We start from the raw sequence: 56957 nt of genomic DNA on the forward strand, positions 1-56957 counted from the left end.
AGTCGACGGTCAACACGATGGTGGACCAGCTGTCGTCGTTCGCCGACGAGGTGACCCGGGTGGCCCGTGAGGTGGGCACCGAGGGCAAGCTGGGCGGGCAGGCCCAGGTGCGCGGCGTCGCCGGCACCTGGCGGGACCTGACCGACAACGTGAACTCGATGGCGTCGAACCTGACCGCCCAGGTGCGCAACATCGCCCAGGTCTCCACGGCGGTGGCGAAGGGCGACCTGTCGCAGAAGATCACCGTGGACGCCCGGGGCGAGATCCTGGAGCTGAAGTCGACGGTCAACACGATGGTGGACCAGCTGTCGTCGTTCGCCGACGAGGTGACCCGGGTGGCCCGTGAGGTGGGCACCGAGGGCAAGCTGGGCGGCCAGGCGGAGGTCAAGGGCGTCTCGGGTACGTGGCGGGACCTGACCGACAACGTGAACTCGATGGCGTCGAACCTGACCTCGCAGGTGCGCAACATCGCCTCGGTCACCACGGCCGTGGCGAAGGGCGACCTCGGTCAGAAGATCACGGTGGACGCGCAGGGCGAGATCCTGGAGCTGAAGAACACCGTCAACACGATGGTGGACCAGCTCTCCTCCTTCGCCGACGAGGTCACCCGGGTGGCCCGCGAGGTCGGCATCGAGGGCAAGCTCGGCGGCCAGGCCCAGGTGAAGGGCGTGTCCGGCACCTGGCGTGACCTCACCGAGAACGTCAACCAGCTAGCCTCGACGCTCACCACCCAGCTGCGGGCGATCGCGCAGGTGTCCACCTCGGTGACCCGCGGCGACCTGACCCAGCGGATCGCGGTCAAGGCGCAGGGCGAGGTCGCCGAGCTGAAGGACAACATCAACCAGATGATCGTCACCCTCCGGGAGACGACTAAGGAGAACGCCGAGCAGGGCTGGCTCGACTCCAACCTGGCCCGCATCGGCGGCCTGCTCCAGGGCCAGCGTGACCTCGGCGAGGTCTGTCGCATGATCATGATGGAGGTGACCCCGCTGGTCGACGCGCAGCTCGGCGCGTTCTTCCTGGCGGACACCTCCGAGGGCGTGATGCGGCTGCGGCTGACCGCCTCCTACGGCTACGTGGCCCGTGGACACGACGTGACCTTCGGGCCCGGGGAGGGGCTGGTCGGCCAGGCGGCACTGTCCCGCCGCACGATCCGGGTCAACGCGCTGCCCGACGGGCGGCTCACCCTGCGGTCCGGGCTGGCCGAGACGACCCCGGCCGATCTGGTCGTGCTCCCCGTCCTCTTCGAGGGCGAACTGCTCGGCGTGATCGAGTTCGCCAGCGTGGCCCGCTTCTCCGAACTGCACCTGCAGTTCCTGGAGCGGCTGGTGCTCACCACCGGCATCGCGGTCAACACCATCCAGGCCAACCGGCGTACGGAGGAACTGCTGGCCCAGTCGCAGCGGCTGGCCCTGGAGTTGCAGGACCAGTCGGCCGAGTTGCAGCGCACCAACGCGGAGCTGGAGGACAAGGCCAAGCTGCTCTCCGAGCAGAAGGGCAACATCGAGACCAAGAACCGGGAGATCGAGCTGGCCCGGCTCGGCCTGGAGGAGAAGGCGCAGCAGCTCACCCGGGCCTCGGCGTACAAGTCGGAGTTCCTGGCCAACATGAGCCACGAGCTGCGTACACCGCTGAACTCGCTGCTGCTGCTGGCCCGGCTGCTGGCCGAGAACTCGGAGCAGAATCTGACCCGCAAGCAGATCGAGTTCGCCCGCACCATCCACAGCGCCGGCTCCGACCTGCTCTCCCTGATCGACGACATTCTGGACCTGTCCAAGATCGAGGCTGGCCGGATGGACGTCCAGCCCACCGAGATCCGGTTCGACGAGATCCGCGGGTACGTCGAGCAGGCGTTCGCCCCGCAGGCCGAGGAGAAGGGCCTGGACTTCCAGGTGCGGGTGGCCAAGGAGCTGCCGCCGGCGCTGGTCACCGACGCCCAACGGTTGCAGCAGATCCTGCGCAACATGCTCTCCAACGCGGTCAAGTTCACCGACAACGGCGCGGTGACATTGCGGATCGCCCCGGCGCCTGAGGGCGCGGTCTTCGACGTGCCGGCGCTGACCAACGCCCGGCAGGTGATCGCGTTCACCGTGATCGACACCGGCATCGGCGTCCCGGACGACAAACTGTCGCTGATCTTCGAGGCGTTCCAGCAGGCCGACGGCACCACCAGTCGCCGCTACGGCGGGACCGGGCTGGGGCTGTCGATCAGCCGGGACCTGGCCCGCCTGCTGGGCGGCGCGATCAGCGTCACGTCGGCGCCCGGTCAGGGCTCGACCTTCACCCTCTTCGTACCCGACGTGCTGGCCCCGGACGCGGTGGTGGCGCCGCAGGCCCCGTCGCCGCAGCGCGCGGGCCTGCCCTCGTCGCTGCTGATGCCGCCGATGGAGCTGCTGCCCCAACCGCCGCAGGCCCCGGCCACCCGGCAGCTCGACGGCGCCACCGTGCTGATCGTCGACGATGACGTCCGGAACGTCTTCGCGCTGACCTCCGCGTTGGAGCTGCACGGCATGACCGTGTTGTACTCGGACAACGGGGCGGATGGTGTCCGCCTGCTGGCCGAGCATCCGGAGGTGGACATCGTGTTGATGGATGCGATGATGCCGGACCAGGACGGGTACGAGACCACGAGGCAGATCCGCCGCAATCACCGCTTTGCGGACCTGCCGGTCGTCTTCCTGACGGCGAAGGCGATGCCGGGCGACCGCGAGTCGGCGCTCGCGGCCGGTGGCAGTGACTACATCACGAAGCCGGTGGACCTGGACGGGCTGATCGAGCGGATGGCGTCGTGGATCGGTGGCAGCCGAGGCGGGGAGAATCCGTGACGCAGACAGCCAAGGCACTGCTGGTGGACGACCGGCGGGAGAACCTGATGGCCCTGGAGGCCATCCTCCAGGGCCTGCCGGTGCAGTCGGTCGCCGTGGAGAGCGGCGAGGCGGCGCTGAAGCAGTTGCTGGTGGACGACTTCGCGGTGATCCTGTTGGACGCCCAGATGCCGGACATGGACGGGTTCGAGACCGCCAGCCACATCAAGCGGCGGGAGCGGACCCGGCACGTGCCGATCATCTTCCTCACCGCCGCCGACAAGGACGCGCAGCTCGCCCTGCGGGGCTATGCGGTGGGCGCGGTGGACTACCTCACCAAGCCCTTCGACCCGTGGGTGCTGCGGGCCAAGGTGTCGGTCTTTGTGGAGCTGTGGGTGAAGACCCGGCAGTTGGCCGCGCAGTCCGACCTCGTCCGGGAGCGGGACGCCCAGTGGCGCGTGCTCACTGACGCCGTAGACGAGGCGACCGCGCTCCTGCGCGCCAACGATGACCTGAACGCCCGCGACCGAGCCGTCGAACTCCTCGAACAGGCCCGCTGGGGCAACACCGCCTGACCCACCCCCACCCCCCAAGATCCGCGCACTTTCCGAGAAAGAGTGGCCATTCCCGCGAGGATGGCCACATCTTTCCGTGGAAGTGCGGCCGTCAGGAGTCGGCGCGGGGGGCGTGGCCCGCGGCGGCTCGGCGAATGCGCCAGCGTTCGCCGAGCGAGTCGATCTCCTCCTGGACGAAGACGAAGAAGTCGCGCATCTCGGCGACCCGTTCGCCGCCTGGCGTGACCGGGCCGCGCAGCGCATCGACGCCGGCGCTCGCGATGTCGATGAAGTTCTTGTAGAGGCCGGTCTTGGTGATGGTGGCCTCGTACCAGGGGTTGTCGGGCACCCGGTAGCGGTCCCGGCGGGAGCGGGGCACCGGCTCCCGCAGCAGCATGCCGAACTGGGTGAGGTAGCGGACGGCCCCGGAGACGGCCGCCGCGCTCACCCCCAGCTGTTCGCCGATCTCGGCGGCGGTCAGCGGCTCGTCGGCGCTCATCACCGTGAACAGCACCCGGGCGGCCATCCGGGGGAAGCCGACGTCGGCGAAGGCCATCGCCATCCGTTCGACGAAGAGGTGGACCTCCTCGGCGTCGGGGGCGGGACGGCGGTCGTCAGCCATCGGCGGTTGCTCCTCACTGCGGGTCGGACGTCGATCGCGCCTCGGATCTCAATGTCTTCACGAGTTTGTGAAACGAGTGTAGCTTCTGATGCATGGAAACTCCCATAGAGGTGACCGGCCTGGTCAAGACCTTCGGCCGGACCCGGGCGCTCGACGGTCTCGACCTCAGCGTCCGCGCCGGAGAGGTGCATGGCTTCCTCGGCCCCAACGGCTCCGGCAAGTCGACCACCATTCGGGTGCTGCTCGGCCTGCTGCGGGCGGACGCGGGGGCCGTCCGACTCCTCGGCGGCGACCCGTGGCGCGACGCGGTCGCGCTGCACCGTCGGCTGGCGTACGTCCCCGGCGACGTGACCCTCTGGCCGAACCTCTCCGGCGGGGAGGTGATCGACCTGCTCGGCCGGATGCGCGGCGGGCTCAACCCGAAGCGCCGCGCCGAGCTGCTGGAGTCGTTCGAGCTGGACCCGCGCAAGAAGGGACGTGCCTACTCCAAGGGCAACCGGCAGAAGGTCGGCCTGGTCGCCGCCCTGGCCTCCGACGTCGAGCTGCTCATCCTCGACGAGCCGACCTCCGGGCTGGACCCGCTGATGGAGGAGGTCTTCCAGCGGTGGGTGCGCCGGGCCAAGCAGGACGGCCGGACGGTGCTGCTCTCCAGCCACATCCTCGCCGAGGTGGAGGCGCTCTGCGACCGGGTCACCATCATCCGCAACGGGCGGAACGTGGAGACCGGGACCCTTGCAGAGCTGCGCCACCTGCACCGCACCTCCATCGACGCCGAGGTCGCCGCCCCGCTGGACGGCCTGGCGGACCTCGCCGGCGTGCACGACCTGCGGGTGGAGGGCAACCGGGTGCGCTTCGACGTGGACAACCCGGCGCTGGACGCCGCGCTGCGCCGGCTCGCCGAGCTGGGCGTACGGAGCCTGGTCAGCCAGCCGCCGACGCTGGAGGAGTTGTTCCTGCGGCACTACGGGACGACGACCGACGAGCCGGCGGGGGCGACCCGATGAGCACCCTCACCGGCACCCGTCACCTGGTCCGGCTGATCCTGCGCCGCGACCGCGTCCTGCTGCCGCTCTGGGTGCTGGTGCTGGCCGTGCTGCCGGTGACGTACGCGACGAGCTTCTTCGAGCTCTTCCCGACTGCCGCCGACCGGGCCGCGTACCTCACCGGCACCGCGACGAACCCCTCGATCGTCGCCCTGCTCGGCCCGGTGTACGGCGACAGCGTCGGCGCGCTCACCGCCCAGCGGGGCGGCTTCCTGACCCTGATCGTCGGGCTGGTCAGCCTGCTCACCGTCATCCGGCACACCCGTACCGAGGAGGAGGCCGGTCGCCGGGAACTGCTCGGCGCCACCGTGCTCGGCCGGTACGCCGACCTGACCGCCGCGCTGCTGGTCACGTACGCGGCGAACCTGCTGCTGGGCCTGCTCACCGCCACCGGCCTGCTCGCCACCGGCCTGCCGGCGGCCGGCTCGTTCGGGTACGGGCTGTCGACCGCGCTGGTCGGGGTCGTCTTCGCCACCGTGGGTGGGCTCGCCGCCCAGCTCACCGAGACGGCCGGGGGCGCGCGGGGGATCGCGGTCGCGGTGCTCGGCCTGGCCTTCGCGCTGCGGCTCGCCGGGGACACCGCGAAGCGGGACTGGCCGAGCTGGCTCTCGCCGCTGGGCTGGGCCCCGCGCGTCCGGGCCTACGAGGGCGAGCGCTGGTGGGTGCTGGCGCTGCCCGTCGCGCTGAGCATGCTGCTCGCCGCGCTCGCGTACCCGCTGTCGGTGCGCCGCGACCTCGGCGCCGGGCTGCTGCCGCCCCGGCTCGGGCCGGCCCACGCCGGCCGGGGGCTGTCCGGGCCGTTCGGGCTGGCCTGGCGGCTGCACCGCGGGCAACTGCTCGGCTGGTCGGTGGGCTTCGGGCTGCTTGGGCTGATCCTCGGCGGCGCGGCGGAGGCCGCCGGCAGATCGGTCGAGGGTAACGCCCAGCTGAAGGAGATCATGGCCCGGCTCGGCGGTACGTCCGCGCTCGCCGAGGCGTACCTCGGTAGCGCGCTCGCCTTCGTCGGCCTGGCCGCCGCCGGCTACGGCATCGCGGCCGCGCTGCGGATGCGCACCGAGGAGACCGCCGGGCGGGCGGAGCCGCTGCTGGCCACCGGGGTGCACCGGTCCCGCTGGCTCGCCTCGCACCTGTTCTTCGCCCTGCTCGGGCCGGTGGTGGTGCTGGCCGTCTCCGGGCTCGCCACCGGGCTCACCTACGGGATCAGCGTGGGTGACGTGCCGCGCCAGCTGCCCCGGATGCTCGGCGCGGGCCTGGCGCAGGTGCCGGCCGCCTGGGTGCTGGCCGGCCTGGCGGTGCTGCTCTACGGGCTGCTGCCCCGGTTCGCCCCGGTGGCCTGGGGGGTGCTCGTGGTCTGCGTGCTGCTCGGTCAGCTCGGCGCGGTGCTGAAGCTGAGCCAGTGGCTGCTGGACGTCTCCCCGTTCACCCACACCCCGCAGGTGCTCGGCGGCTCCTGGACCGCCACCCCGCTGCTCGCCCTCACCGCCCTGGCCCTGCTCCTGGCCGCGGCCGGCCTGACCAGCTTCCGCCGCCGCGACGTCCCCACCACCTGACCCGCACCTCGTTGATCATGAGGTTGGCGGCGGCTCGGGAGATCGACGTCGCCGCCAATCCCATGAGTTCAGAGGACGGTCTCGTTGCGGATCATCAGGGCGGAGCGGAGGCCGGTGATGTCCAGGACGCGGAGCAGGAAGTCGCCGACGTTGCTGAGCACCAGCAGGGTCCGCGCGTGGCTGGCCTTGCGGCTGAGCACCACCAGGGTGCCGAGGCCCTGGGAGTCGCAGAACGAGACGCCGCCCAGGTCGAGGACGATGCGCGGCGGGGGGTCGGCGAGCACCTCGTTGACGACGGTCGACAGTTGGCCGGCCGTGAGCAGGTCGATCTCACCGGCCAGGCGAAGCACCACTTCATCGCCCGTCCGGTGTAGCGTGATGGACAGTTCGGCACGATCCACCCGGCCAGCCTATCGCGATCTCGACAGCTCGACCCGGTGAGACTGTTCCGCCGACAGGCGCACGCGCCGGGGTGAGTCTGGTAACCCCGCCCCGGGGTGGCTGCCGATCGCCGGCCCGGCGCTGACACAATGGCGGCATCGTGACCGACACCTTTTCCGCCGGATCCGGCCGCTACCCGGCCGAAGCGCCGGCCTCCGAGGCCCTGTTCGACCGCGCCAAGGCCATCGTGCCGGGCGGGGTGAACTCTCCCGTGCGCGCCTTCCGTGCCGTCGGCGGCACCCCGCGCTTCATGGTCCGGGGGGAGGGGCCCTGGCTGTACGACGCCGACGGCCGGCGCTACGTCGACCTGGTCTGCTCCTGGGGCCCGCTGATCCTCGGCCACGCCCACCCCGAGGTGGTCGAGGCCGTCCGGGAGGCCGCCGGCAAGGGCACCAGCTTCGGCACCCCCACCCCCGGCGAGGTCGAACTGGCCGCCGAGATCGTCGACCGCACCCCGGTCGAGCAGGTCCGGCTGGTCAACTCCGGCACCGAGGCCACCATGTCGGCGATCCGGCTGGCCCGCGGCTTCACCGGCCGCTCCAAGATCGTCAAGTTCTCCGGCTGCTACCACGGGCACTCCGATGCGCTGCTCGCCGCCGCCGGTTCCGGCGTGGCCACCCTCGGGCTGCCCGACTCGCCCGGCGTCACCGGCGCGGCGGCGGGCGACACCATCGTGCTGCCGTACAACGACCTCGCGGCGGTGGAGAAGGTCTTCGCCGAGGAGGGCCGGCACATCGCCGCGGTGATCACCGAGGCCGCCGCCGGCAACATGGGGGTGGTTGCCCCGCGTGACGGCTTCAACCAGCGGCTCGCCTCGATCGCCCACGCCGACGGGGCGCTGCTCATCGTCGACGAGGTGATGACCGGCTTCCGGGTCTCCCGCGCCGGCTGGCACGGCCTCGACCCGTCGGATGCCGACCTGTGGACGTACGGGAAGGTCATGGGTGGCGGGCTGCCCGCGGCGGCGTTCGGCGGGCGTGCCGAGATCATGGCCCGACTGGCCCCCGCCGGCCCGGTCTACCAGGCCGGCACGCTCTCCGGTAACCCGCTGGCCTGCGCCGCCGGCCTGGCCACCCTGCGGCTCGCCGACGACGCGCTCTACCGCAGGCTGGACGGCACGGCCGCCGCCGTGGGCCGGCTCGCCACCGACGCGCTGGCCGCCGCCGGGGTCCCGCACCGGCTGTCGTACGCCGGCAACATGTTCTCGGTCTTCTTCACCGACGCCGAGGTGCGTGACTACGACAGCGCCCGCACCCAGCAGGTGCCCGCGTTCAAGGCGTTCTTCCACGCGATGCTCGCCGCCGGTGTCTACCTGCCGCCGAGCGCATTCGAGTCGTGGTTCGTCTCGGCGGCGATCGACGACGCCGCACTGGAGCAGATCGCCGCCGCGATGCCGGCGGCGGCCAACGCGGCGGCAGCGGCGGGCCACGGAAGGTAGGGAACGTGAGCGCAACGGTTGTCCACGTGCTCCGGCACGGCGAGGTGCACAACCCGGACCAGATCCTGTATGGACGGCTGCCCGGCTTCCGCCTCTCGGAGCTGGGCGTCCAGATGGCCAAGGCGGCCGCCGAGGTGCTCGCCGAGCGGGAGATCGTGCACGTGGTGGCGAGTCCGCTGGAGCGGGCCCAGCAGACCGCCGAGCCGATCGCCGCCCAGTTCGGGCTCCCCGTCGGGGCGGACGAGCGGCTGATCGAGAGCGCCAACTGGTTCGAGGGCAAGAAGGTCTCGCCGGGCGACGGCTCGTTCCGCGACCCGCGCAACTGGTGGGTGCTGCGCGACCCGGTGACGCCCTCCTGGGGCGAGGCGTACCGGGTCATCGCGGAGCGGATGTTCGCCGCGCTGCACGCCGCCCGGGTCGCCGCCGAGGGGCGCGAGGCCGTGCTGGTCTCCCACCAGCTGCCCATCTGGACGCTGCGGCGCCACGTCGAGCGCAAGCGGCTCTGGCACGACCCGCGCCGCCGGCAGTGCGGGCTGGCCAGCCTCACCTCGTTCCACTTCGACGGCGCGAAGGTCACCGGGATCGGCTACACCGAGCCCGCCGCGCACCTGATCGCGATGTCGACGACAGCCCGGACGGCCAAGGGGGCCTGATGCGTTCCCGGAGGCCGATCGTCGCCCTGCTCGCCGCCGTCACCGCTGTGACGGCGCTGGTCGGCTGCTCCTCCGAGAGCGGGGAGAGCCGCTGCGCCAACGACGGCGGCATCATCGCGTGCGCGCCGGAGCAGCGCTCAGCCGCTCCGAAGATCGCCGGTGACCTGCTCACCGGCGGCCGGTACGACGTCTCCCAGGCCCGCGGCCAGGTGGTCGTGCTCAACTTCTGGGGCTCGTGGTGCGCGCCCTGCCGCGCCGAGGCCGACGACCTGGAGGCCACCTACCAGGCCACCAAGGGCTCCGGCGTGACCTTCCTCGGCATCAACGTGCAGGACAGCCGGGACAAGGCGATCGCCTTCGAGGAGGGCCGGGTCACCTACCCGAGCCTCTTCGACCCGGCGGGCCGGCTGGCGCTGGCCCTGGAGATCCCGCCGAACACCGTCCCGGCCACCGTCGTGCTCGACCGCGACGGCCGGGTCGCCACCGTGATCCGGGCGGCCGTCAAGCAGGACGGCCTGCAACCGATCGTCGAGCGGATCGCCGCCGAGCAGCCGGCCGCCGGTTCCCGCTGATGGGCGAGACGTTCAGCCAGGTCGCCGAGTCGGGTCCGCTGCTACTGGCCATCGGCGCGGCAGCGCTCGCCGGGCTGGTCAGCTTCCTCTCCCCGTGCGTGCTGCCGCTGATGCCCGGCTACCTGTCGTACGTGACCGGGCTCGCCGGCGCGGACCTGGAGGGCCGGGCGCGCGCCGAAGCGCCGCCGGCCGGCGGCGTGACCCCGCCCGCCGGTGCGGGCGCGGCCGGCGGCGGGCTGGCCGTCGCGACGCCCGTGGCCGCCCGGCAGGTGGCCGCGGTCAAGGGGCGGGTGCTCGCCGGGACGATGCTCTTCATCGCCGGTTTCACCGTGGTCTTCACCGCCACCGCGATCCTCTTCGCCAGCTTCGGCCGGGTCTTCTACGACCACGAGCGGACCCTGGAGATCGTCATCGGCGCGCTGGTCGTGCTGCTCGGGCTGAGCTACCTGGGCGTGGTGCCGGGCATGCAGCGCGAGCTCCGCATCCGGCGGCTGCCCGCCGCCGGGCTGCTCGGGGCGCCGGTTCTCGGTGCGGTCTTCGCGCTGAGCTGGCTGCCCTGCACCGGCCCGACCCTGGGCGCGGTGCTGGGCATGGCCACGGCGGCCGGCAAGACCGACCGGGCCGTGGTGCTGGCCGTGGCGTACTGCCTCGGGTTGGGGATACCGTTCGTCGTCTTCGGGCTGGGCTTCCACCGTTTGCTCGGGGTCTTCCGCGCCGTCCGGCGCAACAGCCGCTGGATCACCCGCGTCGGCGGCGTCCTGCTGATCCTGATCGGCCTGGCGCTGGTCACCGGCGGGTGGCAGAACTTCGTGATCTGGCTGCAGACGACCGTGGGCGTGGGCGAGGTGAGCATCTGATGACGACCGTGGCCGACCGGCCGGCCACCCCGCCGGCCCAGGCGCCCCGGCGGCGGCCCAACCGGCTGCTGGCCCTGTTGCGCAACTCGTGGCGGCAGCTCACCAGCATGCGTACCGCCCTGGTGCTGCTCTTCCTGCTCGCGGTCGCCGCCATCCCCGGCTCGGTGCTGCCGCAGCGCGGGGTGAACCCGGAGAAGGTCGACGAGTACTTCCGCGCGCACCCCGAGCTGGCCCCACAGCTCGACCGGATCGGCGCCTTCGAGGTCTTCGGCTCGGTCTGGTTCTCCGCCATCTACCTGCTGCTGTTCACCTCGCTGGTCGGCTGCATCCTGCCCCGGATGCGCGACCACCTGCGCGCGCTGCGCTCCCGGCCGCCGGCCGCGCCGAAGCGCCTGGAGCGGCTGCCGCAGCACACCGTGCTGCCGGCGCACGCGCCCACCGACCCGGCGGCGATCGCCGCGGTGCTGCGCCGGCGTCGCTGGCGGGTCGAGGTACGCGGCAACGAGGTCTCCGCCGAGAAGGGCTACCTCAAGGAGACCGGCAACCTGCTCTTCCACACCTCGCTGGTCGCCGTGCTGATCGGCGTCGCGCTCGGCTCCTGGTACGGCTGGCACGGCAACCGGCTGCTGGTGGCCGGCGAGGAGAATGCCTTCTGCAACACCCGCCAGCAGTACAGCGAGGCCTCGCTCGGCCCGCAGGTGGACAGCGCCGACCTGCCCGGGTTCTGCCTGAGCCTGGACGGCTTCGACGCCCGGTTCCTCCCCTCCGGGCAGCCGGAGAGCTACCGGGCCTCGGTGACCGTGGACGAGCCGGACGGGTCGAGGCGGACGGCCGACTTCTCGGTCAACTCGCCGCTGCGGCTCGGCTCCGCCAACGTCTACCTGCTCGGCCACGGGTACGCCCCGGTCCTGAAGTACACCGACCGGTACGGGCGCAGCCAGACCAGCACCGTGCCGTTCCTGACCAGCGGGGATGCCAACCTCACCAGCGAGGGCGTGGCCGCCTTCCCGGACGCCAACGTCGACCCGAAGACGGGCCAGCGCGCCGCCGACCAGCAGGTTGCCTTCGACGGGATCTACCTGCCGACCGCGCCGGAGAACCCGCCCTTCACCTCCTCGACGTACCCCACCGAGCGGAACCCGGCGGTGGTGCTGCGGGCGTTCCGGGGGAACCTCGGGCTGGACGCCGGCATCCCCGGGTCGGTCTACGAGCTGGACCAGCGGCAGGTCGACAACGGCAAGCTCAAGCAGGTCGGCGAGAAGAAGCTGGGCCTCGGCGAGAAGTGGACCCTGGACGACGGCAGCAGCCTGGAGTTCCTGGGCACCAAGCCGTACATCACCCTTTCGGTGCGGTACGCCCCCGGCCAGACGCTGATGCTCGGTGCCTGCGTGGTGCTGCTGGCCGGGCTGATGGGTTCGCTCTTTGCCCGGCGTCGGCGGGTCTGGTTCCGGGTGACACCCGGCGACCCCGACGGTGGATCTCCGACGGGCGGTAGTAGTTTGGTGGAGGCCGGTGGGCTGCCGCGCACCGAGCATCCAGGGTTCGCCGACGAGTTCGCGCAGCTCGTCGCCGCGGTCGGCGACGACGGGCGGTCCGACGGGCGGGCACGAGAGGGAGTCGAGTGATGTCCGCAGTCTCCGACCAACTGGTGACGTTCGCGATCCTGGCGTACCTGGTCGCGATGATCGGCCACGCCGTCGAGTACGCGCTGGGCAACGTCCGCGCGGTGTCGGCCGCCGCCCCCGCCCGCGAGCTGGTCGGGGCGGGAGTGGGCGTTGCCGGTGGCCCGGTCGACGCCCCCGCCACGCCGGCCGGCGGGGAGACCCGGCGGAGCCGGTCGGGCCAGCGGGCCCGGCTGGCCGGGCGGATCGCCGCCTGGGTGACCGTGCTGGCCGCCGCGCTGCACCTCGGCGCACTGGTGACGCGGGGCATCGCCGCGGACCGGATGCCCTGGGGCAACATGTACGAGTTCGTGCTGACGGTCACCTGGATCGGCACGGCGGCCTGGCTGGCGGTGCTCTGGAAGCGCCCCGCGCTGCGCCGCCTCGGGCTCTTCCTCACCCTGGTCATGGTGCTGCTGCTCGCCTTCGCCGAGCTGAAGCTCTACGTCCAGGTGGTGCCGCTGATGCCGGCGCTGCAGTCGTACTGGTTCATCATCCACGTGTCGACGATCGTCTTCAGCTCGGGCCTCTTCCTGCTGGGCGTGGTGCCGGCGGCGGCGTTCCTGATCCGCAACGGGTACGAGCAGGGCCGGCGGAGCTTCCCATACACGCTGGGCCGGCGGCTGCCCGCGGCGGCCGGCCTGGAGCGGCTGACCTTCGCGCTGCACGCCTTCTCGTTCCCGATTTTCACCTTCGCGGTCATCGCGGGCGCGATCTGGGCCGAGGCGGCCTGGGGTCGGGCCTGGGGCTGGGACCCGAAGGAGACCTGGGCGTTCATCTCCTGGGTGGTCTACGCCGGCTACCTGCACGCCCGGGCCACCCCGAGCGTGAAGCGCAACGTGGCCACCTGGATCGCCGTGCTCGGCTTCCTGACCGTGCTGATGAACCTGTTCGGGGTGAACTTCTTCTTCACCGGCCTGCACTCCTACGCCGGGGTCGAGTGACCCGTCGGGCTCCCGCGACCGGCTCGTGAGGACCCGGTCGACGCTCATCGTCACCTGGTAGGCGATCTCCGGGACGTCGGCCGGCTCGATCCGCTCGGCCCGCAGGGCTGGGCGCTGCAAAATGTAGAACTACACTTCTAAGAACTGTACTTCTACGAAATGCGGTGACGGCATGAGCGAGCTGGCGAAGCCGCAGGAGATCTTCGATCGGGACGTCGAGTGGGCCGAGTTGGCCCGGTTCGCCGGTGACGAGCGTCCGGGCGCCACGCTCGGGGTGGTCAGTGGTCGGCGTCGCCAGGGCAAGACGCTGCTGCTGTACGAACTCGCCCGAGCCACCGGAGGCTTCTACTTCGGTGCCACCGAGGCGACGGCCGCCGAGTCGCTCCGACGGCTCGGCGAGGCGATCGGGGCATTCACGGGCGCCCCCGGACCGGTCCACCTCACGGACTGGGCCGGCGCCGTTGACGCCCTGCTCGCCCTCGGACGCGACCGGCCGACGACCGTGGTGATCGACGAGTTCCCATACCTGGCCCGCGCCGCGCGGGACCTGCCGTCGATCATCCAGCACGCGCTCACGCCGGGGCGGCCGGAGCGGGTCGGGTCGCGGACCCGCCTCCTGCTCTGCGGCTCGGCCCTGTCCTTCATGGGCGGTCTCCTCGCCGGTTCGGCCCCGCTGCGTGGCCGGGCCGGCCTGGAACTGCCCGTCCAGCCCCTCGACTACCGCTCGGCGGCCACCTTCTGGGGCCTCGACGACCCCGTGCTGGCGGCGAAGGTGTTCGCCATCGTCGGTGGCACGCCTGCCTACCGGAGGGAGTACGTCCAGGACGACGCGCCGACCGGGCTGGAGGACTTCGACGCCTGGGTCGCCCGGGCGGTGCTCAACCCGGCGCGCCCACTCTTCCGTGAGGCGCGGTACCTGTTGGCGGAGGACCCGGACCTGCGTGACACCGCGCTCTACCACTCGGTGCTCGCCGCGGTCGCCGAGGGCAACGCCAGTCGTGGCGGAATCGCCGGATACATCGGGCGGAAGGCGAACGAGCTGCAACATCCGCTCACCGTGCTGGAGGACGCCGGCCTCCTGGTCCGGGAGCCGGATCCGCTGAGGAGCGGGCGCAGCAGTTACCGGATCACCGAACCACTCATCACCTTCTACCAGGCCGTCATGCGACCGGCCTGGACGGCGCTGGAGCAACGTCGGGGCGCGGACGTCTGGCGCAGGTCGCAGCGCCGGTACGCCAGCGCGGTGCTCGGACCGCGATTCGAAGAGATCGTCCGGCAGTGGTCGGTGCGCTTCGCCGAGCCGGACGTCCTCGGCGGGCCGGTCGCCGAGGCCAGCTCGGGCACGTTGACCGATCCCACCAGCCGGACCAGTCACGAACTCGATCTCGTCGCGCTCGGCGAGCCGCCGCTCGGTGACGGCCCTCGCCCGCTGCTCGCCATCGGTGAGGTGAAGTGGGGCCGCCGGTTGGGCGTACCCGATCTGGAACGGCTCGGTCGGCTGCGCGAGCTGCTGCTCCCGCGGCCCGGCTTCGATGCGAGCGACACCCGACTGCTGCTGGCGAGCGCGGAGGGTTTCACGGCGGAGTTGACGGGGATGGCGGGCGGTCGCCCGGACGTTGTCCTGGTGGATCTCGACGTGCTCTACGCCGGGGCCTGAGACGATCAGGACCGGACGCGTCAGCCGCCGAACCAGCCGGGGACGTCGAGGCGGAAGAAGTGGGGCGGGGTGACCCGCCGCAGGTCGTCCTCCATCGCGCTGACCCGCTCCTCGCCCAGGGTGGCCGCCCAACGGGCACGCAGGTCGTCGAAGACCACCGCCGAGCGGCGCAGCCCGTCGGCGCCCCGCGCGGTGATCCGGACCAGCTTGCGGCGGGCGTCGGCGGGGTCGTCGGCGCGTTCCAGGTAACCGAGCGCGACCAGCCGGTCGACGGTCTTTCCGGCCGCCTGCTTGGAGACGCCGAGGCGCTGGCCCAGCTCGCCGGCGGTGGTGCCGTCGAGGCCGACGGCCTGGAGGACGAAACCGTGCAGCGGCCGGAGGTCCGGGTGCCCCTGCCGGGCCAGCTCGGCGTGCAGGTCGTCGATGAGGGTACGGAAGCCGGCCAGCAACAGCAGGGGCAGCAGGAAGCCGGGGCGTTCCGGGTCAGGTGTTGCCATGTTCGACAACCTCGTTTACTGTTTGGTCAACCACGTTGACCATCGTACCCGAGAGGGGCCGGCATGTCCGTCTTCACCGCCCACACTCCCGAGACCGCGCCCGCCGCCGCCCGCCCGACCATGGCCGGCGTGCAGCGCAAGCTCGGCCACCTGCCCGCCGCCGTCGCCCGGATGGCCGAATCCCCCGAGCTGCTCACGGGGTTCCTCACCGCCAGCGCCACCTTCGAGTCCACCGACCTCGACCCGGTCGAGCGGGAGGTCGTCGTGCTGACCGTCGCCGCCCGCAACGAGTGCCACGTCTGCGTGGCGATGCACACCGCCACCCTTGCCCGGCACGGCGCCGACCCCGAGCTGATCGCCGCGCTGCGGGCCGGCGCGGCACTGGCCGACCCGAGGCTGGAGGCGCTGCGCCGGTTCACCGTCGCCGTCCTCGACCACCGGGGCGCGGTGCCGGAGAGCGATCTGCACGCGTTCCTCGCCGCCGGCTGGCGCCCCCGGCACGCCCTCGACGTGGTGCTCGGCGTCGGCACGTACACGATCTCCACCTTTGCCAACCGGCTCACCGACGCCCCGCTCGACCCCTCCCTGGCCGGGTACGCCTGGGAGCCGACCGCCTGACCGGTGAAGGCCTGGGGGTCTTCGCCGGCGAGGCCGAACCGATCCGAAGGCAAGCCCCAAGGACTTCCGTACAGGGGCCCAGCAGGCGCGCCGGTACGCCGACAGGCTCGATGCGCCGTTGGCCTATGCGACCAACGGGCACCAGATCATCGAGATCGATATTCGTGATCAGATCGAGCGGGGGTTGACTCACGGCCCCGGCCCCGGCGTCGGCGTTGGTCCTTTGTGTCCGTCTTGATAATGGTTTGTTGATGTTGTAGACGGCGAAGGTGTCGGTGCGGTCGTGCAGGTCGCGGTGGGCGTGGGTGATGTTGGCGCGTCCGGCGAGGCGGAAGGTGTTGAGGGTCAGGTAACGGGGGCGGTGCGAACCGGCGGGAAATCGGTTCGCAGCGCCCCCGCGTTGGTGGATCGACCAGGTGGACCGGGAGGTGCCTACCCTTCGGTCAGCCGGTAGGCTCGGATGATGGTCTGGTCCACCGTGTTGCCCGCGCTGTCGGTGCTCCTGGCCCGCAGCGACACATAGCCGGCGGTTGCTGGATGACGCACGGTGAGCATCCCGCCAGCGTCGGACCGCTTCAGCTCTGCCCGCTGCCACGTCCGCCCGTCGTTGTAGGAGACGTCGACGGTGAGATCACGGACCATTCCGGTGGGCGCACCCGGCTGGCGGTACACGGTCACCGGAATCTTGACGGTGGCTCCGGCCGGCGCCGCGTTGGTCTCGTCCAGCTGCGGAGCGAACCGCACCACCGAGAGCGGCAGCGGAGAACTGCTGCCGGGGCTGGCGGCGGACCGGAACGTCCACTCGATGCTGGTCCGGGTGGCCAGGCTGGACGGCGCGTCGCGTCGGGCGTCGAGCCGGAGCCGGTAGCCGGCCTCGCCGGCGGGTACTTCGAACGTGCTCTCCCACCCGTCCGCCGTGCCGAGCAGGACCCCGTTGCGGTAGAGCGAGGAGGCATATTCCGCGTCTTCCGAGAGCGCGAACCGGTCCGCCGTGTCCGAGTACAGCGAGAGGTAAGCGCGAATCGTGTTGTTCGTCCGGGCGACTCCCTTCGGTTCACCGTCCGGGATATCGAGTCCGAAGAAGGTCGGCCCGAACACGCCCCGGTTCCAGCTTTCCCGGTAGGTGCGGCCCGGCTGGTAGCGGCCCACGCCCCACAGTGAGGTCACGAAGTGCTGATTGTCCGCGCTGTGCTCGCGAAAGCCGTTCTCCCAGGTCACGCCAGTGTCAACGTTGTAGTACTCGGTTCGGGTCATGGGCAGCGCGAAATCGACGTCGGCAAGAAAGCCGCCGCTGGGCAGATCCTCGACCGAGGCGATCGCGGTGAAGCGGCCGCGCAATCCCGGGGTGGAGCTGGCGTACGAGGCTTGCACCGTGGCCAGTTCCTCGGGGCGTACGTCCCGGACAAACCCTGTGGGCACGCTGCCCCGCACATACCAGGCGAGCCGATAGCCGTACGGGCTGTCGGTCGGGCCGGTGTCGCCGCCCCGGGCCCACTGGCTACCGACCTTCGCCCACACACCGTCGTGCGTGCCGACCGGCCCGAGCTGCGCGCTGTACATCTGGTCGAAGGAGTCGCCGAACGTGAGGCTGGCGATGCCGGCCTTGTCCTCGGTCGGAACGCCAACGATCAGTTCCGCGATGAGTGAGCTGGCCGTGGGGTTCGGCACGGTCACCTTCAGCGGTTTGGCCAGCCGGGCGTCGAGGTTGACGGTCTGGTTCTGGGTCAGCTCCAGTCGGGGCTGCACCAGGTTGGTCAGGTCACCGTCAGGCTCGTAGATCCAGGTGCCGACCATGTACGTCCCGCGCGGCAGCCGCAACGTGCCACTGGCCGGCACCGGAATCCATTCGGTCGCCCCGTCGATGCGGAAGACCATCGGCTCCACATCGGTGGCCGGGGCGCCGTCCCGGTCGGTATGCACCAGCGTCATGTTGTAGCTTTCGATCTCCTTACCGATCGACAGCGGCGTGTTCACCACCAGATCACCGGCGGTGGCGACCAGATAGCCGCCGTAGTGGCCGTCCGGCGCGTCCAGCCGGGTGGAGGCGGTCAGCGTGGTCTGGGCGGTGCCGCCGGCCGGTACGGTGAGCCGGTTGGCCGCCAGGGTGAACATCCCGGCCGGTGCCGGCTGGCCGGTCGGACCGGTGGCCTGGACGGTCAACGCCAGCTCGACCGGTCCGCTGCTGCTGTTGTGGTAGGTGACGGTCCTGGTCACCGGCTCGTCATCCGCGTGCGGCCACTGTTGCAGCCCGAACGCCACGCTCGGTGGACTCGCCGTGATCGACTGCGTGACCGCCCGACCGACGTCCACCCGGCCGGCGCCCTGCCCGAAGACCCCGGTGTCGGGGACCCGAACCGCAGCAGCCATCAGCGTCGCCTTGAGCTGCTCGCCGGACCAGTCCGGATGCTGCTGGGCCAGCAGCGCCGCCGCCCCGGCCACGTGTGGGGTAGCCATCGACGTGCCGGAGAGCGTCACGTACGGGTCGCCGGGCGTGCCGAGGCGACCGTCCGAGCTGCGGGCCGCGGTGACGTCGACCCCGGGTGCGGTCAGCTCGGGTTTCACCGCGGCGTCGGCGGTCGCCGGTCCTCGGCTGGAGAAATCGGCGAGGACGTCGTCACGGTTCACCGCGCCGACGGCCAGCGCGGCGGGGGCGCTTGCCGGCGAGCCGATCGACTTCGCGGGTCCCTCGTTGCCGGCGGCCACCACGAACAGGCTGCCGTACTGGGTGCTCAGGTCGGTTACCGTTTGCTCCAGCGGATCCGTTTCCGGGCCGTCCGGGCTGCCGAGGCTCAGGTTGACGACCTTCGCGTGCTGCTCGGTGACTGCCCACTGCATTCCGGCCATGATCCACGACTCGGCGCAACCGAAGACGACACAGACCTTGCCGCTGACCAGGTTGGCGTCCGGTGCCACCCCTCGGTTGCTTCCGTCGGAGGCGGCCCCGCTGCCGGCCACCGTGGACGCCACGTGCGTGCCGTGTCCGACCAGGTCCCGGTCGTCCTCAAGGCCCTCGGTGAAGTTCTTCGAGGCCGCGATCCGGCCGGTCAGGTCCGGGTGATCGCCGTCGACGCCGGTGTCCAGGATCGCCACCGTCACGCCCTTACCGGTGTAGCCGGCCTGCCAGGCGGCCGGGGCACCGATCTTCGGCACGCTGGTGGCCAGCGCCGGCTTGCGCAGGCCGTCCAGCCACACCTTGCGTACGCCGCTGGTCGGGGCGGCTGCCCGCGTCCCGACGGGCAGGCTGCGCCAGAACTGTCCGGCGTCGCTCCGTGCGGCGCGTACCGCGAAGTTGCCCTTGCCCGGCAACGCCCGTACGACTCGGGCCCCGGCGGTGGCCGCGCCGGCCCGCGCGGTCCGCCCGGCGGCGCCGTCGGCGTAGGTGACGATCAGCGGCAGCTCGGCGGCCCGGTCGTCGTAGCCGCTGTCGAGCAGTGTTGTCACATTGAACAGCCGGCTGTCCAGCAGTCCGTCACGCAGCGGGCCGACCGCGTCGCTCGGTACCACCCGCAGGTGGCCGGCGGCCCTGGTGGCGGCGAACGTGACGTGCTCCCGCCCCTTACCTCGGGTTATCGAATAGCGGGCGGCGTCGGCACCGTGCACGGTGACCCGGTCGCCGGTGAGCAGGGTGACCGTCCGAACCGGCTCCACCGGCGCGGGCTTGGCCCGAGGGGCGGCGGCGCTGGTGGCGCCCGCAGTGGCCTGACCGGCCGTGACCTGGGCGCCAGCCAGGACAGCCAAGGCGAGGCCCAACCGTGCGGCGGTATGCCAATGGGATCGCATCAGTTTCCACCTGCCTGGCATTGCCAGCGGACCGGCTTGTGCCCGCTTGTACCGGCGGCCTGCGTACCCGCGTCGCTGAGCGCGAAGGCATAACTGTTGTCCTCACCGGGGAGGCTGGGCAGCTTGCGGAGCGTGCCGTCCGGGGAGCGCAGCGAGGCGGTCCGGTCGTCGTGGTTGACCACCATCTCGCCGCCGGAGTTGACGGCCTCGACCTCGCCACCCGACACGGTGGTGGCCTGGCCGGTCCGGAGGTTCCATACCACTGCGACGTTCTGGCTGCCTGCGGTCGGGCCGTTCGGCGGCGGCGAGGTCGCGATCCGTTCGCCGCCGCGCTGAGTCCTGCTCGGCACCGAGGTTGAGGCGGACTGCTCGACCAGCCGACTGAGCACGCCGTACGCCCACTCGCCCCGGGTGCCGCGCACGCCCGAACTGACGAATCCGGCCGGGACGGTCGGGCGGCTGCCCTGTCCCTGAGTGTCCCATAGGTAGGCGGAGCTGTTCTTGGCGTCGTCCAGGGAACCGACCACGACCCCGCTGTCCGAGATGCCGAACGCCATCGCCCGGCCCGGTGCCGGGAGGATGTCCACCTGGACGTTCGCGCTGGTGCCGCGCCAGACGGCCGCTGCCGTCCGGTCACCCCCGAACAGCACCCCGGCCACGTCCCCGCGGGCGTTGATCGCGGTCGCTTCCGCGCCGGTGTAGCCCTTGGGGATCGGCAGCGTGATCACCTTGCCGTTGACGTACGCCCAGGCGATCGACCGGCCGCCCGCGTCCTGGCCGCTACCCACCGTAACCCCGCTGTCGTTGACGCCCTTGGCCTCGGCGGGCCCGTTGACCTTGATGGGCTCGGCCCGCATGCCGTCCCAGCGGACCGGCGTGGCCAGCGCGTCTCCGACCGAGGAGAACCCGGCCAGGAAGCGACCGCTCGGTGAGCCGGCGTTGACCTCGGCGGTCGTCGCCTTCGGCGGTAGCTCCAACGCCGCCACGGTGCAGGGGGCGGAAGGACCCGCGGTGCCGACTGCGGCGGGGCTCAGGACCTGGCTGCCGCTGTCGTCCCGGCTGCGGTCGAACGCGCTCACCCCGCCAACGGTGGCGAGGCTGAGCACGAAGACCCCGGCGACCGTAGCCGCCGACCGGCGCCGGCGACGGGCCCGCCGGCCGTCGGCGACCAGCCCGGCCGGCGCGACCCGGCCCGGCGGGGGCGCTACTGTGGACAAAAGGGTACGGACTACCGCAGCGTCGCGGTCTTCATCGCCATGCATTACACACTCCTCATTTCTTGAAGGCGGCGTTGATCAGCGCCGGGCCACTGCTCACTCAGAAGGCGGCGCATGGTGGCGAGCCCACGTGATGTCTGGCTCTTGACGCTGCCGGTGGAGCAGCCCAGCGCCGTCGCGGTCTCCTGCACCGACATGTCGCAAAAGAACCGCAGGACCAGCACACTGCGCTGGCCTCGACTCAACGCTGCGAGGGCCGAGCGCACGGCATCGGTGTCCTCCACGCTTGGTCCCGCCGATGACCGCGGCTCGGGCGTCCGCCAGGACAACAGCACCTTCGCCCAGGACCGGCGGGTCTCGTCGAGGTAGCGGCGCACCAGGATGCGGTGCACGTACCCGTCGAGGTTCTCGACCGTCCTTATCTTCGACCAGCGCAGGTAGACCGTGACCAGGGCGGACTGTACGACGTCGTCGGCGCGATGCGCGTCGCCGCAGAGCAGATACGCGGAACGCCGTAGCCTACTCAGCGCCACCGATACGTACTCGACATACTCTTCGTCCTCTTCTGCCGACAACTGGACTCCTCTCTCCGGCATCTCTTTATCGGCGCCGCATCAGGATCCGGTTGTCGGCCATCGCCGAAATCTTGCCGATGGCTCCAGTCGACGCGGCTCGTCTTGATCGAGCCGCAGCACAGCGGCGGTGACCGGGCAGCAGCAAACGGTCGCGGAACACGATCGTGGGCGGCACTGGTGACCCAGGGCTTGGGTGCCGCCGGCTCGGGTTCGGCGGCGGCGAGGTCGGGGCCAGACGATCACAGCGAGTACACCGTCGCCGACGTGCCGGACGGCCCCTCCGCGTTTCCGCCCGTCTTCCGGGGTGGGATCCGGGCGGCTCCGTTGTGCACGGTCCAGTGAGGACTCCACTACGTTCGGAAGGCATTCGGCTGTCCTGTGTGCCTGGCGAGGTCGCCGGTGAGGTCGGTGAGAAACGCGGGCGCGGTGGTGAGAAGACGTGCGGATGGACGAGCGGTCACGGGTGCTGATCGAGGAGCTGCGGCACATGCGGGCAGCGCGGCGGATGACCCAGGAGGACCTGGCCAGGACAGGGGACCGCCGCAGCTCGTCGCGGTGCTGGACGAGCACGTGCTGCGCCGCCCGGTCGACGGCCCCCTGGTGATGCGCGAGCAGTTGCTGCGCCTGGTGAAGGTGGTTACGGACCATCCCCGGGTGCGGCTGCAGGTCGTGCCCGCCTCGGTCGGCGCGTATCCGGTGTCGCCGGAGCCTTCGCGCTGGCTACGCTTCCCACCGGGAGGATGTCGCCTACCTGGACGACCAGCTCAAGGGCAAGGTGATCGACCACGCCGAGGACGTGCTGGCGGTCCGGGCGTCCTGGGAGTCGATCCAGGGTGAGGCGCTCCCGCCCCGGCAGTCGATCGAGTTGCCAGCGAAGGCGGCGGAATCATGGAGCTGACCGGCGCCCGGGTGGCGCACCAGCACCCGGAGCAGCACCAACGGCGGGGACTGCGTCGAGGTGGCCGACAATTTCCCCGGCGTGGTCGCCGTACGCGACAGCAAGGACCGCGAGGGCGCGATGCTGACCTTCAGCCCGGCCGCCTGGCGCGCGTTCGTGGACTTGGCGCGCAACCGCTGACCTGCACGACAGTCCATCAGTCCCGCAGGAAGGGCAGCAGCAGGGCCGCGAGTTCCGCCGGTTGCTCCTCGAAGAGCCAGTGGCCGCTGTCCTTGACGACCTCGCCGGTCACCGAGCTGGCGTACCGGCGGACCTGCTCGGCCACCTGGCCGCCGAGGCTCGCCTGGGCGCCGATGGCGAGCACCGGCATGGCCAGCTTTGACGTGCGGTACCCGGAATTGTCCGCGATGTCCTGCCCGAACGCCCGGAAGTAGCCGAAGCTGGCCCGCAGGTGCGCCTCGTCGCGCAGGTGCCGGGCGTACTCCTCGATGTCGTCCGGGCCGAGGCTGCCCTTGTTGACCATGATCGAGTCGCTGAACCGGTCCACCCAGAGCGCCTCCCGGCCGGCGACGAGCTGCTCCGGCAGGCCGTTGGGGACGGTGAAGAAGCCGAAGTTCCACACCGCCGGTCCGGCGGCGGTCAGCGCCGGGATGGTGTAGATGCTCTCGTCGGGGATCGGCGCCTCGGTCAGCACCAGCCGGGCGACCGAGTCGGGATGGGCGGCGGCGTACGCGTACGCGACCATGGTGCCCAGGTCGTGGCCGACCAGCCGGATGTCGCCGGCCAGGCCCAGCCCGGTGAGCAGCCCGTGCAGGTCGGCGGCGACGGTCTTCTTGTCGTATCCGCCGGGCGGGGCGTCGCTGTCGCCGAAGCCGCGCAGATCGGGGGCGACCACCTCGTGCGAGGTGGCCAGCTGCGGCAGCAGCCCCCGCCACATCCGCCAGCACTGCGGATAGCCGTGCAGCAGCACCACGGTCGGTCCCCGGCCGCCCCGGACATAGTTGATCGCCACGTCGCCGACCTGAGCCCGCTGCTCGGTGAACCCCGCCGGAACCCGTCCGTCGCCCATCGCCGCTCCCCGTCTCGACCGGCGGCTCAACTACCCAGCCACCCGCCGACCATGCCAACGGGAGCCGGCCGGCCCGACGGGACGCCTCGACCCGAGCTGTTGGCCGGACGCGTGGGGAGACGCACACCGCCCGGGCCGACCCGGTGTGGGCGGTGCGTCCCGCGGTGCGGGAGACTGGCCGCATGGCGGCTCGTGGCTTCCCGTACACCGATCTCAAGGACTTCCTCGCGGCGCTGGAGCGCGCGGGCGAGCTGCGGCGGGTGAGCGTCCCCGTCGACCCCACGCTGGAGATCAGCGAGGTGGTCACCCGGACTGTCCGCGCGGACGGCCCCGCGCTGCTCTTCGAGCGTCCCACCCGGGGCGAGATGCCGGTGGCGATCAACCTCTTCGGCACCGAGAAGCGGATGGCGATGGCGCTCGGCGTCGAGTCGCTGGACGAGATCGGCGAGCGGATCGGCGCGCTGGTCAAGCCGGAGCTGCCGGTCGGCTGGTCGGGCATCCGCGAGGGCCTGGGCAAGGTCATGCAGCTCAAGTCGGTGCCGCCGCGCAAGGTGAAGACCGCCCCCTGCCAGCAGGTGGTGTACCGGGGCGACGACGTCGACCTGAACCGGCTGCCGGGCCTGCAGGTCTGGCCCGGCGACGGCGGGATCTTCCACAACTACGGGCTGACCCACACCAAGCACCCGGAGACCGGCAAGCGCAACCTCGGCCTCTACCGCCTCCAGCAGCACAGCCGCAACACCCTGGGCATGCACTGGCAGATCCACAAGGACTCCACCGCGCACCACGCCGTCGCCGAGCGGCTCGGGCAGCGGCTGCCGGTGGCCATCGCCATCGGCTGCGACCCGGTGGTCAGCTACGCCGCCTCCGCGCCACTCCCCGGCGACATCGACGAGTACCTGTTCGCCGGCTTCCTGCGCGGTGAGCGGGTCGAGATGGTCGACTGCCTCACCGTGCCGTTGCAGGTGCCCGCGCACGCCCAGGTGGTGCTGGAGGGCTACCTGGAGCCCGGGGAGCGGCTGCCCGAGGGGCCGTTCGGCGACCACACCGGCTACTACACCCCGGTCGAGCCGTTCCCGGTGCTGCACGTCGAGACGATGACCACGCAGCGCGACCCGGTCTACCACTCGATCGTCACCTCCAAGCCGCCGCAGGAGGACCACGGCCTGGGCAAGGCCACCGAGCGGATCTTCCAGCCGCTGCTCAAGCTGCTGATCCCGGACATCGTCGACTACGACCTGCCGGCCGCCGGGGTCTTCCACAACTGCGCGATCGTGTCGATCAACAAGCGGTACCCGAAGCACGCGCAGAAGGTGATGAACGCGATCTGGGGCGCGCACCTGATGTCGCTGACCAAGCTGATCGTGATCGTCGACTCCGACTGCGACGTGCACGACTACAACGAGGTCGCCTTCCGCGCCTTCGGCAACGTCGACTACGCCCGCGACCTGCTGCTCACCGAAGGCCCGGTGGACCACCTCGACCACTCGTCGTACCAGCAGTTCTGGGGCGGCAAGGCCGGCGTCGACGCGACCCGCAAGCTGCCCGCCGAGGGCTACACCCGGGGCTGGCCGGAGGAGATGACCATGTCGCCGGAGGTCACCTCCCTGGTGGACAAGCGCTGGAAGGAGTACGGGATCTGATGGCGGTCCTCGACGCTCCGGCCGAACGGCCGGGCCGGGTCAAGTCCTTCCTCAGGCTGGTCGCGATCGAACACTCGGTCTTCGCGCTGCCCTTCGCGTACCTGTCGGCGCTGACCGCGATGCGGGTCGACGGCGGGCGGGTGCGCTGGCTCGACCTGCTGCTGATCACCGTGGCGATGGTCGGGGCGCGGACGTTCGCGATGGCCGCCAACCGGATCCTCGACCGGCGGATCGACGCCCGGAACCCGCGTACCGCGAACCGGGAACTGGTCACCGGGGCGGTGAGCGTCCGCACGGCCTGGACCGGCGCGGCCGTCGCGCTGGTGGTCTTCCTGGCCGCCGCCGCCCTGCTCAACCCGCTCTGCCTGGTGCTCGCGCCGCTCGCCGTGGTCCCGCTGGTCGTCTACCCGTACGGCAAGCGGTTCACCAACTGGCCGCACGCCATCCTGGCCGTCGCCCAGGCGGTCGGCCCGGTCGGCGCCTGGTTCGCCGTCACCGGCACCCTGGACGGCTCCTGGCCGGCCTGGCTGCTCGGCGCGGCGGTGGGGCTCTGGATCGGCGGCTTCGACCTGATCTACGCCTGCCAGGACGCCGACGTCGACCGGGAGATCGGCGTGCACAGCGTCCCGGCGCGGTACGGCCTGCGTTTCGCGCTGCACGCCTCCACCGTCGCGCACGTGGTCACCTTCGCGCTCTTCGTGTGGTTCGGTGCGCTGGTCGGCTTCGGCTGGCTGTGGTGGATCGGCCTGGCGCTCACCGCCGTCGCCTTCGGCTACCAGCACCTGGTGGTCAGCCCCACCGACCTGAGCAAGGTCAACCGGGCCTTCTTCACCGCGAACGGCTTCGTCGGCATCGCGCTCTTCCTCTTCGCCCTCCTCGACCTCGTCATCCGCCTCCACCTCCACCCCTGACCCTCCCGCGCGCTGCCCAAGATCCGCGCGCACCAACGGGTGCGGGTCAGGCGTCGTGGGAGGCGGGGTAGCGGGCGCTTTCCGTGGTCCAGTCGAGGGTGCCTCGGACGGCGTCGGCGATCCCGTCGAGGTGGGTGGCGACCGCTGGGTCCAGGGCCGGGCCGAACGACGGCACCGACGCGCGCAGCGCGACGAAGCGGTCCATCGCCGCCCGCCAGCGCCCGGCGACCAGGTACACGGCGGCGTCCAGCGGCACCCCCCGCTCGGCGGCCACCGCCAGCACCAGGTTGTGCCCGCCCGAGGTGGCCCGGTCCCGATCCAGCGAGGCGAGGTCGTTGTACCAGGAGAGCAGGTCGTTGCCGAGCTCGCCGATCCGGCGTAGCGACGGGTGGTGACAGACCGGGTCCGGCAACGGCCGCCCGGCGGCGAACTCGATCAGCGGGTACGACACGTACGCCGCCGACGTCGCCCGGCGCAGCTCCACGTACTCGGCCACCGACGGCCGCCGCCCGAGGTCCCTGGCCACCGACTCCCGCCACGTGCCGTCCAGGTGGTGGGCGACCGCGTCGGCGAAGCGCAGCCGCCAGCGGGCCGGCATCCGGCGGCGGGGCACCCGCCAGGCCTCGACCAGCAGCCGGCGCAGCGGCCCACCGAACCCGGGGTGTCGCCCCCGCGGGCCCTCCCGCAGCAGGCTCAACGCTCCGGCGCGCAGCGCCAGGATCTGCGGTGGCGCCAGCCGGTCCGGCCCGTCGCAGGCGTCGTCGACCAGAAAGAACCAGGTGAAGAGGGCGGCCAGGGTACGCAGATCCGGCTCGGTGGCGTCCGGGTAGAGCCGGCCCGCGTACCGGGCGAAGCGGGCCCGGTCCAGCCGCTCCCGGGCGGTCCCGTCCAGCGGCAGCCCCAGCCGGGGCAACCGGTCCAGCAGCCATTCCTGCACCGGGTCCGCGTACGGCGAGAGCCGGGGCGGAATCGGGCACGCGGCTCGCAGCGACCGGAGGACCTCCTCGACCATTGCTCGATTCCTCCCGTACGGCGCGGGTCGCCGACGGCAGCATGGCAGGTCGAGTCGGCGGCCGTCGTCCCTGTTCGCGGGGCGGCACATCGGGGCCACGGAGCGCAGCCGTCGGGGGGTCGCCCGGCGGGGCGCGGCGGCGACCAGGCAGGCTGGACGGCATGCGCGAACCATGGGTGGTCGGGGTCTCCGGGGCGTCCGGCACGCCGTACGCGGCGGCCGTCGTCAACGGGCTGCTCGACGCCGGTGAGCCGGTGGACCTGATCGTCTCCCGGGCCGCCCGGCTGACCGTGCTCGACGAGACCGGCCGTTCGTTCCGGGACGGCCACTGGGCCGAGGACCTGGCCGCCTGGCTGGGCCGCGACCTCGCCGACGCCGACGTGCGGCACTGGCCGGCCGGCGACATCGCCGCCGGCCCCAGCAGCGGCTCCTACCGGGTACGCGGGATGGTCGTGGTGCCGGCGAGCACTGCGGCCTGCGCGGGCATCGCGATCGGCCTTTCCAAGGACCTGTTGCAGCGCGCGGCCGAGGTCAACCTCAAGGAGCGCCGGCCGGTGGTGGTGGTGCCCCGGGAGACGCCGGTGACCCGCAGCCACCTGGAACACCTGATCGCGTTGCACGACGCCGGAGCGGTGGTGCTGCCGGCCAGCCCGGGCTTCTACGGCTCCGGCGCCTCGGCCACCGCCCAGCAGTTGGTCGACTTCGTGGCCGGCAAGGTGCTGGACGCCCTCGGCGTGCCGCACACGTTGTTCCGGCGCTGGTCGGGGCAGTTGGCCGCCGACCGGTCGTAGCGAGGCGGAACCTCACCTCAGACGGGCGCGGACCGGACCTGCCGGCCGGCCCGCGTATCCGTCTCGCACCAGTCAATACATGCCGGCGTTGGCCGGGCCCGGCCCGGTCGAGGCGGTGGGGCCGACGTTGCGCGGCTTGCCGATGTCCTCCGCCTCGTCCAGCATGCCCTCCCCTTCCAGTAGGGCCCGCACCTCGGATTCCCGAAACCGGCGATGCCCGCCTGGAGTCCGGATGCTGCCGATCCGGCCGGCCGCCGCCCAACGCGTCACAGTCTTCGGGTCAACCCGAAACAACGCGGCGACCTCACCCGGTGTCAGCAGGCGATCTCCAGTGTCCACAGCCCCCTCCTCGCGTCGACGAAGCCCCCGGCTGAACACACTGCCCCCGGCCGGTGCGAGCCCAGAGCCGTCATGAGGGACGTATGGCAATTACAGCACCAGCGACCTGGCCTGTCCGCCAAACGCGAAAAACGCACTGAGTGGGAAGTTAGTAAATGCTACCGGTGTCGAGCCCCCTTGACCGTCCATCTGCGAACTGTGACGCACTGTCATATTCAACGGGTACCGGACGCTCGACGTTACGCCCGGGCGGCTAGGGTCACACTCCGTGGACGCCATCGACCTGAGCCTCGTCGACCTGCTGCGCGGCAACGCCCGCCTGTCGTACGCCGAGCTGGCCCGGCAGGTCGGCCTCTCCGCCCCGGCCGTACACGAGCGGGTCGGCAAGCTGGAATCCAGCGGGGTGATCCGGGCGTACCGGGCGGAGGTGGAGCCGGAGGCGATCGGGCTCGGCGTGACCGCGCTGATCGGCATCGTCGAGGACTCCGGCGAGGACACCGACGGCGTGCTGGAGACGTTCCGCCAGATGCCCGAGATCGAGTCCTGCTACTTCATGGCGGGCGTCGAGTCCTTCCTGCTCAAGGCGCGCGTCGGCACCATCGCCGAGCTGGAGCAGCTGATCGTGCGGCTCAACCGCACCCCGGGCGTGGCGTCCACCCGCACCGGCATCGCCCTGTCGACCAAGTGGGAGAACCGCCCGCAGCCGCTGGCCTCGCCCACCACCTGACCGTCGGGGGTCTGGCGCCGCCCGCCGGGCGGCGATACCTTGCGCCGATGACGACCCCCGTACGCGGCGCCGCCGTGGTGACCGGTGCGGCCGGCGGACTGGGTCGGGCCATCGCCGCCGCCCTGCACGCCGACGGCTGGGCCGTACTCCTGACCGACCTGGACGCCGGCGCCGCCGCCACGGCCGCCGCGCCGCTCGGTGGCTGGTCCCGGGCGCTGGACGTGCGGGACGAGGCGGCCTGCGCCGAGGTCGCCGCCGAGGCGGCCGGCGGGACGGCCGGCGGGCTCGGGCTCTGGGTCAACAACGCCGGCATCCTGGTCACCGGGCCGTCCTGGGAGCACGACGCGGCGACCCGGCGGCGGGTGGTGGAGGTGAACGCCCTCGGCGCGATGACCGGCACCCTCGCCGCGCTGGCCGTGATGCGCGCCCAGGGGCACGGGCACGTGCTCAACGTCGTCTCCCTCGCCGGCCTGGTCGCCGCGCCCGGCGAGACCGTCTACGCCGCAAGCAAGCACGCGCTGCTGGCGTTCAGCCTCGGCACCCTCGCCGACCTGCGGATGGCCGGGCTGCGGGACGTACACGTGTCGTGCCTCTGCCCGGACGGGATCTGGACGCCGATGCTGCACGACCGGCTCGACGACCCCGGGGCGCTGGCCTCCTTCACCGGGACGATGCTGACGCCGCGGCGGGTCGCGGCCCGGGCCGCCCGACTGGCCCGCCGCCCCCGCCCGGTGGTCAGCCTGCCGCGCTGGCGCGGCGCGCAGGTACGGCTGCTGGACGCGCTGCCACGGCTGGCGCTCGCGCTGACCCCGGTGGTCCGGGCCGCCGGTCGGGCCGGGCAGCGCCGGCAGCGGCGCCGGGCCGGGCCGGACCGGAACCGAGCTCACTTGTAACGTTGCCGGCGTGACTCATCTCGACCGTTGCGACGAGGCCAGCCGGACGTGGGTGACCGAGGCGATCGCCACGGTCGAGGCGGACGCCAACCGCTCCGCCGACACCCACCTGCTGCCCTTCCCGCTGCCCCGGGCGTGGGGGATCGACCTCTACCTCAAGGACGAGTCGGTGCACCCCACCGGCTCGCTCAAGCACCGGCTGGCCCGCTCGCTCTTCCTCTACGGGCTCTGCAACGGCTGGATCGGCCCGGAGACCACCGTCATCGAGGCGTCCTCCGGCTCGACGGCGGTCTCCGAGGCGTACTTCGCCCGGATGCTGGGGCTGCCGTTCATCGCGGTGATGCCCGCCTCCACCTCCCCGGAGAAGATCGCCCAGATCGAGTTCCACGGCGGGCGCTGCCACCTGGTCGAGGACCCGGCCAAGGTGGTGATCGAGGCGCGCTGGCTGGCCGAGGACAGCGGCGGGCACTTCATGGACCAGTTCACCTACGCCGAGCGGGCCACCGACTGGCGGGGCAACAACAACATCGCCGAGTCGATCTACGCGCAGCTGTCGCTGGAACGGCACCCCGTACCGGCCTGGGTCGTGGTGGGCGCGGGCACCGGCGGCACCAGCGCCACCATCGGCCGGTACGTCCGCTACCGGCGGCTGCCCACCAAGCTCTGCGTGGTCGACCCGGAGAACTCCGCGTTCTACCCGGCCTGGCAGGCCGCCGACTGGTCGGTGCGCACCGGGCGCGGCTCGCGGATCGAGGGAATCGGCCGGCCGACCGTCGAGGCGTCCTTCCTGCCCTCGGTGGTGGATCGGATGACCCAGGTCCCCGACGCGGCCTCGCTGGCCGCCATGCGCGCCGGCTCGGCCGTGCTCGGCCGCCGGGTCGGCGGCTCCACCGGCACCAACCTCTGGGGCGCGTTCGGGCTGATCGCCGAGATGCTCGCCGCCGGGCGGACCGGCTCGGTGGTCACCCTGATCTGCGACGCCGGCGACCGGTACGCCCGCACCTACTATGACGACGCCTGGGTGGCCGGGCAGGGGCTGGACCTCGCCCCGCACCTGGCCACCGTCGAGCGGTTCCTGGCCACCGGCGCCTGGCCGGCCTGAGCCGGCCCCGGTTCAGCGGGCGTCGGCCCGCTCGGCCAGCCCCGGATAGCGCAGCACCAGGCCGTCGGCGTCCACCGTCAGGTCGGCCCGGAAGGTGTCGCTGCTGAACCGGACCCGCCCCGGCCCGAGCGGGGTGTAGACCTGCTCGGTGGGCACCACCTCCAGGCTCGGTATCAGCACCCACGCCACGGTGACGGTGTGGGGGAGGTCCGGCGCCGCCCCGGTCAGCCCCAGCCGCCGGATCGGCAGGGCGTTGAAGAGCGGGGACCCGCCCAGGTCGACGTCGAGGGCGTCGTGCAGCCGGTCCGGGTCGTCGGAGCCGGGCAGCCCGGCCGGCGGGTGCCCGGCGGCCCGCAGCGCCGCGTCCAGGTCGCCCTGCTCGGCGGTGGTCACCCGCCAGCCGTCCGCGCCGCGCTCCAGCCGTACGCTCCGCGACCAGCCCGCCCCCTCGACCGCCACGTCCAGGGAACTGGTGACCCCGTCCGCCCCGGCCGCCAACTGGTAGCGGCACGTCCAGGGGATCGGATCGACGGCGAGCAGGGTGCCGTGCGCGACGAGCCCGGGACCGCCGTCGAGGACGGCGTGCTCGGCACCGGCGATGTCCGTCCGGCTCCAGAAGAGTGACCTCGGCATGATTCGGACGGTACGCCAGCCGGCCGACACCGGCAGCGCATGCGGAAACGCCGCCGCGGAGCGCGAGCTCCGCGGCGGCGTGCCGGATGGTCGGGTGGATCAGTGGGTACGCGCCGGCGGCCGGCCGCCGAAGCCACGCCGATCGTCGCGCGGCCGGTCGTCGCGCGGCCGGTCGTCGCGCGGCCGGTCGTCCCGGCCCCGCCCCTCGGGGCGGAACCCGCCGCGACGGTCCGTACCGCGCTGCTCGCCGCCGAAGCGGCGCTCGTCGTGCGGCCGGTCGCCGAACCGCGGCTCGCCCCGGTCGCCGTAGCGCTGCTCGCCGTTCGGGCGGTCGGTGCGGTCGCCGAAGCCCCGCTGGCCGCGGTCGCCGAACGAGCGGTCGCCGGCCGGCCGGTCGCCCCGGCCGTCGAAGCGCCGCTCGCCCCGGTCACCGAAGCTCCGCTCGCCGGTCGGGCGGTCGCCGCTACCGGCGAAGCGGCGGTCACCGTGTCCCTCGCGGTCGCCGTAGCGGCGCTCGCCCTGCGGGCGGTCCGCGTAGCCGCGGTCGCCGCGGTCGCCGAAGGAACGCTCGCCCGTCGGGCGGTCGCCCCGGCCGTCGAAGCGGCGCTCACCGTAGCGCTCGCCGCGCCCATCCCGGTCGCCGAACCGGCGCTCGCCGGCCGGTCGGTCGCCGTAGCGCCGCTCACCCTGGGGGCGGTCGCCGTAGCGGCGCTCGCCGGCCGGTCGGTCGCCGTAGCGGCGCTGCCCGGCGGCCCGGCGCGGCTCGGGCTCGTCGCGGACCGGCACCCCGCTCGGCTCGCGGGCGCCGGTCAGCTCGGCCAGCGCCGGGTCACCGGCCCGGACCCGGGTCTCGGCCGGCGCGACGCCGGCCTTCTCCAGCATGGCCAGCGTGGTGCGGCGCTGCTTCGGCAGCACCAGGGTCGCCACCGCGCCGGACTCGCCGGCCCGGGCGGTACGGCCCGCGCGGTGCAGGTAGTCCTTCGGGTCCTTCGGCGGGTCCACGTGCAGCACCAGGGAGACCCCGTCGACGTGGATGCCCCGGGCGGCCACGTCCGTGGCGACCAGGACGTTCATCCGGCCCTCGCGGAACTCGGCCAGCGTCTTGGTGCGCATCCGCTGGGTCTTGCCACCGTGCAGGCCCCCGGCCCGCACACCCACTGCGGCGAGCTGCTCCACCAGCCGGTCCACCCCGAGCTGGGTACGCGCGAAGAGCATGGTCCGGCCGGAACGGGCCGCGATCGACGCCGCCACCGCGAACTTGTCATGCGGCGGGATCAGCAGCAGGTGGTGGTCCATGGTGGACACCGACGCGGTCGACGGGGCGGTCGAGTGGGTCACCGGGTCGGTCATGAACCGCCTGACCAGCGAGTCCACGTCACCGTCCAGGGTGGCCGAGAAGAGCAGCCGCTGGCCGCCCGCCGGCGTCTTCGCCAGCAGCTCGGTGACCTCGGGCAGGAAGCCCATGTCGGCCATCTGGTCGGCCTCGTCGAGGACGGTCACCTCGACGTCGTCCAGGCGGCACACGCCCCGGCTGATCAGGTCGCCGAGCCGGCCCGGGGTGGCCACGACGATCTCCACGCCGCGGCGCAGCGCGTCGATCTGCCGGTCGTACGGGACACCGCCGACGGCGGTCTTGAGGAAGATGCCGACGGCCTTGCCGAGCGGCATCAGGGCGTCGTTGACCTGCATGGCGAGTTCCCGGGTGGGGACCAGCACCAGGGCCCGGGGGTGCAGCGGGCGGGCCCGGTTGCGGTCGGCGAGCCGGGCGATCAGCGGCAGCCCGAAGGCCAGGGTCTTGCCGGAGCCGGTCTGGCCCCGGCCGAGCACGTCCCGGCCGGCGAGGGCGTCCGGCATGGTGGCCCGCTGGATCTCGAACGGGGTGGTGATGCCCTGTCGGGCGAGCGCCTCGACCAGCGGCCGGGGCAGGCCCAGGTCGGCGAAGTCGACATCGACGGCGGGGGCGTCCCCGGCGGTCGGGTCGAGGACGGACGGAATGGTGCCGGGGTCAGCGGAGGTGGTCAACAAATGCCTTTCGAGCGGGGCGCATCTTCGCGATGGCCCGCTGCGGCTGAACGCCGCCGAATCGCCCGCAAGATCGCCCATGGGCGCGCACCACGCGCCGGGTCAGTGATCCCGACCAGTGTACGGCGGCCCGGCGAGGTCGCCAGCCGATCGCGCGGGGGTAGTGGGCGGGCTCACCCTCGCCGACGTATGCGCGGAGCGTACGGCGGCGAGGGCCGGGACCGGCCGGCTCACTTGGTCAGGATGTTGCCCACCAGCCCGTCCATCGCGTCGTTGGCGAGCAGCACGATCAGCACGCTGATCGCCACCAGCAGCCCCAGGGAGGCGGCCAGGACGACCACCACCCGGGTGTTGCGGGACCGCTCGACGGGCGTGTCGGCCCAGCCCTGGGCGAGGATGTGCCCGGTCAGCGAGCCGGAGTTCTCCAGCGGGTTGCCGGCCGGGAAGGCGACCGTGGCGAAGTCGGGCCCCTCGGTGCCGCCGTACCCGGTGCTGGCCAGGTCCGGCCCGCTCCGGTAGGGCGAGCCGGGCTGGCCGGCGGTCCCGGCGGCCGGCGCGCCCCAGGAAGGGCGCCCGGCGGCCGAGGTAGCCGACGGCGGCCGGGCCGGCGTCGGCGGTGGCGCCGAGACGGGCGCGGCGGCCCGGGCGGGCGGCGTCCAGACCTGCGCGGCGGCCCGGAACGGCGGGGTGGGGGTCGGCGGAGCGGCGACGGGCGGCGGGGCGGCGACAGGCGGCGCGGAGACCGGGGCCGTGGCGCGGGCGAGCGGCCTGTTCGCGCCCGGCATGGCCGGCGGCGGCGGGAACGGCGGCGCCGGCATCGGGCCGGGCGGCGGCGGGGGCGGCGGCACCGCCGGGCCCGGCGGGGGTACCGGCGGGCCGGGCACGGGCGGGACCGGCCCCGGCGGGGTCGGGCGCGGGCCCGGCGGCGGGCCCGGCGGTGGACCCGGCAGCGGCGGCACCGGCGCGGGGAACGGCCCGGGAGCCGGCGGCACCGGGGTCGGCGCGGGCGTGGGCGGGGCCGGGGTGGGGGCGGGCTCCGGCCTGGGCGCGGGCTCCGGGGTCGGGGCGGGTTCCGGCTCGGGCGTCGGTGGGGTGGGCGGCTGGGCCGGCTCCGGGGGCTGGACGGGCTCGGGCGGCTCCGGGTTGACCGGTGCCGACCGGTAGACCGTGGCGGCCCCGCCGCCGGCCCGGGCGATTGCGCCGGCCGCCCCGGCGGCGGCCTGCTCGGCCGAGATCCGGCTGAGCCCCGGCACGGAGGCGCTGGCCCGGGTGCTCGGCGCCGCGCCGCCGCCCCGCTGGCCGGGTACCGACGCGGCGCCCACCACGGGCCCGGAGCCCTCGGCCCGGGCGGCGGCGCTCTCCCCGCCGGTACGGGTGCCGTCGGCGGTGTCCGGCGCGCCGGCCCGGTAGGTGGTGCCGGAGGCGGGCGGCACCGGAAGGTGGCCGTCCTGCGGTGGCGCGGTCACGCTGGCGACGCTGGCCCGGGCGCGGGCCGGCGCGCTGGACGGCGACGAGTCGGGGGTGGCCGGGGGCGCGTCGGTGCTCCCGCGAGCCGGTGGGGCGTCGCCGGCCGGCGCGGCATCCGGGGCGGCCACCGAGGCGTCCACTTCCGCGCTGTCGACTCCGGACGGTCCGGTCGGGGCGGGACCGCCCGGGGCGGCCGGTTCGGGCACGGATCCGCGGTCGATGGTTTCCGCCGGAATCTGTCGCTCGCCCATGCTCGCCCTCCGCGCCGCGTTCGCACCCGCACCCGGGACGCCGGGCCGGGAGTGCCTGGATGTCACGGTGCCACATTCCTACCCGCCGGCACAGCCGGAGCGCGTACCGGGCGGGTGCGAACGCGGCGCGGAGGGTCAGGAGCCGGTGCTCGCCGAGGCCGAGGCCGGGGCGCTGCTCTCCGGGGCCAGGCTGCTCGCCGCCGTGCTGGGCTCCGCGCTGCTGGTCGTCGGGCTCGGCGACGGGCTCTCCGACGGCGACTCCGGCGAAGTGGTGGGCGGGGTCGTCGGCGGAGTGGTGGGCGGGGTCGTCGGCGGAGTGGACGGCGGGGTGGACGGCGGGGTGGACGGCGGCCGGGTCGGTGCCTTCGTGGAGGTGGGCGAGGGGTGCGGCGCCGGGGTGGTCGGCTTCGGCGACGCCGAGTCCGTCGGCTCGGGGGCCGGCGTGGTGGGCGACGGCGCCGGGGTGGCCGGCGCGGGCACCGCACCGACGACCCGGGTGGCGGCGTAGAGGCCGGACCACCGGACCGTGGAGATCTTGACCACGTCGCCGGTGGACGGGGCCTGCACCATCTTGCCGCCGCCGATGTACATCCCGACGTGGTGGATGGTCGTCCAGTTGCTGCCCGAGGCGAAGAAGAGCAGGTCGCCGGGGAGTAGGGCGCTGCGGTCCACGGTGCGGGCCCGGGTGGCGAAGTACTGGTCCCGGGAGACCCGGGGCAGGTCGTAGTAGCCGGCCGACCGGTACGCGGCCCACATCAGGCCGGAGCAGTCGAACCGGTCCGGCCCCTCGGCCGCCCAGAGGTACGGGTCGCCGAGCTGCGCCAGCGCGTACCGGACGGCGGCGAGGGCCTGCGGGCTGGCGGTCAGGCCGGTGGCGCTCTGCCCCTCGACGTACGCGGCGCCGAGCTTCTGCTCGGCGGCCTCCTGCTGCCGTTCCAGCTCGATCAGCTGGGCCTGGTTCTCGGCGCGGAGCTTGACCAGCTTCCGCTCGTTCTCCCGCAGCGCCTTCTCCACCGCGGTGAACTGCTCCTCCGCCCGGCGGACCCGGTCCTGCGCGGAGGCGACCGCCTGGGTGGCCACCTGCTCGGCCGTGCGGCCGCGGGAGAGCTCGCCGGCCGCGGCGGTGGTGCCCTCGGCCTGCCCGCCGCGGGAGATCCGCTGCAGGACGCTCAGCCCCTGGAGGTCCTCGGCGATCGCGCCGGGCGGCAGGGCGGCGGCGGCCTTGAAGGCGTCGGCGGCGACGGTGTCAGCGCGCTGCTGGGCCCGGAGCAGGGCGTCGCGGGCGCGGGCCAGCTCGCCCTCGGCGGCGGTGAGCTGTGTCCGGGCGTCGTCGCGCTGCTGGCGGAGCTCGAGCAGTTGGTCGCCGAGCTGGCCGTTCTGCGTCTCCAGGGCGGTGATCTGGGCCAGCAGCGGGCTGGCGGCGACGCCGCCGACCGGCAGGGTCGGCGTGCTGCCGGGCAGGCCGGCCAGGCCCGGGGCCCCGCCGGGCAGCCGCAGGCCGCCGGCGGCGGCCGGGCGGGAGCCGGTGTCGGGCACGGCGTTGGGCAGCGCGGGGTCGGCGTACCCGGGGGTGGCCAGGGCCATCGCCGCGACGGCGCCGAGCAGGGCCGACCAGAGCGCGGGACGCAGCACTGGCGAGATCAGCGGGCTCCTGCGTCGTCGCTGCCATCGCCCGTGCCCGCTGTCGACCATTCCGCTCCCCGTCCGGTGTGCCGTGCCGCGCACGGTGGGCGCGGCGACCGGGACGCCACCAGTGGGTGTCGCGCCCCACCCTGTCTACCGCACCGGGGTAGTGATGTCGATGCGTCGCCGGGTTACGGGAGCCTGAGAGTCTGGTGAAGTAGGTCGCTGGTGGTGCCCGTGCTGCGGGGTGGTCGGTGCGCCGACGTAGGCTCGACCGGGACCGCAGGTGGAAGGGACGTGGCTTTCGATGGACGCCGGACTCAAGCGCGAGCTCGAAGCGAAGGTGTACGCCGGTGAGCGGCTGACCCGTGAGGACGGGATCGCGCTCTACGACAGCGACGATCTGGCCTGGCTGGGGCGGCTGGCCCACCATCGTCGCACCGAGCTCAACGGCGACCGGGTGATGTTCAACGTCAACCGGCACCTCAACCTGACCAACGTCTGTTCCGCCTCGTGCGCGTACTGCTCGTTCCAGCGCAAGCCGGGCGAGAAGGACGCGTACACGATGCGCATCGACGAGGCCGTGCGCAAGGCCAAGGAGATGGAGGACGAGCAGCTCACCGAGCTGCACATCGTCAACGGCCTGCACCCGACACTGCCGTGGCGCTACTACCCGAAGGTGCTGCGCGAGCTGAAGGCGGCGCTGCCGAACGTCAAGCTCAAGTGCTTCACCGCCACCGAGGTGCAGTGGTTCGAGAAGATCAGCGGGCTGAGCGCCGACGAGATCCTCGACGAGCTGATGGACGCCGGCCTGGAGTCGCTGACCGGCGGCGGCGCGGAGATCTTCGACTGGGAGGTCCGCCAGCACATCGTCGACCACGCCTGCCACTGGGAGGACTGGTCGCGGATCCACCGGCTGGCCCACTCCAAGGGCATGAAGACCCCGTCGACCATGCTCTACGGCCACATCGAGGAGCCCCGGCACCGGGTCGACCACGTGCTGCGGCTGCGCGAGCTGCAGGACGAGACGGGCGGCTTCGCGGTCTTCATCCCGCTGCGCTACCAGCACGACTTCGTCGACTCGGCGGACGGCAAGATCCGTAACCGGATCCAGGCCCGGACCACGATGGCGTCGCCGGCCGAGTCGCTGAAGACCTTCGCGGTGTCCCGGCTGCTCTTCGACAACGTGCCGCACGTGAAGTGCTTCTGGGTGATGCACGGCCTCTCGGTGGCCCAGCTCTCGCTCAACTTCGGCGTGGACGACCTGGACGGCTCGGTCGTGGAATACAAGATCACCCACGACGCCGACTCGTACGGCACCCCGAACACGATGCACCGGGACGACCTGCTGCACCTGATCTGGGACGCCGGTTTCCAGCCGGTGGAGCGGGACACCCGCTACAACGTGGTCCGGGAGTACGACAAGGCCCCGTCGCTGGCCGAGCGCCGGTCCGAGCCGCAGCAGGTCTGGGCGTGACCGGGCGCGCTGAACGGCGCGCCAGTTTCCTGTTCACCTGATGTCTGTCCGGCGAGCGGTCGTTCGTGCTCGCCCGGTTTCGCGGGCCGGTTAGACCGGCGGTGTGCATCGAAATCTTCGTCTCCTCGCCGCGGTGGCCTCCAGCCTGATCGTGCTGACCAGCAGCTTCGTCAGCCCCGCACCGGCGGTCGCCGCACCGCTCGGTACGGTCGGGCTCTCGGCTACCAGTGGGACGGTCGACGCCACGCCGGTGTTCGCCGTCGCGACCGCCTCCCGGCCGTGTCCCAGCGGCTTCGGCCGCAACGCGCAGTTGCGGGTGGGCCCGCCGGGCGGTCCGTACAGCAATCTGGCCCGGCCGTTGATCGCGGGCGGGTACGACCAGCAGCCGGTGACCGCCCGCCCCAACCGGTCGTTCGCCACCGCCCTCGGCGGCGCACCGCGCGACGGCGAGTGGTGGATCGTCGTGGAGTGCGTGAGCGAAACGCAGGGCGTGCACCCCGAGCGGTTCGTCACCGAGATCACCGTTTCCGGGAAGCGGTGGCGTACCGGCCGTCCGGCCGGTGTGTCCGCGCCGACGCCCACAGGGGACGGTTCGCTGGTCGTGCCGACGCCCTCTGGCGCCGCGGTGTCTGGAAGTCCCGCGCCGGCGACCGCGACGCCGTCGCCGGTGGCCACCGTGCCCGGGCAGCGACTGGTTGGTAACGGCGCCCGTGGCACCGCCTCGGTAGCGAACCTCTGGTGGATCCTCGCGTTCGCCGGCGTGCTCTTCCTCGTGGGGACGGTGTGGCTGCTCACTCGCCGTCACGAGCCGAGTGGCGGACGGGGGGCCGCTGGCCGCCGCTGACCAACTTTCTCTCGCTCGTTCCGGCGGGCAGCGTCCGTCGGTGTCGCCTGACGTCGTTGCGACCTCGCGCCGGGGCAAATCCGTCATTCGGTTCAGTATCACCCGAGCATCCGGTTGATGACGATCGGGTGTATCCGAACGGTGGATGTCTGCGTACGTGCTGTTCACGCGCTGCACGTCTGGCGTGCGCAGATGGCTGCTCGCCGAGTCACCGATGGTGCGGACGCTGATGCCGGCACCGAGTCCGGGGGGAGAGGCAGCCGGCACGCTCGAGTGAAGGGGTCAGGGGTGCAGCACTCACGTTTCGTGTTCCTCGCCGCGCGGATGCCAGGGCCGGAGGGCGAGCGGACGACCGAAGGTGTCCTTTGGATGCTGGTGTCGCCGAACAACCGGCCGATCGGCCGCAGCGCGACGTACCACGACTTCTACGCCCCGTGCCGTGAGGCGGTGCTGGATCTGCAGGCCAACGCCCACCGGATCGTGTCGTTGGCGGGCACCGTCGCGGCGACCGGCCAGTGGACCTGGCGGATCTCGCTCGACGACGTCCTGGTCGCCGTCTCCAGCCGGTCGTACCTGCGGGCCCGGGAGTGCACCTACAACCTGGAGCGGTTTCTCGAGGCGCTGCCGAACGCCGAGATCGTCGACGGCACCCGCAGCGTCCGGCGGGACCGACGTCGGTACCCGGAGCCGAGTCCGGTCACCGGGATACACGGCGCGGTGGTGCCGACGGCACGTCCGCTCAAGCTGAGCGGCCAGCCACTGCCGTTGCCGAAACAGGGATCGAGAGGCGTGGGCCGATGACCGTCGTCGTCATGGAACCGGCCGAGCCATCGGCCGCGTCGACCGACCGCCCGCGGCGGATCCGACAGCGTCGTACGGGCTCGGACCTGCTCTTCCGGGGAGTGATCCGGGCCGGCGGGCTGATGGTCCTCGCCATCATGCTGCTGGTCGGGATCTTCCTCACCCTGCGGGCTCTGCCGGCGCTGCGCACCATGGGCTGGCGGTTCCTCACCGTTCAGGAGTGGGACCCGGCGGGCGCCGCCTTCGGCGTGGCCGGGGTGCTGGTCGGCACCGTTCTGATCGGCATGGTGGCGATCGTGATCGCGGTGCCGCTCGCCACCGGCGCGGCGCTCTACATTGCCGAGTACGCCCCGCGACGCATCGCTCCGGTCCTGGTCAACGTGGTTGACCTGATGGCTGCGGTGCCCAGTGTGGTGTACGGAATCTGGGGTCTCTACCTGCTCCAACCGCACCTGCTGGTCGCCGGCGAGCAGGGCGAGGGGCTGCCCCGGTGGCTGGCGACCTACCTCGGGTGGATCCCGCTGTTCCGGGTGGACGGCTACGACCCGCGGGACCCGATCGGCAGCAACAGCGCCCTCACCGGCTCGACCTTCGTCGCCGGGATCATCGTGGCGATGATGGTCACCCCGATCATCTCCTCGGTGATGCGGGAGGTCTTCTCCCAGGCGCCGGTCGGTGAGCGGGAGGGCGCCTTCGCCCTCGGCGCGACGAAGTGGGGGATGATCCGCTCGGTCGTGCTCCCGTTCGGGCGGGGCGGGATGATCGGCGGCACCATGCTCGGCCTCGGTCGCGCGCTCGGCGAGACCATCGGTGTATTCCTCGTCATCTCGTTTGTTTTCGTCATCCAGCCGCACATTTTGCAGAACGGCGGCGGCTCGATCTCCTCGTTGATCGCCCTCCGCTACGCGGAATCGAACGCGATCGGGATCGCCGGCCTGATGGCCGCCGGCCTGGTGCTTTTCGTGATGACCCTGCTGGTCAACTTCGGCGCCGGCCTGATCATCAACCGCAGCCGCTCCGGCGCGGCCAGCGATGCGTGAGGAGCCCACGATGAGCCGCGAACGCACCACCCTGCTCGACGGGCCGGGGCGCCCGTACCCCGAACCGGCCGCCGATCGGGAGCCCCTCCGGCCCGGCGGGGGCACGACCCTGCCCGCGCGGGTCGCCGGTCCGGCGGGGGCCGAGCGACGGCGGTCGACGACGACGGTACGGCGTTCCGACGTCATGGCGGTGTTCGGTGCCGCCTTCGCGGCGCTCGGGCTGACCGTGCTGGTCTTCACCCAGCTCGCGCCGTTCGATGGCCTCCTCGGCTTCGTGGTTTTCTGGTACTTCGCGTTCCTCACCAGCTACGCGGTGCTCGTCCGGCTGGACGAGTCCGGGCCGGTGATCCGGGACCGGCTCGCCGCCGTCGTGGTGCACAGCCTCGCCTTCCTGATGCTGCTGGCCCTCGTGGTCGTTGTCGGCTTCACCCTGTACCGGGGTCGGGAACCGTTGGCGCACCTCAACTTCTATCTGGAGGACATGCGTTCCGCCGGTCCGCTCGACCCGCTCGACGCCGGCGGCATCCGGCACGCGATCATCGGCACCCTCCAGCAGATCGGCATCGCGCTGGCCGTCACCGTGCCCCTCGGGTTGATCTGCGCGGTCTTCCTCAGCGAGCTGCCCGGCGCGTTCAGCCGCTTCGTACGGATCATCGTCGAGGCGATGACCGCGCTGCCGTCGATCGTGGCCGGGTTGTTCGTGTACGCCACGTTGATCCTGGCGCTCGGCCGGCAGAAGTCCGGCTTCGCCGCCGCACTCGCGCTGAGCGTGATGATGCTGCCGATCGTGATCCGCGCGGCGGACGTCGTGCTGCGGCTGGTGCCCGGCACGTTGCGGGAGGCGTCCCTCGCCCTCGGCGCTTCCCAGTGGCGGACCATCTGGCACGTCGTGCTGCCGACCGCCCGGTCCGGCGCGATGACCGCGATCATCCTGGGCACGGCCCGCGGCATCGGCGAGACCTCTCCGGTGTTGCTGACCGCCGGCTTCACCCAGTTCACCAACGTCAACCCGTTCCAGGCCAACCAGGTCTCGCTGCCGCTGTTCACCTTCGACGCGGTCCGCCGGCCGGACCCGGTGATGATCTCGCGCGGCTTCGGGGCGGCGGCCGTGCTGATGGCCCTGGTCCTGCTGCTCTTCATCCTCGCCCGGCTGCTCGGCGGCCGGGCGCCCGGCCAGCTCTCCCGGGGCCAACGGCGCCGCCGGGCCCTGGCCTCCCGGCGGGACGCCGTGCGCTTCGTGCGCCGCGAGCGGGAACGGCTGGCTCAGACCACGCCGTACGGACCCCGCGAACCCGACCTTCTCCCACCCCAAGCGACCACGAGGTAGGACATGTTGAGACTGCGGATCCGCCGACGCCCTGCGGCTACCCGCGGCGCGGCGAGGCTCGCCGCCGCCGTGGCGGCCGTCGCGCTGGTGCTCACCGCGGCGCCGCCGGCGCAGGCCGCGCCGAGGAAGGTGCCGATCTCCGGGATCGGCTCCACCTGGAGCGCCAATGCCATCTCCACCTGGGCCCGCAACGTGCAGGCCAACAACATCCAGGTCGAGTACGAGGCGGCCGGCTCGACCCAGGGCCGGGTCCAGTTCCGGGAGGGCAAGGCCCACTTCGGCGTCTCGGAGATCCCGTACGGCCTGCAAGACATCTTCAGCGGTACGGACAGCAAGGGCGCCCGGCAGTCGGCGTACATGCCGATCGTCGCCGGTGGCACCGCGTTCATGTACAACCTGAAGATCGGCGGCCGGCGGGTGACGAACCTGCGGCTCTCCGGTGAGGTGATCGCGAAGATCTTCACCGGCGTCATCCGGAAGTGGAACGACCCGGCGATCCGGGCGGACAACCCGGGGCTCAATCTGCCGGCCCGTTCGATCGTCCCGGTGGTCCGTCAGGACGGCTCCGGCACCACCGCCCAGTTCACGCTCTGGATGAGCAAGCAGCACCAGGACATCTGGGCCGCCCACTGCCGAAAGTGGAACAAGCCGTCACCGTGCGGGATCACCTCGGTGTATCCCGCGAAGGCCGGCTCCGGCTTCGTCGGCGCCACCGGCTCGGACGGGGTTTCCACGTACGTCCGGCAGGAGAACGCCGAGGGCGCCATCACCTACGTCGAGTACTCCTACGCCATCAACGCCAAGTTCCCGGTGGTCAAGGTCCTCAACGAGGGTGGCTACTACGTCGAGCCCACTGCGAACAACGTTGCGGTGGCGCTGACCCAGGCCAAGATCAACAGCAATCGCGGTTCCGATGACTACCTGACCCAGATCCTTGACGGCGTCTACCGGAACAACGACCCGCGCAGCTATCCACTCTCGTCGTATTCGTACATGATCGTTCCGACCAAGATCGAGTACAATCTGACCGCCGACTCGGGATACACCCTCGGCGAGTTCGCGTACTACTTCCTCTGCGAGGGCCAGCGGCAGGCGGAGGTGCTCGGCTACTCGCCGCTGCCGATCAACCTGGTGCAGGCCGGGATGGAGCAGGCGCAGCAGATCCCGGGCGTGGCCAAGATCGACGTCGCGAAGAAGATCCGTACCTGCAACAACCCGACGGTCTCCGCAGATGGCGGGAACGCCCTGGCCAAGAGCGCCAAGATGCCGTCGGCCTGCGACCGTAAGGGCTCCACCCAGAGTGGCACCGGCACTGCCGGGGCCCCGCAGGACACGCCGATCCTGCCGGCCGCCCGCTGCTCCGGCGGCGGTGGCAACACCGGCGGCACCGGCACCGGCACCGGCACCGGCGGCACCGGAACCGGCGGTACGGCTGGGCCGGGAACGGGAGCCGGGCCGCAGCTGGGTACCCCGGGAGGCGCTGCCGGACCGACCCCCGGCGTCGCAGTGGTCGACCCGGACACCGGCGAGGTGGCCGGTGCCGGCGGCGACGCCGGTGCCGGCGGTGGCGAGCAGGTCGCCGCGCTGCCGGTGTCGCTGGACGGGACCGGTGGCTGGCAACTCCGGCACACCCTCATGCTGCTCGCCGCACTCCTGCTGGTCGGACTGGTGATCGGTCCACCGCTGGTGTCCCACGCAGTGCGCTCTCGTCAGGCCGACTCCTGGGGCGAGCGGTGATCCGCCGGCTCCGGTGGCGCCCGGCCGTCCGCCGGTCCACCGTGCTGACCGTGCTGCTGCTCGTGCTCGGTTCGCTTGCCGTGCCGGCGCCGCAGGCCGCCCGGGGTCAGATCCTCGCCGACGATGGCACCGGTGCCAGCAGCGCGGTGACCGTCCGGGGAAAGAACCTGTTCCCTGAGGACTTCTCCAACCTGGAGATCACCGTCTCCCAGACCCGGGACCTGGTCAACCAGGCGGTCGTGGTGACCTGGACCGGCGGCACGCCGACCCCGCGCAACCGGCCGCTCGGCGTCGACTTCCTGCAGATCATGCAGTGCTACGGCGACCCGTTTGCGGCCGACGACAAGGACGGGCTGAAATTCCGCGAGACCTGCCAGTTCGGCTCCAAGCTGGACACGCCGGTGATGCCGTTCGAGATCAACGCGGCGGCGGCGGCGAACGCCAACTCGCGGGAGATCCGCTTCGACGCGCCGGGCTACCCGGCCGCCGACGAGGGGGAGCAGCTGCCCGCCGACGCCCGGATGGTGCCGTTCCGGCCGGTCTCCTGCCCGGTGGGCGCGACGGCATGTGACCCTTCGCGCACCCCGGACGGCAGCGCATCCTCCCCCTTCCCGAATATCAAGGACCCGCAGACCGGCGCCGATCGCGAGGCGTACACCGAGGAGGTGTTGGCCCCGTACTACGGCCGGGCGATGACGAACGAGTACCCGTTCGCGCTGACCGCCGAGGACGGGACCGGCCGGATCTCCTTCGAGGTGCAGAACTCCTCGCTCGCCCCGGACCTCGGCTGCGGCGAGCCCTACCGGGACGCCACGGGCGTCGAGCAGAAGTCCCGCCCCTGCTGGCTGGTGGTGGTCCCGCGCGGTCATCACCACTCCTACACCGGGGAGGACGTCTCCCTCACCGGATCACCCCAGGGCTCGCCGCTGATCCCGTCGCTCTGGCGGCACCGGATCGTGGTGCCGTTGGAGTTCGAGCCGGCGGCTGGGTCCTGCCCGCTCGACCGGGCCGAGCGGCTGACCGCCGGGACCGAGCTCGCCGCCGAAGCGGCCTCCTCCTGGCGGCCGGCGCTCTGCGCGGAGAGCGCTGGCGGGGTGTCGGTCAGCTACTCACCGATCGGCGACTTCCAGGCGGCCCGAGAAATTCTGTCGCCGTCGCCGAACGCGCCCGGGCTCATCTACAGCTCCGACCCGGTGCCGACCACCGCCAGCGACCCCCCGCTGGTCCACGCACCGGTGATGTTGAGCGGGCTGGTCCTCGCCATGAACATCGACGTCAACCTCGAAGACGGTCCCCTGCCGCCGGAGGTGGCCAGATTGCGGGGCACCGCACTGAGTGACCTCAAACTCACCCCGCGGCTGGTCGCGAAGCTGCTGACCCAGTCGTACCAGCGGGATGTGCCGGGCAACGGCGGGAAGGCGTTGGCGAAGAACTACCGGAGCATCAAGGAGGATCCGGAGTTCCTCGACCTGAACCCGGTCTTCCGGAGCTGGGACCGGCGGGTGTCCGTGACGATCAACGGCCTGATGGCACCGAACGGCAGCTCGGTCGCGGCCCGCGCGCTCTGGACGTGGATCCTGTCCGACCGGGCCGCGGCGAACTGGCTGGGCGGTATGCCGGACGGCGAGATGGTGGTGAACCCGGCCTACATTCCCCTGTTCAAGGGCGAGGTCCCCGACTACTTCCCGCAGGCCGACCGCTCCTGCTTCCAGCAGGTGCACCAGGGCGAGACCTACGAACTCTGCTCGTCCGAGCTGCGCCCGCGCACCGGTGGGTTCGGCCGGGGCGCGGCGCAGACGCTGCGCGGGGACACCGGGGCGTACGCGCAGTTCCTCAACGTCAACGTCACGCCGCCCAAGTTCGAGAAGCTGCCCCGGGAACAGCCCGGATTCCGGTTCACGATGTCGGTCACCGACTCGGCCTCGGCCGCCCGGTACGGGCTCTTCACCGCCCAACTGTGCAAGGCGGAGAAGGGGGCGGGCAACACGTACGTGGCCACGGACTGCCGCGGCGCGACGAAGGAGGCGATCAGCGCGGCGGCCGGCACGGCCGTACCGAGCGCAGTGCAGGGGGTGTCCGTGATCGACCCGGCGCGGGCCTGGTCGGCGGCCGGGGCGTACCCGCTCTCGCTGCTGACGTACGCCGTCGCGGACACCACCGATCCGGTGGACGCCCGGCGTGACTACGCCAAGCTGCTCCGGTACGCGGTCGGCGAGGGCCAGCGCCCCGGCGTGACGCGCGGCCTGCTCCCCGAGGGTTACGTGCCGTTGCCGACGGCGATGCGCGAGCAGACCAGCGCCGCCGCGAAGCGATTGGAGGAGGCGGTCGCGCCCACCGCCATTCCGACGCCGTCGGACAACTCCGTCACGCCGCCACCCGCCCCCGCACTGCCGAGCGCGGTGCCCGCACCGGCGTCGGTGCCCTCAGCGGGTGCGGTGCCCTCCCCGGGCGCCCAGGCGCCATCACCGCAACCGACCCCGAAGCAGGCCAGCCAGCTGACGCAGGGCAGCCCGCCGGGCGGCATCCGGTGGGTCCTCCTCGGGGTGCTGGTCGTCGGCCTGGTCGGTGGCGTGGCCGGGCCGATCCTGCGCCGCTTCGGCACCCGGTATCTACCGACGAATGTCGCCGAATGAAACGGGCAACGGCGGTACCTCCGATTGCCGGTTGTTGTTCATTCGGCCTACGTGTTGGCGAGAGAAGCCATTCCGGAACCTTTTCCCGATCACGGTTTCGGCCGCTGTCGGGGCCAGCGACGATTGCTGTGGATCGTCTGATGATCGGACGACCGAAAATGTCATGCCCCGTAGAGAGGGATCACGCATGAAGGTCAATTCCATCGGCAAGGTGGTCGCGGTCGGCTTCGCCGCCGTGCTCACCGCCGGCTTGGTGGCCGCCCCCGCCTCGGCCGACCCTTCGCCGGTCACCGAGTACCGGACGCTGGCCGGTGTCGGCTCGGACACCACCCAGGACGTCATGAACGGCCTGGGGAACGTCATCACCTCGGGCGGAGCAAGGGTGATCGCCTCGTGGGACGCCCGGGGGACCGCCAACGTCAAGACCCGGGCGACGAACTGCGACTTCCCGCGGCCGAACGGTTCCAGCAACGGGCGTCGGGCGCTGCGCGCCGCCGAGGGCGAGGACATCGGCCAGGGCGGACCGGGCCAGTGGGCCAACACCAACGTGGTGGGCTGTGTCGACTTCGCCCGGTCGTCCAGCTACGGGGGCGGCAGCACCCCGAGCAGCACCGGCAACTACACCTACATCCCGTTCGGTGTGGACGCCGTGACGCTGGCCCGTAACGTCAACGGCGACCTGCCGGTCAACGTGTCGTTCGCCCAGGTCCAGCGGGTTTACCGGTGCTTCGACCGGACCATCGCCGGCAACTCGGTCAGCCCGGTGATGCTCCAGGCCGGCTCGGGCACCTGGGACTTCTGGTCGCAGAAGGTCGGCATCACCGAGGTTGAGATCAACCTCGGCGACTACCCCTGCCTGGCCGCCGACACCGACAGCAACCCGGCCACGGCTGCCGTGCCGCTGATCGAGCGGGCGCAGGAGCACGACGGCGCGCCGCTGACCGGCCACCCGGAGCGGGTGGTGCCGTTCTCGGCCGGTCAGTTCATCGCGCAGGGCAACGCGGCCAAGATCGCGAGCATGACCGGGGTCACGGTCGCCGACCGGCGCGGCGAGGCTGCGCTGAACGGCATGCGGCCCACCGGCGGCGTCCTTCAGCAGCCGGTGGTCGGCGGGGTTCTCAACATCAACTTCCCGCTTCGTCGGGACGTCTACAACATCGTCCCCACGGCCGATCTGACCGTGCCGCTGGTTGCCTCCACCTTCGTCGGCTCGAACGCGGCCGTCTGCACCGCCACCGTCAATGACGGCGGCACCCAGCGCAAGGTGGTCGAGCTGTTCGGCTTCGGCGTGCGTACCACGCTGGTCTCGGCCCTCGAGGCGAACTGCGGTTACACCAACCTCCGGTTCGGCAACTGATTCTGCACTGCCGGGTCGGCCCGGGCGGCCGCCATCGGCCGCCCGGGCAACCACTGTCCCCCGCCACCACGACCGTCCGGTCCGACCGGCGTCCGGCTCGCCGGCGTCGGCCTATCAGCAGAGGAAGCGCAGATGAGTAGGCGTGGTTTCGCCCGCGTGAGCGCGCTGGGCGCCGGTCTCGCGCTCTCCGTGAGCGCGATGATCGCCGGTGTCGCGTTGGCCGTCGCCGGCCCGGCCTGGGCGGCGTCGCTCGGTGCGGTCACCCTGTCGCAGTCCAGCGGCAGCGTGACCACCACCCCGATGTTCGCCAGTGCCACCACGGAGAAGTGCCCGACCGGGTACGGCGAGAACGTGAGCCTGCGGATCGGTCGGCCGGGTGGCCCGTACTCGAACCTCGCGGTCGCGCTCGGTGGCGGCGGCTTCGACCAGGCGCCGATCACGGTCAACCCGAACCGGTCGTTCGAGACCGCGATCAAGGGCACCCCGGGCGAGGGTGAGTGGCGGATCGTGGTGCAGTGCTACTCGCTGACCGATGGGCCCAACGCCGACGAGTTCGAGACCCGGATCCAGGTGTGCGGCGACACGTGGCAGGTCGGCACGACCTGCACCACCGCCGCGCAGACCTCGACCACGCTGGCCGTCGAGCCGACGGGCACCGTCGACGTCGGCTCCGAGGTCACGCTGACCGCCAGCGTGACGCCGGCGACGGCCGCCGGCACCGTGATCTTCCGACGGACCACCGGCACCGACCAGGTTGAGATCGGTAGCGCACCGCTGGTCGACGGCAAGGCGGTTCTGAAGACCACCGAGCTCCCGGGGCCGGCGGAGACCGAGCCCGTCAAGCTGCACAAGGTGACCGCCAGCTTCCAGCCGGCGGACCCGAACAGCTACCTGATCTCGACCTCGAACCCGCCAGCCGAGATCCAGGTGGTCGCCTCGGGCCAGGTCGGCGTCGTGCTGACGACCGACAAGGAGAGCCCGCAGGCGCCGGGTATCCCGCTGGCGCTGACCGCGACCGTGACGCCGGTCGCCACCGGCGGCGCCCAGCCGACCGGCACGGTCGAGTTCGTGCGCTACCCCCGGGGCGGCATCGACGGGGGGATCGTGCTCGGTTCGGCGGCCCTGACCGACGGCGCGGCGACCGTCACCGCCAACGAGCTGCCCAAGGGTAGCTACGACCTGAAGGCGAAGTACACGCCGGAGGCCGGGTCGCCGTACCGGGCCGGGGAGTCCGCCCGGATGCTCTTCGTGATGGGTAGCCCCACCGCTACCACCGTCACGCTCGCCGTGACGCCGGCTGGACCCCGCCCCCAGGGCACCGAGCTGACCTTCACCGCGACCATCTCGCCCGTCAAGGCGGTGGGCAGCGTGCAGTTCAAGGACGGCGGGACCGCGCTGGGTGGCGCCCAGCCGGTAACCGGCGGCACCGCCACCCTGAAGACGGCCGCGCTGGCCACCGGTGCCCACCAGCTCAGCGCGGTCTTCGACCCGACCGACCCGGTCGACTTCATCACGTCGACGTCCACCGAGGTTTCGTACCAGGTCACCGCACCCCAGTCGGGTGGCGATCTGACCGTGGTCGACGCCGACGGCAACAAGCTGGGCGCCAATCCGACGCTCAGCCCGGGGCAGCGGGTCAAGGTGACCGCCGGTGGCTTCGACGGCACCGAGCAGGTCACGGTCACCCTCGATGACGCGAGCCTGGGGACCGCCCAGGCTGCGAACGGGACGGTCCAGTACCAGCTGACCGTCCCGGAGGACGCCGCCGACGGCGCCCACCGGCTCAACCTCGCTGGCGCCGCGCACACGGTGGCCTTCGACTTCATCGTGGCGACCGACGATGGCGACGGTGACGGCGGCGGTGACGACGGCGGTGACGGCGGTGACGACGGCGGTGACGGCGGCGGTGACGGCGGCGGTGACGGTGACGGCGGCGGCGGTCAGCTGGCGAAGACCGGCCTGTCGTTGGTCGCCTTCGGCCTGACTGGCGTCGGCCTGGTCGGGACCGGCAGCGTCACCATGCTGGCCACCCGCCGGCGCCGTCCCGAGCCGAGGCCGGTCGTCTGGCCGGACGACCCCGAAGCGATCGGCTGAGTCGTCCGCAACCCCGTCCTCGGGGCGGACCGCCCGCCCGGCGGCCGCCCCGAAGGCGGTCCCCATGCAAAGGAGATCAGGACCATGTCGACGGCGACGACAAGCCCGGCACCCGCCGAGGTGCCGCCGGCCGGTCCGGGGGCGGTCACCCCGGCACCCGCCGGCAAACCGTCCGGACCAGCGCGCCGGCGTACGGTGAACCCCGTCCTTCAGGTGCCGGGTACGGCGCTGAGCATCCTCTCGCTGGTGGCGCTGTGCCTGGTCTTCCACCTGACGTTGGTCTCCCAACTGCGCTACGAGCGGGACCAGCAGACCGCGCTCGCCGACTTCCGGGGTGAGCTGGCCCGGGGCACTGCCCCGGTGGGTCAGTTCCGGGTGGACTTCGGCGACGGCGGCGAGAGCCGGGAACGGCTGGTCGAGCCGGGGTCCCCGGTGGCCGTGCTGAGCGTGCCCCGGATCGGGCTGCGGACGGTCGTCTTCGAGGGCACCAGCGCGAGCGTCCTGCGTTCCGGCCCGGGCCACCGGCGGGACACCGTCCTGCCGGGACAGCGCGGCACGAGCGTGATCATGGCGCGGCGGGCCGCGTACGGCGGGCCGTTCCGGGACCTGGACCTGGTGCTGCCCGGCGACACCGTCACGGTCACCACCGGCCAGGGCGAACAGGCCTTCGTGGTGACCGGGCTGCGCCGCCCGGGTGACCCGGTGCCCCCGGTGGCCGACCCGGCGGGCGGCCGGCTGACGCTGATCACCGCACTCGGCCCGGAGTTCATGCCGACGGACATCCTGCGGGTGGACGCCCAGCTGAGCAGCCCGGTCCAGCCCACGCCGGCGCGGAGGTTCGGTGCGACGGCCCTGCCGCAGGCGGAACAGGCCATGGCGACCGATTCCGGGGCATGGACCGTGGTGATGCTCTGGGGACAGGCGCTGTTCCTCGCCGCGCTCGCCCTCGCCTACCTGCGCGGCCGATGGGGTTCGTGGCAGGTCTGGATCGTCGGTACGCCGGTCCTGCTCGCCCTTGGTCTCGCCGCCGCCGACCAGGTTGTCCGCCTGCTTCCCAACCTGCTCTGACCGACGCCCGCCGTGCCGACGGACACCCGACGGGCCGCGCTGTGGGGCGGGGCCGGTGCCCGGACCGGTGCCACACCCTGAACCGAAGGAGAGATCGTGACGCCGCACACCGAGTTGTCCGGGCCACCGACCACCCACGACCTGGGCGGAACGGTAGCCGGAGTTGATCACGCGACCGCCACGCCGACCATCGTCGACATCGCCCGGCCGGCGGCGGAACCGTTCCCCGCGTCGTTCGAGCCCGCCCGGCGTACGGACCTCGCGACCCTCGATGCGCGCGCGATCTCCGCCTGGTTCAACGACCACAAGGTGCTCGACCGGGTCTCCCTCACCATGCCGGCCGGCCAGGTGACCGCCCTGATCGGTCCGTCCGGCTGCGGCAAGTCCACCTTCCTGCGCATTCTCAACCGGATGCACGAATTGGTGCCGGCTGCCTCGCTCGCCGGTGAGGTGCTCCTCGACGGTCGGGACCTCTACTCGGCGGAGCGCCGGATCACCGACGCCCGACGCCAGGTCGGGATGGTCTTCCAGAAGCCGAATCCGTTCCCGGCGATGTCGATCTACGACAACGTGCTCGCCGGCCTGAAGCTGACCGGCACCCGGGCGTCCCGGAGCACCCGGGACGCGCTGGTGGAGGAGACGTTGACCAAGGCCGGGCTGTGGAAGGAGGTGCGAGACCGGCTGCGCCAGCCGGGCGGTGCCCTCTCCGGTGGCCAGCAGCAGCGGCTCTGCATCGCCCGGTCGCTCGCGGTACGCCCGCGGGTGTTGCTGATGGACGAACCCTGCTCGGCGCTGGACCCGACCTCGACCCGGCGGATCGAGGAGACGATCGCCGAACTCGCCGCCGAGGTCACCATCGTCATTGTCACCCACAACATGCAGCAGGCCGCCCGGGTGTCCGATCAGTGCGCATTCTTTCTGGCCTCGCACGGAACTCCCGGCAGGATTATCGAACATGGCCCGACGGTGGCCATGTTCGAGGACCCGCAGGATGAACGCACCCACGATTACGTCAATGGCCGCTTCGGTTGATCGCCGCAATTCCACCACCCTTTCGGTGGATGGCCGGGCACCGAGAATTTGCTTCGCGCACGTTTGGCGGAGACGTTGGCCTGCATGCCGGGTCATTGCATTTGTAGAGCCTGATCACGGCCGGTCCACGAGGACCGTGCCAGGTTTCACCCTCTCGAGAGGAAGTGATTCATGAGCAAGCGTTTGCTCGCCCGCGCGGGCGCCCTCGTTGGCGCCCTTGCGCTGTCCGCCGGCGTCGTCGTCGGGATCAGCGCCCCGGCGCAGGCGGCGTCGCTCGGCGACGTGACCCTGTCGCAGACCAGCGGCAGCGTCACCGCCACCCCGATGTTCGCCAGCGCCACCACGGCGAAGTGCCCGACCGGGTTCGGGGAGAACGCGAACCTGCGGATCGGTCGGCCGGGTGGCCCGTACTCGAACCTCGCGGTCGCGCTCGGTGGCGGCGGCTTCGACCAGGCGCCGATCACGATCAACCCGAACCGGTCGTTCCAGACCGCGATCGGTGGCGCTCCCGCCGCCGGCGAGTGGTGGGTCGTGATGGAGTGCTACTCCCTCACCGAGGGTCGCAACGTCGACGAGTACCGCACCTCGATCGTGGTCAGCGGCAGCACCTGGCGGATCCCGGTCGCCGAGGACACCACCACCGCGCTCTCCGTCAACCCGGCCAGCCCCGTCAGTCAGGGCACCGAGGTCGCCTTCACCGCCGCGGTCACCCCGGCCACCGCCGCGGGCACCGTCGAGTTCCGTCGCGGTACGTCCGTGATCGGCACCGCCCCGGTCAGCGGCGGCACCGCCACCTTCTCCACCACCGCGCTGCCGGTGGGCACCTTCTCCCTGTCGGCGGCCTTCGTGCCCACCGACGCGACCGCCTTCAAGGCCTCGGCCTCCACGGCGACCTCCTTCCAGATCACCGCCGCCCAAGGCGCCATCACCGCCCCGGTGGAGATCATCGCTGACATCGCCCCCGGCGCCTTCAGCCTCGTCGTGGCGAAGTCGACCACCCAGCTCACCGGCGGCACCGTCGGTGGTACGGCCAACGGCACCCTCCCGACCGCGACCGTGACCGACCTGCGCGGCACCAACGTGGGCTGGAACCTGACCGGCCAGCTGGAGGACTTCACCCTCGGCGCCAACAGCATCGCGAACAGCAAGCTGAGCTGGACGCCGGCCGCCGCGAAGACCGGCGGCTCCGGCGCGGTGACGGCTGGTGCCGGCGCCGACCTGGGCGACACCCGCACCCTCTGCTCGGCCGCCCCCGGTGCCAGCGCCGGTGTCTTCACCTGCGATGCCGGCCTCCAGCTGAGCATCCCGGACAACGTGGCGCCGGGTGAGTACTCGGCGACCCTGACCCTGACGCTGGCCTGATCTCGGTCGGACCCGCGCCTGGTCGAACTGGCGGCGGCGTGGCGGGCTGATACCCGCCGCGCCGCCGTCGCGCCCGGCTCTACCCACCGCCATCCCACCGGAGCCTCGACATGAGCGACCGCACCGCCCACCGTCCCCGCCGCGCCCGCGTCGGGGCCTGGTTCGTCACCGGACTCGTGCTGCTCGGCACCCTCGTACTCCCGACGTCCCCAGCGGTGGCGGCTGCCGAGGATCCGAGCTGGACGATCGTCCCGTCGAGCCCCACCGGGCCGAAGGGACGCAAGCAGTTCGACTACGAGCTGGCGCCGAAGGAGCAGATCACCGACTGGTTCTCGGTGAGCAACCTGGGCAGCCGGCCGATCACCGTGGACCTCTATTCGACCGACGCCTTCACCGCCCTGGACGGCGGGTTCGCCCTGCTGCCGCGGAGCCAGGCGCCGAGCGACGTCGGCTCGTGGATCAAGTTGGGCAAGGCGTCCACCACCCTCCCACCCGGCAAGCGATCCGACATGCCCTTCCGGCTGTCGGTGCCGGCCGGCACGGCACCCGGTGACCACGTCGGAGGCATCATCGCGTCCGTCACCGAGCGGCAGGTCGACAAGAACGGCCAACGCGTCGAGGTGGAGCGGCGGATTGCCGCCCGGGTCTACCTGCGGGTTGCCGGCGCACTGCGACCCTCCGCCCAGGTCACCGCAGTCGAGATCGACTACGCCAACCCCGTCGTCCCGTTCCCCGGCGGGAAGATGGCGGTCACCTACCGGGTCGCCAACCTGGGCAACGTCCGGCTGTCGGGCAAAGCGCTGGTACGGGCCACCGGTCCACTCGGCCTCCGGCTGGCCACCGGCGATCTGATCGACCTGCCGGAGTTGCTGCCGGACTCGGAGATCCGGCTGCACCAGGAGTTCAGCGCTGTCGTACCGGCCGGCGTGCTGAGCGCCGAGGTGACGGTCAACCCCGCCACCTCGACGGAGACCCTGCCGTCGCAGTCCGGTAGCGCGTCCAGGACGGCGGTCCCGTGGGCCGTCGTCGGCCTGCTGGTCCTGCTGATCGCCGTGGCCGGGTACCGGTGGTACCTCCGGTGGGCGCACCGCCGGGCGGAGCTGCCGGTGGCCGACCTCGCCGGCCGGGTCGTCCAGCCGGCCGGGAAGTGACGTGCGGACGGGCCGGGCCGCGCCGGTGGGTCGGCCAGCACCGAACGGGAAGGCGGGTGGGTCGTGAAGCAGCTCCACCGGATGGCGTGGGTCACTTCGGCGGTCCCCGGGGTGGTCCTGCTGCTCGCCCTCGTGCTCAGCCCGCTCGATCCGGCCTCCGCCGTGGCCGGTGGACGCGCCGGGTCGGTGGCGTCCGGCACCACGCCGACGCCGAGCGGCGGGAAGACCTCGCTGGAGATCGGCGTCGTGATCGCGCCGAAGCCGGGCGACAGCCCCACGCCCACCCCGACACCGACGCGTACGTCCACCCCGACGCCCACCCCGTCCGGTAGCTCGGCTCCGGGTGGCCCGCTGCCCCGGACCGGCACCGCCCTGGCCGGGCTGCTGCTGGCCGGCGGGGCCCTGGTCGGGGTCGGTGTGTTGCTGCGCCTGGCCGCGCGGCGCCGCTCGGTGGCCGACCAGTGGCTGGCTGGACCAGGGGCACCCGGCGGCTGACCCGGCCCGGCGACGGTCGAGTCGCCCGCCGGCCGGCGGGCCTGCTCACGTATCCTCGGAGCCGGCATTGGCGGGCGTGGTGGGCGGAGCACCGGACCTGGTGCGTTCGCCTCCGGCCGGCGACGAGTGGAGCGGGTCGGCGTGAGTGAGCAGCGGAGCGGGTTCCCCCGGCGAGACGCCGAGGGGCGCATTCTCACCCTGGGCGACCTGCTCGGGGTCAGCCTCGCCGGATGGGTCATCGGGGTGCTGGCGCTGGTGCTGTTCGACTGGGCCTTCGCGGCGATCGGCGCGGGGGACTTCGGGCACACCAACGGCTGGCTGGCGGTGATCCTGCCGGCGTGGCTGTTCTGGGACGACTTCCGGGCCTGGGAGTTCGGCGCGGCCCGGGTGGTGGCGGCGCTGCTCGCCGCGGTGGTCGCGGTGGTCGGCGGGCTGCTGGTCGCCGGCCTGGCCGCCGGCCTGGCGCCGCTGCTCACCGGCGGCCTGGCCGCCCTCGCGTTCACCCTGGTGTACGCGGTGCTCTGGTTCCATGGCGTGCACTGGCTGGCCCGACGCACGGGCTGAACCCCGCCCGGGTCACCCCGGCTGCGGAGAACGGAGTGGGAACGTGAGCGCGGCGGTCAAGTACACGTTGGGCCGGATCGGGCTGTTCGTCGTGGTCGTGCTGGCCCTCTGGCCGGTCCACATGAACGTCTTCCTCAAGCTGATGCTGGCGCTGGTGTTCTCCGCCGCGGCCTCGTTCTTCCTGCTGCGGGGCTGGCGGGACGAGATGGCCGAGGAGATGGCTGCCGCGGCCGAGCGGCGGCGCGCCGAGAAGGAGCGGCTCCGGTCGGCGCTGGCCGGCGAGGACCAGCCCGACCAGGCCGACCCGCACCGCGAGGGGTAGGCGCCGGGCGAGCGGGTCGTCACCCGGGCGGCGGCCGCGACGGGGCAGCGGCATCGGAGAAGCCCCGCTAGGGTCTGCCGCCATGGACAAGATCAGCGGATGGCGGACGAAGATTTTCGTCTGGATCGGGCTTCCGGCCATCGCCTTCATCGGGCTGATGCTGGGCGCCACCGATCTCGGGCCGGCCTGGCAGGCGAAGGGCGGCAGCGGTACGCCGGGCACGTTCACCGCGGTGGACGAGGAATGCTCGCGGCGCAACTGTGAGTGGCACGGGGACTTCGTGGCCACCGACGGCGGTGCCCGCCGCACCGAGGTCATCCTCTACGACGCGCCCGACGGCCTGGCCCAGGGCGACACCGCGCCGGCGCGCGACACGGGCGCCCGCAAGGGGGTCTTCTCCACCACGGGCGGATCCACCTGGCTGCTGCTGACCGGGATGACCCTGGCCGGTGTGGTCGCCGCGGTGGCCTGGGCGGTCATCGTGGTCCGGATGGTCCGCCGGCGGCGGCAGGCGGCCGGGACGCCGGCACCGTTCGCCCCGTCCCACTGACGATCGACGAGCCCGAACGACCCGCGAATCGGACAGACGAGCCCGGCACGGAACCCCGTGCCGGGCTCGTCGCGTCCGTGAAGGCGGCTACCAGTTGGTGGAGCCCGGCACCACCGGCCAGGGCCGGTTCGCCGGCTTGATCAGGTACGCGATGCCGCCGGACCCGCCGGCCACCGTGCCGTTGGCCCGGTAGCGCTTGGTCCGCAGCCAGATCTGCTCGAACTGCTCGCGCTTGTAGA

50 protein-coding genes and 2 pseudogenes (1 of these 52 only partly in view) are annotated in these 56957 nt (G+C 72.4%); 38 read left to right on the forward strand and 14 right to left on the reverse strand.

All coding sequences use genetic code 11. The features are described from left to right. Positions 1-2825, forward strand: a 2825-nt coding sequence (locus tag ABZ807_RS21915; protein WP_357160871.1) for a HAMP domain-containing protein, incomplete at its 5' end; no start/stop codon positions are given. Further along, on the forward strand, positions 2822-3379 hold the full coding sequence (locus ABZ807_RS21920; RefSeq protein ID WP_357160875.1) for a response regulator: 558 nt from the start codon (positions 2822-2824) through the stop codon (positions 3377-3379). The genes ABZ807_RS21915 and ABZ807_RS21920, both read left to right, overlap by 4 nt. A gap of 91 nt (positions 3380-3470) precedes the next feature. Here the strand turns inward: ABZ807_RS21920 and ABZ807_RS21925 are convergent, their stop codons facing one another. Further along, positions 3471-3980, reverse strand: coding sequence for a MarR family transcriptional regulator (locus ABZ807_RS21925; RefSeq protein WP_357160878.1), 510 nt, complete (start codon positions 3978-3980; stop codon positions 3471-3473). Between the two features lie 92 nt (positions 3981-4072). On the opposite strand from ABZ807_RS21925, the gene ABZ807_RS21930 reads away from it, so the two are divergent. After that, complete coding sequence (locus ABZ807_RS21930; protein WP_357160881.1) at positions 4073-4984, forward strand: ABC transporter ATP-binding protein; 912 nt, start codon at positions 4073-4075, stop codon at positions 4982-4984. Continuing rightward, on the forward strand, positions 4981-6573 hold the full coding sequence (locus ABZ807_RS21935; protein WP_357160884.1) for an ABC transporter permease: 1593 nt from the start codon (positions 4981-4983) through the stop codon (positions 6571-6573). Before ABZ807_RS21930 ends, ABZ807_RS21935 begins: the two co-directional genes overlap by 4 nt. A 68-nt stretch (positions 6574-6641) precedes the next feature. Here ABZ807_RS21935 and ABZ807_RS21940 read toward each other — a convergent pair whose 3' ends face one another. Further along, a complete protein-coding gene (locus ABZ807_RS21940; RefSeq protein WP_357160887.1) occupies positions 6642-6974 on the reverse strand; it encodes an STAS domain-containing protein in 333 nt (110 codons plus the stop codon). Between the two features lie 140 nt (positions 6975-7114). Here ABZ807_RS21940 and hemL point away from each other — a divergent pair, with 140 nt between their 5' ends. From hemL to ABZ807_RS21975, 7 genes are all read left to right on the forward strand, one after another. Further along, complete coding sequence (gene hemL / locus ABZ807_RS21945) at positions 7115-8452, forward strand: glutamate-1-semialdehyde 2,1-aminomutase (RefSeq protein ID WP_357160890.1); 1338 nt, start codon at positions 7115-7117, stop codon at positions 8450-8452. A gap of 5 nt (positions 8453-8457) precedes the next feature. After that, complete coding sequence (locus ABZ807_RS21950) at positions 8458-9105, forward strand: histidine phosphatase family protein (RefSeq protein WP_357160893.1); 648 nt, start codon at positions 8458-8460, stop codon at positions 9103-9105. Beyond that, positions 9105-9677: a TlpA disulfide reductase family protein gene (locus ABZ807_RS21955; RefSeq protein WP_357160895.1), complete on the forward strand. Its 573-nt coding sequence runs from the start codon at positions 9105-9107 to the stop codon at positions 9675-9677. The genes ABZ807_RS21950 and ABZ807_RS21955 overlap by 1 nt, the downstream gene beginning before the upstream one ends. Further along, positions 9677-10534, forward strand: coding sequence for a cytochrome c biogenesis protein CcdA (locus ABZ807_RS21960; RefSeq protein ID WP_357160898.1), 858 nt, complete (start codon positions 9677-9679; stop codon positions 10532-10534). Before ABZ807_RS21955 ends, ABZ807_RS21960 begins: the two co-directional genes overlap by 1 nt. After that, positions 10534-12159 (forward strand): cytochrome c biogenesis protein ResB, encoded by a 1626-nt coding sequence (locus tag ABZ807_RS21965; protein WP_357160900.1) that lies wholly within the window; start codon positions 10534-10536, stop codon positions 12157-12159. Before ABZ807_RS21960 ends, ABZ807_RS21965 begins: the two co-directional genes overlap by 1 nt. Further along, positions 12159-13139, forward strand: coding sequence for a c-type cytochrome biogenesis protein CcsB (gene ccsB, locus ABZ807_RS21970; RefSeq protein WP_357160903.1), 981 nt, complete (start codon positions 12159-12161; stop codon positions 13137-13139). Before ABZ807_RS21965 ends, ccsB begins: the two co-directional genes overlap by 1 nt. A 172-nt stretch (positions 13140-13311) precedes the next feature. Beyond that, positions 13312-14796 (forward strand): ATP-binding protein, encoded by a 1485-nt coding sequence (locus tag ABZ807_RS21975; RefSeq protein ID WP_357160905.1) that lies wholly within the window; start codon positions 13312-13314, stop codon positions 14794-14796. Between the two features lie 20 nt (positions 14797-14816). On the opposite strand, the gene ABZ807_RS21980 is transcribed toward ABZ807_RS21975, so the two are convergent. Beyond that, on the reverse strand, positions 14817-15293 hold the full coding sequence (locus tag ABZ807_RS21980) for a MarR family winged helix-turn-helix transcriptional regulator (RefSeq protein WP_357160908.1): 477 nt from the start codon (positions 15291-15293) through the stop codon (positions 14817-14819). 63 nt (positions 15294-15356) lie between these two features. On the opposite strand from ABZ807_RS21980, the gene ABZ807_RS21985 reads away from it, so the two are divergent. Then, on the forward strand, positions 15357-15911 hold the full coding sequence (locus ABZ807_RS21985) for a carboxymuconolactone decarboxylase family protein (RefSeq protein ID WP_357160911.1): 555 nt from the start codon (positions 15357-15359) through the stop codon (positions 15909-15911). 432 nt (positions 15912-16343) lie between these two features. Here the strand turns inward: ABZ807_RS21985 and ABZ807_RS21990 are convergent, their stop codons facing one another. Genes ABZ807_RS21990 through ABZ807_RS22000 form a run of 3 tightly spaced genes read right to left on the reverse strand, consistent with a single transcriptional unit; the run spans position 16344 to position 21483 of the window. Then, positions 16344-19661 carry a S8 family serine peptidase gene (locus tag ABZ807_RS21990; protein WP_357160915.1) on the reverse strand — a complete coding sequence of 1106 codons (3318 nt, stop codon included), beginning with the start codon at positions 19659-19661 and terminating at the stop codon, positions 16344-16346. Positions 19662-19690: 29 nt separating this feature from the next. Continuing rightward, a complete protein-coding gene (locus ABZ807_RS21995; RefSeq protein ID WP_357160918.1) occupies positions 19691-20953 on the reverse strand; it encodes a hypothetical protein in 1263 nt (420 codons plus the stop codon). Further along, the gene (locus ABZ807_RS22000) at positions 20953-21483 is read right to left on the reverse strand and encodes a SigE family RNA polymerase sigma factor (RefSeq protein WP_357160921.1); all 531 of its coding nucleotides are present in this window, start codon (positions 21481-21483) and stop codon (positions 20953-20955) included. Before ABZ807_RS22000 ends, ABZ807_RS21995 begins: the two co-directional genes overlap by 1 nt. 445 nt (positions 21484-21928) lie before the next feature. Between ABZ807_RS22000 and ABZ807_RS22005 the strand changes: the two genes are divergently transcribed. The 3 genes and pseudogenes from ABZ807_RS22005 (at position 21929) to ABZ807_RS22015 (ending at position 22561) form a co-directional block, all read left to right on the forward strand. After that, the gene (locus ABZ807_RS22005) at positions 21929-22087 is read left to right on the forward strand and encodes a hypothetical protein (protein WP_357161064.1); all 159 of its coding nucleotides are present in this window, start codon (positions 21929-21931) and stop codon (positions 22085-22087) included. Further along, a pseudogene (locus ABZ807_RS22010) lies at positions 22054-22381 on the forward strand (Scr1 family TA system antitoxin-like transcriptional regulator). The gene ABZ807_RS22005 and the pseudogene ABZ807_RS22010 overlap by 34 nt, the downstream one beginning before the upstream one ends. After that, positions 22372-22561 (forward strand): annotated as a pseudogene (locus ABZ807_RS22015) (DUF397 domain-containing protein). Before ABZ807_RS22010 ends, ABZ807_RS22015 begins: the two co-directional pseudogenes overlap by 10 nt. Before the next feature lie 16 nt (positions 22562-22577). Here ABZ807_RS22015 and ABZ807_RS22020 read toward each other — a convergent pair. After that, positions 22578-23450, reverse strand: coding sequence for an alpha/beta hydrolase (locus ABZ807_RS22020; protein ID WP_357160924.1), 873 nt, complete (start codon positions 23448-23450; stop codon positions 22578-22580). A gap of 182 nt (positions 23451-23632) precedes the next feature. Between ABZ807_RS22020 and ABZ807_RS22025 the strand changes: the two genes are divergently transcribed. Together ABZ807_RS22025 and mqnP are read left to right on the forward strand one after the other, a co-directional pair. Next, entirely contained in the window at positions 23633-25093 is a 1461-nt protein-coding gene (locus ABZ807_RS22025; protein WP_357160927.1) for a menaquinone biosynthesis decarboxylase, read from the forward strand. Next, complete coding sequence (gene mqnP / locus ABZ807_RS22030; protein WP_357160930.1) at positions 25093-26004, forward strand: menaquinone biosynthesis prenyltransferase MqnP; 912 nt, start codon at positions 25093-25095, stop codon at positions 26002-26004. The genes ABZ807_RS22025 and mqnP overlap by 1 nt, the downstream gene beginning before the upstream one ends. A 46-nt stretch (positions 26005-26050) precedes the next feature. On the opposite strand, the gene ABZ807_RS22035 is transcribed toward mqnP, so the two are convergent. Continuing rightward, positions 26051-27016 carry a terpene synthase gene (locus ABZ807_RS22035; protein WP_357160933.1) on the reverse strand — a complete coding sequence of 322 codons (966 nt, stop codon included), beginning with the start codon at positions 27014-27016 and terminating at the stop codon, positions 26051-26053. A gap of 161 nt (positions 27017-27177) precedes the next feature. Here ABZ807_RS22035 and ABZ807_RS22040 point away from each other — a divergent pair, with 161 nt between their 5' ends. After that, positions 27178-27807 carry a UbiX family flavin prenyltransferase gene (locus ABZ807_RS22040; RefSeq protein ID WP_357160936.1) on the forward strand — a complete coding sequence of 210 codons (630 nt, stop codon included), beginning with the start codon at positions 27178-27180 and terminating at the stop codon, positions 27805-27807. 72 nt (positions 27808-27879) lie between these two features. Here the strand turns inward: ABZ807_RS22040 and ABZ807_RS22045 are convergent, their stop codons facing one another. Beyond that, on the reverse strand, positions 27880-28146 hold the full coding sequence (locus tag ABZ807_RS22045) for a BldC family transcriptional regulator (protein ID WP_357160939.1): 267 nt from the start codon (positions 28144-28146) through the stop codon (positions 27880-27882). A 268-nt stretch (positions 28147-28414) separates the two neighbouring features. Here ABZ807_RS22045 and ABZ807_RS22050 point away from each other — a divergent pair, with 268 nt between their 5' ends. Genes ABZ807_RS22050 through ABZ807_RS22060 form a run of 3 tightly spaced genes read left to right on the forward strand, consistent with a single transcriptional unit; the run spans position 28415 to position 30868 of the window. After that, positions 28415-28873 (forward strand): Lrp/AsnC family transcriptional regulator, encoded by a 459-nt coding sequence (locus tag ABZ807_RS22050; protein ID WP_357160942.1) that lies wholly within the window; start codon positions 28415-28417, stop codon positions 28871-28873. Positions 28874-28920: 47 nt separating this feature from the next. Then, entirely contained in the window at positions 28921-29766 is an 846-nt protein-coding gene (locus ABZ807_RS22055; RefSeq protein WP_357160945.1) for an SDR family oxidoreductase, read from the forward strand. Positions 29767-29776: 10 nt separating this feature from the next. Continuing rightward, positions 29777-30868, forward strand: a complete 1092-nt coding sequence (locus ABZ807_RS22060; protein ID WP_357160948.1) for a PLP-dependent cysteine synthase family protein — start codon at positions 29777-29779, stop codon at positions 30866-30868. A 12-nt stretch (positions 30869-30880) separates the two neighbouring features. On the opposite strand, the gene ABZ807_RS22065 is transcribed toward ABZ807_RS22060, so the two are convergent. The 4 genes from ABZ807_RS22065 to ABZ807_RS22080 form a co-directional block, all read right to left on the reverse strand. Further along, a complete protein-coding gene (locus ABZ807_RS22065; protein ID WP_357160951.1) occupies positions 30881-31501 on the reverse strand; it encodes a putative glycolipid-binding domain-containing protein in 621 nt (206 codons plus the stop codon). A gap of 99 nt (positions 31502-31600) precedes the next feature. Next, the gene (locus ABZ807_RS22070; RefSeq protein WP_357160954.1) at positions 31601-33523 is read right to left on the reverse strand and encodes a DEAD/DEAH box helicase; all 1923 of its coding nucleotides are present in this window, start codon (positions 33521-33523) and stop codon (positions 31601-31603) included. A gap of 230 nt (positions 33524-33753) precedes the next feature. Continuing rightward, a complete protein-coding gene (locus ABZ807_RS22075; protein WP_357160957.1) occupies positions 33754-35241 on the reverse strand; it encodes a hypothetical protein in 1488 nt (495 codons plus the stop codon). A gap of 135 nt (positions 35242-35376) precedes the next feature. Then, on the reverse strand, positions 35377-36933 hold the full coding sequence (locus tag ABZ807_RS22080) for an NlpC/P60 family protein (RefSeq protein ID WP_357160960.1): 1557 nt from the start codon (positions 36931-36933) through the stop codon (positions 35377-35379). Between the two features lie 238 nt (positions 36934-37171). Between ABZ807_RS22080 and mqnE the strand changes: the two genes are divergently transcribed. The 17 genes from mqnE to ABZ807_RS22165 all read left to right on the forward strand — a co-directional run bounded on the left by mqnE (position 37172) and on the right by ABZ807_RS22165 (position 56718). After that, positions 37172-38341 carry an aminofutalosine synthase MqnE gene (mqnE, locus tag ABZ807_RS22085; RefSeq protein WP_357160962.1) on the forward strand — a complete coding sequence of 390 codons (1170 nt, stop codon included), beginning with the start codon at positions 37172-37174 and terminating at the stop codon, positions 38339-38341. 133 nt (positions 38342-38474) lie between these two features. Then, a complete protein-coding gene (locus ABZ807_RS22090) occupies positions 38475-39185 on the forward strand; it encodes a hypothetical protein (protein ID WP_357160965.1) in 711 nt (236 codons plus the stop codon). A gap of 369 nt (positions 39186-39554) precedes the next feature. Next, positions 39555-39986: a hypothetical protein gene (locus ABZ807_RS22095; protein ID WP_357160968.1), complete on the forward strand. Its 432-nt coding sequence runs from the start codon at positions 39555-39557 to the stop codon at positions 39984-39986. Continuing rightward, a complete protein-coding gene (pstC, locus tag ABZ807_RS22100; protein ID WP_357160971.1) occupies positions 39983-41026 on the forward strand; it encodes a phosphate ABC transporter permease subunit PstC in 1044 nt (347 codons plus the stop codon). Before ABZ807_RS22095 ends, pstC begins: the two co-directional genes overlap by 4 nt. Before the next feature lie 10 nt (positions 41027-41036). Next, positions 41037-42353, forward strand: coding sequence for a phosphate ABC transporter permease PstA (gene pstA, locus ABZ807_RS22105; protein WP_357160974.1), 1317 nt, complete (start codon positions 41037-41039; stop codon positions 42351-42353). A 3-nt stretch (positions 42354-42356) separates the two neighbouring features. Continuing rightward, complete coding sequence (gene pstS, locus ABZ807_RS22110) at positions 42357-44090, forward strand: phosphate ABC transporter substrate-binding protein PstS (protein ID WP_357160977.1); 1734 nt, start codon at positions 42357-42359, stop codon at positions 44088-44090. Continuing rightward, a complete protein-coding gene (locus ABZ807_RS22115) occupies positions 44087-46723 on the forward strand; it encodes a hypothetical protein (RefSeq protein ID WP_357160979.1) in 2637 nt (878 codons plus the stop codon). The genes pstS and ABZ807_RS22115 overlap by 4 nt, the downstream gene beginning before the upstream one ends. Before the next feature lie 187 nt (positions 46724-46910). Continuing rightward, positions 46911-48080, forward strand: coding sequence for a hypothetical protein (locus tag ABZ807_RS22120; RefSeq protein WP_357160982.1), 1170 nt, complete (start codon positions 46911-46913; stop codon positions 48078-48080). 132 nt (positions 48081-48212) lie between these two features. Then, entirely contained in the window at positions 48213-50174 is a 1962-nt protein-coding gene (locus tag ABZ807_RS22125; protein ID WP_357160985.1) for an Ig-like domain repeat protein, read from the forward strand. 84 nt (positions 50175-50258) lie between these two features. Continuing rightward, complete coding sequence (locus tag ABZ807_RS22130) at positions 50259-51242, forward strand: sortase (RefSeq protein ID WP_357160988.1); 984 nt, start codon at positions 50259-50261, stop codon at positions 51240-51242. 309 nt (positions 51243-51551) lie between these two features. Next, positions 51552-52274, forward strand: coding sequence for a phosphate ABC transporter ATP-binding protein (locus ABZ807_RS22135; RefSeq protein WP_357161058.1), 723 nt, complete (start codon positions 51552-51554; stop codon positions 52272-52274). Positions 52275-52445: 171 nt separating this feature from the next. Then, entirely contained in the window at positions 52446-53636 is a 1191-nt protein-coding gene (locus tag ABZ807_RS22140; RefSeq protein ID WP_357160991.1) for an Ig-like domain repeat protein, read from the forward strand. A 110-nt stretch (positions 53637-53746) separates the two neighbouring features. After that, the gene (locus ABZ807_RS22145) at positions 53747-54787 is read left to right on the forward strand and encodes a DUF916 domain-containing protein (protein WP_357160994.1); all 1041 of its coding nucleotides are present in this window, start codon (positions 53747-53749) and stop codon (positions 54785-54787) included. 81 nt (positions 54788-54868) lie between these two features. After that, the gene (locus ABZ807_RS22150) at positions 54869-55282 is read left to right on the forward strand and encodes a hypothetical protein (RefSeq protein ID WP_357160997.1); all 414 of its coding nucleotides are present in this window, start codon (positions 54869-54871) and stop codon (positions 55280-55282) included. Positions 55283-55423: 141 nt separating this feature from the next. Continuing rightward, on the forward strand, positions 55424-55846 hold the full coding sequence (locus ABZ807_RS22155) for a hypothetical protein (RefSeq protein ID WP_357161000.1): 423 nt from the start codon (positions 55424-55426) through the stop codon (positions 55844-55846). Positions 55847-55889: 43 nt separating this feature from the next. Further along, entirely contained in the window at positions 55890-56168 is a 279-nt protein-coding gene (locus ABZ807_RS22160; protein WP_357161003.1) for a DUF4229 domain-containing protein, read from the forward strand. Positions 56169-56250: 82 nt separating this feature from the next. Beyond that, entirely contained in the window at positions 56251-56718 is a 468-nt protein-coding gene (locus ABZ807_RS22165) for a hypothetical protein (RefSeq protein ID WP_357161006.1), read from the forward strand. A gap of 87 nt (positions 56719-56805) precedes the next feature. Here the strand turns inward: ABZ807_RS22165 and ABZ807_RS22170 are convergent, their stop codons facing one another. Continuing rightward, positions 56806-56957: the end of a C39 family peptidase gene (locus ABZ807_RS22170; protein ID WP_357161009.1), read on the reverse strand. The gene runs 1189 nt beyond the window's last position; 152 of the gene's 1341 nt are visible here — the last part of the coding sequence; its start codon lies off the right edge, out of view — the gene reads right to left on this strand; it ends in the stop codon at positions 56806-56808.

Origin of the sequence: Micromonospora sp. NPDC047548 (assembly GCF_040642975.1) — a bacterium.
Taxonomy (GTDB): Bacteria; Actinomycetota; Actinomycetes; order Mycobacteriales; family Micromonosporaceae; genus Micromonospora.

What these genes read in the sequence shown, in the direction of transcription:
- pstS (WP_357160977.1), top strand. Translation starts at nt 42,357, where the DNA reads ATGTTGAGACTGCGGATCCGCCGACGCCCTGCGGCTACCCGCGGCGCG.
- ccsB (WP_357160903.1), top strand. Translation starts at nt 12,159, where the DNA reads ATGTCCGCAGTCTCCGACCAACTGGTGACGTTCGCGATCCTGGCGTAC.
- ABZ807_RS22080 (WP_357160960.1), bottom strand. Translation starts at nt 36,933, where the DNA reads ATGGTCGACAGCGGGCACGGGCGATGGCAGCGACGACGCAGGAGCCCG.
- ABZ807_RS22055 (WP_357160945.1), top strand. Translation starts at nt 28,921, where the DNA reads ATGACGACCCCCGTACGCGGCGCCGCCGTGGTGACCGGTGCGGCCGGC.
- ABZ807_RS22005 (WP_357161064.1), top strand. Translation starts at nt 21,929, where the DNA reads ATGGACGAGCGGTCACGGGTGCTGATCGAGGAGCTGCGGCACATGCGG.
- ABZ807_RS21925 (WP_357160878.1), bottom strand. Translation starts at nt 3,980, where the DNA reads ATGGCTGACGACCGCCGTCCCGCCCCCGACGCCGAGGAGGTCCACCTC.
- ABZ807_RS22025 (WP_357160927.1), top strand. Translation starts at nt 23,633, where the DNA reads ATGGCGGCTCGTGGCTTCCCGTACACCGATCTCAAGGACTTCCTCGCG.
- ABZ807_RS21985 (WP_357160911.1), top strand. Translation starts at nt 15,357, where the DNA reads ATGTCCGTCTTCACCGCCCACACTCCCGAGACCGCGCCCGCCGCCGCC.
- ABZ807_RS21935 (WP_357160884.1), top strand. Translation starts at nt 4,981, where the DNA reads ATGAGCACCCTCACCGGCACCCGTCACCTGGTCCGGCTGATCCTGCGC.
- ABZ807_RS22120 (WP_357160982.1), top strand. Translation starts at nt 46,911, where the DNA reads ATGAAGGTCAATTCCATCGGCAAGGTGGTCGCGGTCGGCTTCGCCGCC.
- ABZ807_RS22035 (WP_357160933.1), bottom strand. Translation starts at nt 27,016, where the DNA reads ATGGTCGAGGAGGTCCTCCGGTCGCTGCGAGCCGCGTGCCCGATTCCG.
- ABZ807_RS21995 (WP_357160918.1), bottom strand. Translation starts at nt 20,953, where the DNA reads ATGCATGGCGATGAAGACCGCGACGCTGCGGTAGTCCGTACCCTTTTG.
- ABZ807_RS21930 (WP_357160881.1), top strand. Translation starts at nt 4,073, where the DNA reads ATGGAAACTCCCATAGAGGTGACCGGCCTGGTCAAGACCTTCGGCCGG.
- pstC (WP_357160971.1), top strand. Translation starts at nt 39,983, where the DNA reads ATGACCGTCGTCGTCATGGAACCGGCCGAGCCATCGGCCGCGTCGACC.
- ABZ807_RS22020 (WP_357160924.1), bottom strand. Translation starts at nt 23,450, where the DNA reads ATGGGCGACGGACGGGTTCCGGCGGGGTTCACCGAGCAGCGGGCTCAG.
- ABZ807_RS22165 (WP_357161006.1), top strand. Translation starts at nt 56,251, where the DNA reads ATGGACAAGATCAGCGGATGGCGGACGAAGATTTTCGTCTGGATCGGG.
- ABZ807_RS22095 (WP_357160968.1), top strand. Translation starts at nt 39,555, where the DNA reads ATGCTGGTGTCGCCGAACAACCGGCCGATCGGCCGCAGCGCGACGTAC.
- ABZ807_RS21965 (WP_357160900.1), top strand. Translation starts at nt 10,534, where the DNA reads ATGACGACCGTGGCCGACCGGCCGGCCACCCCGCCGGCCCAGGCGCCC.
- ABZ807_RS22065 (WP_357160951.1), bottom strand. Translation starts at nt 31,501, where the DNA reads ATGCCGAGGTCACTCTTCTGGAGCCGGACGGACATCGCCGGTGCCGAG.
- ABZ807_RS21980 (WP_357160908.1), bottom strand. Translation starts at nt 15,293, where the DNA reads ATGGCAACACCTGACCCGGAACGCCCCGGCTTCCTGCTGCCCCTGCTG.
- ABZ807_RS21960 (WP_357160898.1), top strand. Translation starts at nt 9,677, where the DNA reads ATGGGCGAGACGTTCAGCCAGGTCGCCGAGTCGGGTCCGCTGCTACTG.
- ABZ807_RS21975 (WP_357160905.1), top strand. Translation starts at nt 13,312, where the DNA reads ATGAGCGAGCTGGCGAAGCCGCAGGAGATCTTCGATCGGGACGTCGAG.
- pstA (WP_357160974.1), top strand. Translation starts at nt 41,037, where the DNA reads ATGAGCCGCGAACGCACCACCCTGCTCGACGGGCCGGGGCGCCCGTAC.
- ABZ807_RS22130 (WP_357160988.1), top strand. Translation starts at nt 50,259, where the DNA reads ATGTCGACGGCGACGACAAGCCCGGCACCCGCCGAGGTGCCGCCGGCC.
- mqnE (WP_357160962.1), top strand. Translation starts at nt 37,172, where the DNA reads ATGGACGCCGGACTCAAGCGCGAGCTCGAAGCGAAGGTGTACGCCGGT.
- ABZ807_RS22140 (WP_357160991.1), top strand. Translation starts at nt 52,446, where the DNA reads ATGAGCAAGCGTTTGCTCGCCCGCGCGGGCGCCCTCGTTGGCGCCCTT.
- ABZ807_RS22150 (WP_357160997.1), top strand. Translation starts at nt 54,869, where the DNA reads ATGGCGTGGGTCACTTCGGCGGTCCCCGGGGTGGTCCTGCTGCTCGCC.
- mqnP (WP_357160930.1), top strand. Translation starts at nt 25,093, where the DNA reads ATGGCGGTCCTCGACGCTCCGGCCGAACGGCCGGGCCGGGTCAAGTCC.
- ABZ807_RS21955 (WP_357160895.1), top strand. Translation starts at nt 9,105, where the DNA reads ATGCGTTCCCGGAGGCCGATCGTCGCCCTGCTCGCCGCCGTCACCGCT.
- ABZ807_RS22075 (WP_357160957.1), bottom strand. Translation starts at nt 35,241, where the DNA reads ATGGGCGAGCGACAGATTCCGGCGGAAACCATCGACCGCGGATCCGTG.
- ABZ807_RS22145 (WP_357160994.1), top strand. Translation starts at nt 53,747, where the DNA reads ATGAGCGACCGCACCGCCCACCGTCCCCGCCGCGCCCGCGTCGGGGCC.
- ABZ807_RS22040 (WP_357160936.1), top strand. Translation starts at nt 27,178, where the DNA reads ATGCGCGAACCATGGGTGGTCGGGGTCTCCGGGGCGTCCGGCACGCCG.
- ABZ807_RS22125 (WP_357160985.1), top strand. Translation starts at nt 48,213, where the DNA reads ATGAGTAGGCGTGGTTTCGCCCGCGTGAGCGCGCTGGGCGCCGGTCTC.